Annotated in this window: 53 protein-coding genes (2 of these 53 running past the window's edge); 18 read left to right on the forward strand and 35 right to left on the reverse strand. The window is 52.9% G+C overall.

The features are described from left to right. The 7 genes from AC6I1V_RS18070 to AC6I1V_RS18100 all read right to left on the reverse strand — a co-directional run. On the reverse strand, nt 1-304 hold the beginning of the coding sequence (locus tag AC6I1V_RS18070; RefSeq protein ID WP_294626390.1) for an ABC transporter ATP-binding protein. 362 nt of this gene lie to the left of the window's left edge; the window shows 304 of its 666 coding nt (coding positions 1-304); it begins with the start codon at nt 302-304; the stop codon falls past the left edge of the window. Further along, on the reverse strand, nt 301-1,101 hold the full coding sequence (locus AC6I1V_RS18075) for an ABC transporter permease (protein WP_300746798.1): 801 nt from the start codon (nt 1,099-1,101) through the stop codon (nt 301-303). Before AC6I1V_RS18075 ends, AC6I1V_RS18070 begins: the two co-directional genes overlap by 4 nt. Continuing rightward, on the reverse strand, nt 1,098-1,448 hold the full coding sequence (locus AC6I1V_RS18080) for an RT0821/Lpp0805 family surface protein (RefSeq protein ID WP_294626424.1): 351 nt from the start codon (nt 1,446-1,448) through the stop codon (nt 1,098-1,100). Before AC6I1V_RS18080 ends, AC6I1V_RS18075 begins: the two co-directional genes overlap by 4 nt. Continuing rightward, a complete protein-coding gene (locus AC6I1V_RS18085; RefSeq protein ID WP_294626425.1) occupies nt 1,445-2,392 on the reverse strand; it encodes a KpsF/GutQ family sugar-phosphate isomerase in 948 nt (315 codons plus the stop codon). The genes AC6I1V_RS18080 and AC6I1V_RS18085 overlap by 4 nt, the downstream gene beginning before the upstream one ends. A gap of 415 nt (nt 2,393-2,807) precedes the next feature. Next, nucleotides 2,808-3,845: a tyrosine-type recombinase/integrase gene (locus AC6I1V_RS18090; RefSeq protein WP_300778041.1), complete on the reverse strand. Its 1,038-nt coding sequence runs from the start codon at nt 3,843-3,845 to the stop codon at nt 2,808-2,810. Nucleotides 3,846-4,210: 365 nt separating this feature from the next. Continuing rightward, complete coding sequence (locus AC6I1V_RS18095) at nt 4,211-4,699, reverse strand: hypothetical protein (protein WP_294621347.1); 489 nt, start codon at nt 4,697-4,699, stop codon at nt 4,211-4,213. Nucleotide 4,700: 1 nt separating this feature from the next. Further along, complete coding sequence (locus tag AC6I1V_RS18100; protein WP_294621353.1) at nt 4,701-5,039, reverse strand: hypothetical protein; 339 nt, start codon at nt 5,037-5,039, stop codon at nt 4,701-4,703. Between the two features lie 198 nt (nt 5,040-5,237). Here AC6I1V_RS18100 and AC6I1V_RS18105 point away from each other — a divergent pair, with 198 nt between their 5' ends. The 6 genes from AC6I1V_RS18105 to AC6I1V_RS18130 all read left to right on the forward strand — a co-directional run bounded on the left by AC6I1V_RS18105 (nt 5,238) and on the right by AC6I1V_RS18130 (nt 11,547). Beyond that, the gene (locus AC6I1V_RS18105) at nt 5,238-5,612 is read left to right on the forward strand and encodes a plasmid mobilization protein (protein WP_294621360.1); all 375 of its coding nucleotides are present in this window, start codon (nt 5,238-5,240) and stop codon (nt 5,610-5,612) included. Next, nucleotides 5,578-7,824 (forward strand): DNA-primase RepB domain-containing protein, encoded by a 2,247-nt coding sequence (locus tag AC6I1V_RS18110; protein ID WP_294621364.1) that lies wholly within the window; start codon nt 5,578-5,580, stop codon nt 7,822-7,824. The genes AC6I1V_RS18105 and AC6I1V_RS18110 overlap by 35 nt, the downstream gene beginning before the upstream one ends. Nucleotides 7,825-7,907: 83 nt before the next feature. After that, nucleotides 7,908-8,963 carry an Rpn family recombination-promoting nuclease/putative transposase gene (locus AC6I1V_RS18115; protein WP_300746807.1) on the forward strand — a complete coding sequence of 352 codons (1,056 nt, stop codon included), beginning with the start codon at nt 7,908-7,910 and terminating at the stop codon, nt 8,961-8,963. A gap of 210 nt (nt 8,964-9,173) precedes the next feature. After that, nucleotides 9,174-10,130, forward strand: coding sequence for an NAD-dependent epimerase/dehydratase family protein (locus AC6I1V_RS18120; RefSeq protein ID WP_294621377.1), 957 nt, complete (start codon nt 9,174-9,176; stop codon nt 10,128-10,130). Nucleotides 10,131-10,474: 344 nt separating this feature from the next. Then, on the forward strand, nt 10,475-11,062 hold the full coding sequence (locus tag AC6I1V_RS18125; RefSeq protein WP_294621384.1) for a TetR/AcrR family transcriptional regulator: 588 nt from the start codon (nt 10,475-10,477) through the stop codon (nt 11,060-11,062). Nucleotides 11,063-11,130: 68 nt separating this feature from the next. Next, the gene (locus tag AC6I1V_RS18130) at nt 11,131-11,547 is read left to right on the forward strand and encodes a TIGR04076 family protein (RefSeq protein WP_294621390.1); all 417 of its coding nucleotides are present in this window, start codon (nt 11,131-11,133) and stop codon (nt 11,545-11,547) included. Nucleotides 11,548-12,023: 476 nt separating this feature from the next. Here the strand turns inward: AC6I1V_RS18130 and AC6I1V_RS18135 are convergent, their stop codons facing one another. Next, nucleotides 12,024-12,230, reverse strand: coding sequence for a hypothetical protein (locus tag AC6I1V_RS18135; RefSeq protein ID WP_497737307.1), 207 nt, complete (start codon nt 12,228-12,230; stop codon nt 12,024-12,026). Between AC6I1V_RS18135 and AC6I1V_RS18140 the strand changes: the two genes are divergently transcribed. Together AC6I1V_RS18140 and AC6I1V_RS18145 are read left to right on the forward strand one after the other, a co-directional pair. Then, the gene (locus AC6I1V_RS18140; RefSeq protein ID WP_497737308.1) at nt 12,229-19,572 is read left to right on the forward strand and encodes a cadherin-like domain-containing protein; all 7,344 of its coding nucleotides are present in this window, start codon (nt 12,229-12,231) and stop codon (nt 19,570-19,572) included. The two genes, AC6I1V_RS18135 and AC6I1V_RS18140, sit on opposite strands and share 2 nt — an antisense overlap. Before the next feature lie 163 nt (nt 19,573-19,735). Next, a complete protein-coding gene (locus AC6I1V_RS18145) occupies nt 19,736-20,926 on the forward strand; it encodes a glycosyltransferase family protein (RefSeq protein ID WP_497737309.1) in 1,191 nt (396 codons plus the stop codon). 286 nt (nt 20,927-21,212) lie between these two features. Here AC6I1V_RS18145 and AC6I1V_RS18150 read toward each other — a convergent pair whose 3' ends face one another. Then, on the reverse strand, nt 21,213-21,656 hold the full coding sequence (locus tag AC6I1V_RS18150; protein ID WP_497737337.1) for a GNAT family N-acetyltransferase: 444 nt from the start codon (nt 21,654-21,656) through the stop codon (nt 21,213-21,215). Beyond that, complete coding sequence (locus tag AC6I1V_RS18155) at nt 21,626-22,015, reverse strand: winged helix-turn-helix transcriptional regulator (RefSeq protein WP_294621409.1); 390 nt, start codon at nt 22,013-22,015, stop codon at nt 21,626-21,628. Before AC6I1V_RS18155 ends, AC6I1V_RS18150 begins: the two co-directional genes overlap by 31 nt. Nucleotides 22,016-22,208: 193 nt before the next feature. Between AC6I1V_RS18155 and AC6I1V_RS18160 the strand changes: the two genes are divergently transcribed. Then, nucleotides 22,209-22,499, forward strand: a complete 291-nt coding sequence (locus AC6I1V_RS18160) for a hypothetical protein (RefSeq protein ID WP_294621413.1) — start codon at nt 22,209-22,211, stop codon at nt 22,497-22,499. Between the two features lie 294 nt (nt 22,500-22,793). On the opposite strand, the gene rdgC is transcribed toward AC6I1V_RS18160, so the two are convergent. Together rdgC and AC6I1V_RS18170 are read right to left on the reverse strand one after the other, a co-directional pair. Beyond that, nucleotides 22,794-23,687 (reverse strand): recombination-associated protein RdgC, encoded by an 894-nt coding sequence (rdgC, locus tag AC6I1V_RS18165; RefSeq protein WP_305734007.1) that lies wholly within the window; start codon nt 23,685-23,687, stop codon nt 22,794-22,796. Nucleotides 23,688-23,738: 51 nt separating this feature from the next. Beyond that, complete coding sequence (locus tag AC6I1V_RS18170; protein WP_497737310.1) at nt 23,739-26,363, reverse strand: helicase-related protein; 2,625 nt, start codon at nt 26,361-26,363, stop codon at nt 23,739-23,741. Nucleotides 26,364-26,613: 250 nt separating this feature from the next. Between AC6I1V_RS18170 and AC6I1V_RS18175 the strand changes: the two genes are divergently transcribed. Next, a complete protein-coding gene (locus AC6I1V_RS18175) occupies nt 26,614-28,116 on the forward strand; it encodes a class I SAM-dependent DNA methyltransferase (protein ID WP_142836834.1) in 1,503 nt (500 codons plus the stop codon). Further along, nucleotides 28,106-29,254, forward strand: a complete 1,149-nt coding sequence (locus AC6I1V_RS18180; RefSeq protein ID WP_497737311.1) for a restriction endonuclease subunit S — start codon at nt 28,106-28,108, stop codon at nt 29,252-29,254. Before AC6I1V_RS18175 ends, AC6I1V_RS18180 begins: the two co-directional genes overlap by 11 nt. Here AC6I1V_RS18180 and AC6I1V_RS18185 read toward each other — a convergent pair. Genes AC6I1V_RS18185 through xerA form a run of 4 tightly spaced genes read right to left on the reverse strand, consistent with a single transcriptional unit; the run spans nt 29,251 to nt 31,259 of the window. Then, nucleotides 29,251-29,730 carry a restriction endonuclease subunit S gene (locus tag AC6I1V_RS18185; protein WP_427822470.1) on the reverse strand — a complete coding sequence of 160 codons (480 nt, stop codon included), beginning with the start codon at nt 29,728-29,730 and terminating at the stop codon, nt 29,251-29,253. The two genes, AC6I1V_RS18180 and AC6I1V_RS18185, sit on opposite strands and share 4 nt — an antisense overlap. A 20-nt stretch (nt 29,731-29,750) precedes the next feature. Continuing rightward, a complete protein-coding gene (locus AC6I1V_RS18190) occupies nt 29,751-29,999 on the reverse strand; it encodes a DUF2442 domain-containing protein (RefSeq protein ID WP_427822471.1) in 249 nt (82 codons plus the stop codon). Between the two features lie 9 nt (nt 30,000-30,008). After that, nucleotides 30,009-30,275, reverse strand: coding sequence for a DUF4160 domain-containing protein (locus AC6I1V_RS18195; RefSeq protein WP_279028235.1), 267 nt, complete (start codon nt 30,273-30,275; stop codon nt 30,009-30,011). 3 nt (nt 30,276-30,278) lie between these two features. Beyond that, complete coding sequence (xerA, locus tag AC6I1V_RS18200; RefSeq protein WP_427822472.1) at nt 30,279-31,259, reverse strand: site-specific tyrosine recombinase/integron integrase; 981 nt, start codon at nt 31,257-31,259, stop codon at nt 30,279-30,281. A gap of 111 nt (nt 31,260-31,370) precedes the next feature. Here xerA and AC6I1V_RS18205 point away from each other — a divergent pair, with 111 nt between their 5' ends. Together AC6I1V_RS18205 and AC6I1V_RS18210 are read left to right on the forward strand one after the other, a co-directional pair. Continuing rightward, nucleotides 31,371-31,988 (forward strand): restriction endonuclease subunit S, encoded by a 618-nt coding sequence (locus AC6I1V_RS18205; protein ID WP_497737312.1) that lies wholly within the window; start codon nt 31,371-31,373, stop codon nt 31,986-31,988. A gap of 88 nt (nt 31,989-32,076) precedes the next feature. Further along, a complete protein-coding gene (locus AC6I1V_RS18210; RefSeq protein WP_279028229.1) occupies nt 32,077-35,160 on the forward strand; it encodes a type I restriction endonuclease subunit R in 3,084 nt (1,027 codons plus the stop codon). A gap of 29 nt (nt 35,161-35,189) precedes the next feature. Here the strand turns inward: AC6I1V_RS18210 and AC6I1V_RS18215 are convergent, their stop codons facing one another. Genes AC6I1V_RS18215 through AC6I1V_RS18235 form a run of 5 tightly spaced genes read right to left on the reverse strand, consistent with a single transcriptional unit; the run spans nt 35,190 to nt 38,453 of the window. Next, a complete protein-coding gene (locus tag AC6I1V_RS18215; RefSeq protein WP_279028227.1) occupies nt 35,190-35,786 on the reverse strand; it encodes a hypothetical protein in 597 nt (198 codons plus the stop codon). A gap of 2 nt (nt 35,787-35,788) precedes the next feature. Continuing rightward, the gene (locus tag AC6I1V_RS18220) at nt 35,789-36,493 is read right to left on the reverse strand and encodes a nucleotide-binding protein (RefSeq protein WP_279028225.1); all 705 of its coding nucleotides are present in this window, start codon (nt 36,491-36,493) and stop codon (nt 35,789-35,791) included. A 2-nt stretch (nt 36,494-36,495) separates the two neighbouring features. Beyond that, nucleotides 36,496-36,867, reverse strand: coding sequence for a hypothetical protein (locus tag AC6I1V_RS18225; RefSeq protein ID WP_279028223.1), 372 nt, complete (start codon nt 36,865-36,867; stop codon nt 36,496-36,498). A 12-nt stretch (nt 36,868-36,879) separates the two neighbouring features. Then, nucleotides 36,880-38,109, reverse strand: a complete 1,230-nt coding sequence (locus AC6I1V_RS18230; RefSeq protein ID WP_320861184.1) for a relaxase/mobilization nuclease domain-containing protein — start codon at nt 38,107-38,109, stop codon at nt 36,880-36,882. Further along, nucleotides 38,103-38,453, reverse strand: coding sequence for a plasmid mobilization protein (locus tag AC6I1V_RS18235; RefSeq protein ID WP_279028217.1), 351 nt, complete (start codon nt 38,451-38,453; stop codon nt 38,103-38,105). Before AC6I1V_RS18235 ends, AC6I1V_RS18230 begins: the two co-directional genes overlap by 7 nt. Nucleotides 38,454-38,689: 236 nt before the next feature. Between AC6I1V_RS18235 and AC6I1V_RS18240 the strand changes: the two genes are divergently transcribed. Beyond that, a complete protein-coding gene (locus tag AC6I1V_RS18240) occupies nt 38,690-38,836 on the forward strand; it encodes a hypothetical protein (RefSeq protein ID WP_279028215.1) in 147 nt (48 codons plus the stop codon). Nucleotides 38,837-39,171: 335 nt separating this feature from the next. Here the strand turns inward: AC6I1V_RS18240 and AC6I1V_RS18245 are convergent, their stop codons facing one another. The 8 genes from AC6I1V_RS18245 to AC6I1V_RS18280 form a co-directional block, all read right to left on the reverse strand. Then, a complete protein-coding gene (locus AC6I1V_RS18245) occupies nt 39,172-39,375 on the reverse strand; it encodes a helix-turn-helix transcriptional regulator (protein WP_279028213.1) in 204 nt (67 codons plus the stop codon). A 277-nt stretch (nt 39,376-39,652) separates the two neighbouring features. Then, a complete protein-coding gene (locus tag AC6I1V_RS18250) occupies nt 39,653-40,858 on the reverse strand; it encodes a tyrosine-type recombinase/integrase (RefSeq protein WP_279028211.1) in 1,206 nt (401 codons plus the stop codon). Further along, nucleotides 40,852-42,051, reverse strand: coding sequence for a tyrosine-type recombinase/integrase (locus AC6I1V_RS18255; RefSeq protein ID WP_320861186.1), 1,200 nt, complete (start codon nt 42,049-42,051; stop codon nt 40,852-40,854). Before AC6I1V_RS18255 ends, AC6I1V_RS18250 begins: the two co-directional genes overlap by 7 nt. 108 nt (nt 42,052-42,159) lie before the next feature. Further along, a complete protein-coding gene (locus tag AC6I1V_RS18260; RefSeq protein ID WP_497737313.1) occupies nt 42,160-45,558 on the reverse strand; it encodes a helicase-like domain-containing protein in 3,399 nt (1,132 codons plus the stop codon). Nucleotides 45,559-45,602: 44 nt separating this feature from the next. Beyond that, nucleotides 45,603-45,923, reverse strand: coding sequence for a hypothetical protein (locus tag AC6I1V_RS18265; RefSeq protein WP_300831807.1), 321 nt, complete (start codon nt 45,921-45,923; stop codon nt 45,603-45,605). Nucleotides 45,924-46,444: 521 nt separating this feature from the next. Further along, complete coding sequence (locus tag AC6I1V_RS18270; protein WP_294621550.1) at nt 46,445-46,624, reverse strand: AbrB/MazE/SpoVT family DNA-binding domain-containing protein; 180 nt, start codon at nt 46,622-46,624, stop codon at nt 46,445-46,447. Between the two features lie 82 nt (nt 46,625-46,706). Further along, complete coding sequence (locus AC6I1V_RS18275) at nt 46,707-47,189, reverse strand: DNA N-6-adenine-methyltransferase (RefSeq protein ID WP_294621557.1); 483 nt, start codon at nt 47,187-47,189, stop codon at nt 46,707-46,709. Nucleotides 47,190-47,199: 10 nt separating this feature from the next. Further along, nucleotides 47,200-47,964, reverse strand: a complete 765-nt coding sequence (locus AC6I1V_RS18280; protein ID WP_294621564.1) for a DsbA family protein — start codon at nt 47,962-47,964, stop codon at nt 47,200-47,202. A gap of 86 nt (nt 47,965-48,050) precedes the next feature. Here AC6I1V_RS18280 and AC6I1V_RS18285 point away from each other — a divergent pair, with 86 nt between their 5' ends. Together AC6I1V_RS18285 and AC6I1V_RS18290 are read left to right on the forward strand one after the other, a co-directional pair. Continuing rightward, nucleotides 48,051-48,308: an AbrB/MazE/SpoVT family DNA-binding domain-containing protein gene (locus AC6I1V_RS18285; protein WP_294621571.1), complete on the forward strand. Its 258-nt coding sequence runs from the start codon at nt 48,051-48,053 to the stop codon at nt 48,306-48,308. After that, a complete protein-coding gene (locus AC6I1V_RS18290; RefSeq protein ID WP_497737338.1) occupies nt 48,308-48,640 on the forward strand; it encodes a type II toxin-antitoxin system PemK/MazF family toxin in 333 nt (110 codons plus the stop codon). The genes AC6I1V_RS18285 and AC6I1V_RS18290 overlap by 1 nt, the downstream gene beginning before the upstream one ends. A gap of 16 nt (nt 48,641-48,656) precedes the next feature. Here AC6I1V_RS18290 and AC6I1V_RS18295 read toward each other — a convergent pair whose 3' ends face one another. The 3 genes from AC6I1V_RS18295 to AC6I1V_RS18305 form a co-directional block, all read right to left on the reverse strand. After that, a complete protein-coding gene (locus AC6I1V_RS18295; protein ID WP_497737314.1) occupies nt 48,657-49,130 on the reverse strand; it encodes a hypothetical protein in 474 nt (157 codons plus the stop codon). 86 nt (nt 49,131-49,216) lie between these two features. Beyond that, on the reverse strand, nt 49,217-49,651 hold the full coding sequence (locus AC6I1V_RS18300; protein ID WP_497737315.1) for a hypothetical protein: 435 nt from the start codon (nt 49,649-49,651) through the stop codon (nt 49,217-49,219). Next, nucleotides 49,648-50,013, reverse strand: coding sequence for a hypothetical protein (locus AC6I1V_RS18305; RefSeq protein WP_497737316.1), 366 nt, complete (start codon nt 50,011-50,013; stop codon nt 49,648-49,650). Before AC6I1V_RS18305 ends, AC6I1V_RS18300 begins: the two co-directional genes overlap by 4 nt. A gap of 459 nt (nt 50,014-50,472) precedes the next feature. Here AC6I1V_RS18305 and AC6I1V_RS18310 point away from each other — a divergent pair, with 459 nt between their 5' ends. After that, nucleotides 50,473-50,796, forward strand: a complete 324-nt coding sequence (locus AC6I1V_RS18310) for a plasmid mobilization protein (RefSeq protein ID WP_497737317.1) — start codon at nt 50,473-50,475, stop codon at nt 50,794-50,796. Further along, a complete protein-coding gene (locus AC6I1V_RS18315; RefSeq protein WP_497737318.1) occupies nt 50,793-52,430 on the forward strand; it encodes a relaxase/mobilization nuclease domain-containing protein in 1,638 nt (545 codons plus the stop codon). The genes AC6I1V_RS18310 and AC6I1V_RS18315 overlap by 4 nt, the downstream gene beginning before the upstream one ends. Nucleotides 52,431-52,792: 362 nt before the next feature. On the opposite strand, the gene AC6I1V_RS18320 is transcribed toward AC6I1V_RS18315, so the two are convergent. The 3 genes from AC6I1V_RS18320 to AC6I1V_RS18330 form a co-directional block, all read right to left on the reverse strand. After that, nucleotides 52,793-53,998: a capsule polysaccharide biogenesis protein gene (locus tag AC6I1V_RS18320; RefSeq protein ID WP_497737319.1), complete on the reverse strand. Its 1,206-nt coding sequence runs from the start codon at nt 53,996-53,998 to the stop codon at nt 52,793-52,795. Then, the gene (locus tag AC6I1V_RS18325) at nt 53,995-55,941 is read right to left on the reverse strand and encodes a capsule polysaccharide biogenesis protein (protein ID WP_497737320.1); all 1,947 of its coding nucleotides are present in this window, start codon (nt 55,939-55,941) and stop codon (nt 53,995-53,997) included. Before AC6I1V_RS18325 ends, AC6I1V_RS18320 begins: the two co-directional genes overlap by 4 nt. Before the next feature lie 114 nt (nt 55,942-56,055). Continuing rightward, on the reverse strand, nt 56,056-57,153 hold the final stretch of the coding sequence (locus AC6I1V_RS18330) for an HAD family hydrolase (RefSeq protein ID WP_497737321.1). The gene runs 2,232 nt beyond the window's last position; only the last 1,098 of its 3,330 coding nucleotides appear in the window; its start codon lies beyond the right edge, outside the window; its stop codon occupies nt 56,056-56,058.

Here is a 57,153-nt window from a genome sequence, read left to right on the forward strand (position 1 = left end):
CCTGAATGTCCGCGCCGTAGATGCGGCTGGTGAAACGCAGGTTTTCCCGCCCGGTCAGGCTGCCGTTGAAGCCTCCGGCAAAGCCGATGGGCCAGGAAACACGGCTCCTGCGGGTTACCGTTCCGCTGTCGGGACGTTCCGAACCGCTGATGATGCGGATGAGCGTGGACTTGCCCTGTCCGTTCAGGCCGAGAATCCCCATGTTCACGCCAGGCCGGAAGGTGATGCTGACATCACGCAGAACATCCTTTCGTTTACCATGTGGCAGGCTGTAAGACTTGCAGATGCGGGAAAGTTCAATCATCGGACTTCCCTCCCGCGAACATAGCGTTCCAGCAGCAGGCCGAGGCAAAGCGAGCCTAAACACCATGCGGTCACATAGCCTATGCTGTATAAGGGGGATGAGGAGGATGCGGAAAAGCCGTAGCGTTGCCATTCAATAAGTTGAGCTACCGGGTTCAATAGCAGAGAACCGGAAAAGCGGGCAGGCAATTCAGAGACCTGAAAGAATACACCGGACGCAAAGAACAGGAAGCGCATCAGGATGGGGACAAGCCGTTCCAGCGTGGGCCAGAGGCGGGCCAGAGATGCGAAGATAAGCCCTGTACCCAGCCCCAGCAGAGGGGCGAAGAACAGCGTAGCAGCAAGGCTGTCAACATGGCGTAGTTCCACGGACTGGCCCAGAGCGGCGGCGATGGACAGAATGATGACGGCGCAGACGAGCTGCGTTCCCCAGACCACGAGGCACCGTGCAATCATCAGATCCAGTTCCGTCACTTGCGGGAAGGTCAGCAGCGCCTGATTGGCGCTTACGGCCTTCATGCAGCGGGAAACGGTATCGCTGAACATATACCAGGGGATAAAACCGCAGAGAAGGAAGACCGCCATCCCCATGCCGTGGGGGGCGTGTGCGCCGAGGAACTCACGAAACAGCCAGAATACCGCGATGTTGAAAGCCGTCTGAATGATTGCCCAGAGGTAGCCGAGCCGGGTATTGCCGTACAGCGTATGCACTTCCCGCATGACCAGAGCGTAAATCACCCTTCCCTGCACGGTCAGCGCGGACGATACGGATAAAGCTGGCATGGTGTCGGCGTTCATTGCGGCATGCTCTCAAAGATGGTGGGGATGAAGTGCCATACGCTGTTTTTCTCCTTGCAGAGCGCGAATCTGTGGCTCGTGCTTCCGCGTGCGACGCGAACCGAACGGCATTCGTCACCCAGACCGGAAAGGTAGAACGGGCCTGCATCAATGGCGGCCGGACCAAAGGGGCTTTCGGCAAAGTATTGTGCGGAGCCTTCCGGCAGAGCGGCCACCCGTTCTTCGAACGACAACGCGGGAGCCTCCTCCGGAACGAGGGCGGTCGGAGCAGCGGATTCACGCGCGGCGCAGCCGGAAAGCACGGCACAGAGGGCGAGGGAGAGAATCAGGCAGTGGCGCAGCATCATTCCACCCCCGCCCGCAGGCAGTCATGAACATTGAGAATCCCGACCGGTTTTCCTTCACTGGTGACGAACAGCGAGGTGATCCTGTTTTCCTGCATGAGCCGCAACGCGGCCACGGCAAGCGTGTCTTCGCCGACCGCCACGGGATCGGGATGCATAACCTGCCTTGCCGTCTTGTCCATGAGGGAAGGCCCCATATGGCGGCGCAGGTCGCCGTCGGTAATGATGCCCGCAAGCCGTTTTTTTTCGAGAATGCCCGCCACGCCGAACCCCTTGCCGGTCATCAACACGAGTACTTCCGACATGGGCGAGGACGCCGGAAGCAGGGGGAGTTCCTCGCCCGTGTGCATGATTTCCCTGACCGTCAATAGCTTGCGGCCGAGTGAGCCACCCGGATGCCAGCGGTGAAATTCTTCGGGAGAACAGCCGCGCCGACGCATCAGCGTCAGGGCCAGCGCGTCGCCCAGGGCCATTTGCAGGGTGGTGGACGTGGTGGGGGCGCAGTCCAGCGGGTCGGCTTCCGGCACAAGCGGCAGCAAAAGGAGGTGCGCGGCGTTTTTGCCGAGCAGGCTGTCCGCGTTGCGCGTTACCCCTATCAGGGGGATGTTGCGCCGGGCCGCATACAGGATGATGTCCGAAAGTTCCGCCGTGTTGCCGGAATTGGAAAAGGCCAGAACAGCATCGTCGGAGGCCAGCATCCCCAGGTCTCCGTGGCTGGCTTCGCCGGGGTGGATGAAATAGGCGGGGGAACCCGTGGATGCCAGTGTTGCCGCCACCTTGCGGGCCACATGCCCGCTTTTGCCCATGCCCGTGACTGCGATACGCCCTTTTACATTGTACAGACGGTCCACAATTTCACAGAATGTGGTAGTGAGGCCGTGCGCCAGCAAAGTCAGGGCGTGTGCTTCCTGTTGCAATATGGAAACGGCGAATCCCACTTCATCCATTTTTTCTTTCCGGATAGTGCGGGTGCGAGAATTTTCACCGGAGACTTTCCTTACGGGCATAAAAAACACTCCAAGGCATGTTTTTTCCAAGCCATTGGGCAAGGGGTAAGATTCCTGTCGAATTTGACAGAAACACTGTCGATTTTTTGAGGCGTAAAAAAAAGAATGAAAAAGGTAGGCAAGTGAATTTATGAGGATTTTTTCAAAGTAAATATGCTTTGTAAAAGTTCCCTCAGGGATGATATTGCAAATTAGAGGTGTTAAATGTATTGATACCTCAAGATTCATCGACAGTGTTTCTGTCAATGAGCATTCGGTTTGTGCCCGAAGAAGAGTGTTTCCGACCGGGAACGACCAAGTTCATTCAGCGTCTTCTTTTTCGTATTTTTTATTTTTTGCCTTTTATCTCCATCTACTATCGTGTTGTAGGACTTGCTCGGTTCCTCTTGTAGGCACCATGCGGGCGAGGAATAAAATTCCCGTCCTTGTGTTCTCCGGTGTTTTCCCTGCCGGATTGAGCAAGAAAAATACTCACCGTTTCAGCGACGGCCACCAGGGAAGCCTGCTCCAGATGGGCGTATCGCATGGTGGTTCTGGGATCGCTGTGCCCCAGAAGTTTTTGCACTTCATAGAGAGAGTGCCCGGCATTGACCAGAAATGAGGCGAAGGTGTGCCTTAAATCGTGGATGCGCACACTCGTAAGCCCCAGGCTGCGGCGCAGACTGTTCCAGAAGAGATAGAGGTCGCTGAGGGGCTTTCCCGGAGCATGGCCTGGGAACAGCCAGGGGTTCCCTTGCTGGCGCGGGATGGAGCGAATGACTGTTATGGCCTCGTCGGACAGCGGAATATGACGAGGCTTGCCGGACTTGGACAGCGGTACGATGAGCAGCCGCAAATCCAGGCGGACGTGTTCCCAGCGCGCCTTGAGGACTTCGCTCTTGCGCGCCCCGGTCAGCAGAAGCAGACGGATGGCAAAGGCTTCCGGCCGGTCGCTTTTTTCCAGCGCCCGCATGAGCCGTTGTGCCTCATCCCGCGAGAGGTAGCGTTCCCGCTGCGCGTGGATTTTGAAGGGCGAGACTCCCGCGCATGGTGATTGCCCCGTGAGCAGAAGACCACGCATTACGGCCAGAGAGCAAATTGTCTTGAAGACCGCCAGAATACGGTTGCAGGTGGCCGGAGCCAAACCGCCGGACGACAGTCCGTGCAGCCAGTCTTCCACTTCGTGGCGTTGTATGTCGGCAAGTTCCCGCGCTCCGAAGGTCGGGGACAGATGTTGTCGGGCAATGCGCTCATCCACGCGCCAGCTCCGCTTGCGCAACCGGATATACGGCAGATAGACGGATGAAACAAAACCATCAAGATTGAATGTGTCGCGCTCCGGTTGCCCGCTGTTCCTTTTGACCGGCAAGGACGGCGAGCTTGTGGAGGAAACTGACGGACGGCAGCGAACCATGCGGCGTTCTCCAGGTAAAAGATTGACGGTGGACCATAAAGCTACGGCAATCTCGTATGAGCCGCATTGGGGCGTTTGCGCCGGTTCCGCATGGGAAAAGAAGGACGAACTCCATCATACTTTTCTCCTATTGTATTGAACTGTATATATTTGTCGAAGCTGCACACTGTTGAAAGATTTTTATTTCAGTAATATAGAACTGATTGGGAAAAAAGAAAAAATATTTTTGAATCTGGTTCCATATATGCTCTTACCGTGAAAGTTTTTGATGATTTCCACTCTTGATAAGGAAAAATGCCGTGTAAAGAATTTTATTGCACGGCATTTTTTTATGCAGAGGACAAGAGGAGAATATCACACCAGCGTCAATGCGGTGAAGCATCATCCCAGCACGATACAGGCGATTGCCACCAGCAGGAATTTACGTCGGTCCCGATTTGCTTCGGAGAACTTTTTTGCGGCGAATATCTCGAAAAGAATTCCGCAGCAGAGGCAGATTGCAGCCAGAATGATTCCCGCAGGCATCCATAACAGGGCGGGCGGCTGCACCTGCCCTGAGCTGAACCGGAAGCCGACCCACAGCAGGAAACTTCCATAAGGCAGCAGTGAAAAAGATGCCGTGGCTCCCCATGCCAGCATGTATGGATATGCTGTTTTCGGGGTTGGCTTTCCGCCAGACGGCTCTGCACCAGAGAGTGACTTTCTTTGTTGTACACATCGAGATTCGAGGTATCGCTTTCCAGCAGAAGCGCCTGTTTCCCATTATCGAGCAGATAGCCAATCAGGGTGAAGGCCAGCTTATTCTTGCCGACGATGCCTTTGTTTATTCCAATATAAAAAATGGGCATGTTCATGTTACAGATTCTCGTTTGATGTATCGGAGACAATGAAAGATGCTTTTTCCGTGGGGTGTTTTTTTACAGGTGTCGTCTCATTTTTCTGAGGAGCGGAAACATTCTCGTCCTCCGAAAAAAATCGTTTTATGAGATACGCGGGAATGATGATGCCCTCGTTCTTGAGCATTTGGCTCAGTTCTCTGGGGTTGTAGCCTTTCTCCTTCGCCTTTCTGAAATCCCTCTCCAGTAGTTCCGCCGCCTCCGGGCGTGTTTTTCTGTCTTCTTTCTCCGGCAAATCCTGAAGCAGTTTCCTTGCCCGTTCTATTTGTTGAGGGCGGATAGTTGCGTTTTTGGCCATAGTATTTCCTCCTTGTGGAAAAGTGCCGCCAGTATATGGAAAATTTCTTCATATATACAATTTGGCCACTGCACGAGGCGGGTTCTTCGTGGCAGGATGGTAGTTGTAATACACAACTACCATCCTGCCAGAAGGCTACGCCCTCTGGACTCCCGAAATGCTCGGCGCTTCGCTTCTCGCATTCCAAAGGCAAAAGGCATGAAAGGCAGAAAAGGCACGAAGGGAGGCGGCAGGTATGCCGCCAATATCCTGATCACTCTTCGAGTGACCGTTGAGGAAAAAACGCGCCTCACGGAGCAGGCGGAAATCGCCGGGCTGTCCCTGTCGGAATACATGCGGCGGCGTTTTTTCGGAGGCAGGATTGCCGCCCATACGGATTTGAACACCATCGCAGAATTGAGGCGTATCGGCGGGTTGCTCAAGCACAATTTTGAGACGCTCCGGCAGGCCAAAGCTCCCCCGGATGTCTTTGAAAGGCAGGAGGAAGCCCTGCGAAATCTGACATGGGCCATCCAGAAAATTTCGCTGCGTTGTCATTATGATTGTCAAGAAAATCAAGAATACGAAGGCTGAAAAGCCCAAAGTATGGCAGATAGGCGACCTCGTGGATTACATCCGCTATCCCCACAACAGAAATCCGCAGGAGAAAATCGAATACGCGGGCGGGAGAGGTTTTCTTTCAGCGACCCATACCGGTCAGAAAATGGAAATGATTGCCCTTGCGCGGGAGTCCGCGCACAGCAATATGCCGGTACAGCACTGGATGTTTTCCTGGCAGGAAAGTGAACAGCCCACCAGAGAACAGGTGGAGGAATTGGTGGATGTTTTTCTTGAAAGGATGGGCTTGACCGGACACCAGACTGTCTATGGCCTGCACTATGATACGGACAATTATCATCTCCATATTGCGGTCAATCGCATGAACCCGGATAGCGGAAAAGTTGTGCAGCCGCACAGAGGTTTCGATATCCGGGAAGCGCATAAAATCGTGGCGTTCATTGAACACAAACAGGGATGGGCCGGTGAAGAAAACTCTATGTACGCGGTATTGGAAGATGGCGAACTGGCGCGAAGAAGGACGACCCGCGAGATAAAACCGAAGCAGGCCGCGCTGGATTTTGAACACGCCACCGGCGAGAAATCCGTCCAGCGCATCGCGCAGGAACGCGGCCACGGCATCATCAAAAACGCGAAATCGTGGGCCGAATTGCATGAGAAGCTGGCGGGAGTCGGTTTGCGTTTCGAGAAAAAAGGTTCCGGGGCCATCATCTTTGTGGGTGAAATCGCTGTGAAGGCATCCTCCGTAGACCGAGCTTTCAGCATGGGAAAGTTGTGCAAAAGGTTGGGGGAATTTGAGGAAGGTGCGTACCCCGAAGACCTGGGAAAGATTGCCCCTGAGCCGGTGAGTTCCGTCAATCTCGAAGAATGGAAAGCCTATCAGAAAGAGTTCATCGGAGTGCCGAAAAAAGCCGGAGCAGGGGAGAGTATCGGACTTGTCCACATGAAGGAGCGGCACAGGTTCGAGCGAAAAAGGGCGCTCTCCCGTCTGACCCGTTACGGTCTGCCTGTTTTGAATATCGCCCGGCATTGTCTGATGGCGCAGCAGCGAGCGGAACGGCGTTCTCTGCGTTCAGGCCGGAAAAAGGCGCGTGGCGGCAAGCCGCGTTTTGAAACCTGGTTGCGAACGCAGGGGCTGTTCCAACAGGCCGACCGCTGGCGACACCGCGCGGCATGGGAACAGGCGAGACACACCCCGCCGTCTGTCCAAAGGCCGGAAAAAGGAGCGGAAGTCATGCGGGAAATCACAGACTTCAGGAAATATGCCGTTGCCGTGAACGCGGATCGCTATCGTGTAACCTGCATAAAAATGGATGAGGACGGAGGGAAAAAGACCTTCATCCTCGACAGGAAGGGCGGCATGACCAGAGGCTTTTCCCCTGGCGAACTGGAAGCGCACATGCCGGAAATGCTGCGCTTCCAGCGGCGCGGCGAAAATATCTACTACACGCCGCTATCAGATGACCGGCATCATATCCTCATTGATGACATGAGCCGTGACAGTCTGAAACGCTTGCAGGAAGACGGCTTCCGGCCCGCCGTGGTGTTGGAAAGCTCGCCGGGCAATTACCAATGTCTCTTGACCATTCCCAAGCTGGGCACGGAGTTTGACCGGGACGTGGGCAACCGCATCACGGAACGCCTGAATCGGGAGTACGGCGACAAAAAACTGTGCGGCTGCATCCATCCGCATCGTGCGCCCGGCTTCGAGAATCGCAAGCCGAAGCATCGGCGGGAAGACGGCTCATTCCCGCAAGTGAAGCTGTTGTTTGCGGAGCGCCGGGAGTGCGGCAAAGCACTTGCTCTGGCCAGACGGATTGACCACGAGTACGCGGAGGAGGCCGAGAAACGGAAGGCCGAGCGCCGGACATTTCCGATGCCGGACTTTCGGCCCGGCGACCCGGCAGCGGCCTATTATGCCCATCTGGAAAATATCCGCCGTCATTTGACCATTGAGGACTATTCCCGCGTGGACGCCATGATTGCCTTGCGGATGCGCTCCAACGGCCACAGCCGGGAGAATGTGGAAGAAACCATCCGTATTTGTGCCCCGACCATTCGGGACTCCCCGACCGGGCGGAACTGGCAACGGTATGCCGAGCGCACGGTGAATTACGCCTTCGGTCCGGCAGGAGACAGGGACTTGGAGCGGAATGCGCGGTATCGGGAACTATGGGGGAAGGTTGAAGGGAAGGAGGAAAAGGAACAGCGCATACGAATGAAATAGGTGAAACCTAGTATGAGGAAATAACAGGTAAAATATGTGTTCAGCATCTTGCTCATCAGGCATTACTCGGATAGGATATTTACATGGGAAAAGAACGAATGCCGCATGATCCGGCGTATAAGCAGTTTTTCAGCAATCCCGAAATGGTGGAATCATTGTTGAGGGATTTCGTGTCTGTTGATTTCATCGCCGACCTGGATTTTTCGACGCTTGAACGCTGTTCGGGCAGTTATGTGACGGACGACCTGCGGGAACGCCATGACGATATCGTCTGGCGTGTCGGCTGGAAAAAGGGTTCCTGGTGCTATGTGGCGTTGCTTCTGGAGTTCCAGAGCACGCCCGACCACTGGATGGCCCTGAGGACGCTGTCTTATACGACCCTGCTTCTGCTTGATCTCGTCAAGACGGGAAAGGTACGTGAAAACGAAGGGTTGCCTCCGGTGTTCCCCATTGTTATATACAATGGAGGCAAGGCATGGAAAGCGCCTCAGGAAGTGGCGACCTTGTTCGCTCCCATGCCGGAGAGTTTGAAGTATTATCGTCCCCAACATCGGCATTTTTTGCTGGACGAAAGCCGAGTGCCGGGAGAAGAACTGGATAAAAGCAAGGGCCTGGCCGCGCAGCTCCTGAGACTGGAGCGGGCGCAGGAGCCTGAACAGGTTCGGCAGATAGTCAGGGAACTGATAGCCCGGCTTCATGGGCCTGGATATCTGCCTTTACGCCGGGCGTTTACAGTATGGTTAGGCCGTGTTGTCCTTAAACGCTCTGGAATAACAGAAGAAATTCCCGAATTTCAGGATTTGCGGGAGGTGGACGCCATGTTGGAAGAACGTGCAGCTCAGTGGAAAGATGAATACATTCGGCAAGGGGTAATAATTGGCGAGGCCAGAGGCGAGGCCAGAGGTGAGGCCAGAGGTGAGGCCAGAGGTGAGGCCAGAGGTGAGGTCAAGGGAATAGGACTGGTCTTGCGGGATCTGCTGGAAGCCCGTTTTGGAACGCTCCCCCAATCCGTGACTTCCTATATTGCGAATTCATCTGATTCAAACGCTCTGCGGAAACTGACGCTTTCTGCATACCATGCGGAATCGTTGCAGGCGTTTATTGACCAGCTCAAAAAAGACGATACCAAGCTGATGTAATTGTATATTCAGCAAAATATGCCGTCTGTATCCTTTCTACAGGCGGCATTTTTTGTGGATTCTGACCGGAAGAAAAGGGCTTTTAGAGGTTTTTATTACGGTATATCTGGAGAACAGAAGCAAGGTGAAAATAAGGAGTTACCGGAGTTGTTCAATAAATCCACAGAACTTGGTGTGAACGTATTTCAATAACAAACAGAGGGGAGTAAGATGAAAGTCATCATAACAGGCGGATGTGGTCATATTGGAACCTATCTTGTTCCAATGCTTATAGATGCAGGGTATGATGTCATAAATATTACACGGGGTATTTCCCGACCTTACGAATACAATCCGGCATGGGAAAAAGTCCGTTCTGTTCAGCTTGATAGAACAAAGGATTTTCAATTTGCTGAAAAAATTGCAAAGATGAATCCCGATATTGTCATTGACCTTATCAATTTTGATGTCAACGACACAAAATCAATGGTATCGGCATTGAAAAACACGCGATGCTGCCACTATCTTTTCTGCTCGTCCTGTTGGGCGCACGGCCGGGCTGAAGTCCTTCCTCTTAATCCGGACGACCTGAAAAAGAGTCCTCTGGATGACTATGGAAGGAACAAGTTTGCTTCAGAGCTGTATCTAAAAGAGATGTACCGGAGTGAGGGCTTTCCGGCAACAATCATCATGCCGGGACAAATCTCCGGTCCCGGCTGGACCATCATGAACCCCTGGGCAAACAAGACTCCTGTTCCGTTCCAAAAAATTGCGGATGGTGAAGAGATTATGCTGCCCAACTTTGGCATGGAAACGCTGCACCATGTACATGGATACGATGTTGCTCAGTGCTTTTTCAAGGCCATAAGCCATAGAAATCAGGCGTTGGGAGAGAGCTTTGATGCCGTAAGCGGCGGGTCCATCACGTTATATGGATATGCAAAAATGATGTATGAGTTCTTTAATAAAGAACCGAGGATAGGGTTCCTGCCCTGGGAGGAGTGGTGCAAATATGTTGGGGATGAAAAGGAATGCGAGGATACCTATTTCCATATCACAAGAAGCGGGTTCTTTTCCTTGGAAAAGGAACAGAAGTTGTTGGGATATTACCCCAGGTACACCAATGTGGAAACAATCAGGATAGCGGTCAGAAGTTATATTGAACGCGGGCTGATTCGTTTGTCATGATTTGATTGCAGCACCATGTGGAAATTCCGGGCCGCTCTGCAGGGGCAGCTCGGAAAACCTGACCATAAGCCGCAGCATAAGAGAGATGCGGATATATTGAGGTCAGCCTTTTTTCCTTTTGTTGCACCTTTGCCGCAAGAGCGACGGAGGTCTGACTGCTCCGTACAGGTATCCGGTGCGGAGTAGAAGAGCGATAGTCTCCCAGCCGCAATGGCTGAGTCTCTGAAAACTCAGCACCCCCGACACAAGAGTTTGCTGCCCGGTGGCATAAAAATGCTTGACGCTAAAAACCAGGTAAAATATATACCGACCAGTCGGTATATATTTTACTGGAAAGAAGGGCCATGAAAAGAGACCTTCAGGTAACACAGACACGGGAAAGGATTTTGAAGGCGGCAGCCGCCTGCTTTGCCGAAAAGGGGTATTCCGGATGTTCTGTTCAGGACATTGCAGACCGGGCAGAAGTGAGCAAAGGGGCCTTGTACGGTCATTTCAAAAGCAAGGCCGAGCTGTTCAAGGCCATGATAGCCATTGAGCATGGCCTTGGAGCCGAAAGGGCGCAGAAGGCGGCGGAGAAGACCCCCTACCTGGACGGCATCATCTGGTTCATGACGGAGTGCATCCGCAATTCCGGCTTTCCTATGGACCACCGGCTGTGGGCGGAAGTTCTGGCTGTGGCGGCACGCGACCCCGACATGAGAAATGCCTTTGTGACGAGTGAACGGGCAACACGCAGATTTTTTACGACATTGCTGGAAAAAGCTGCCGCTGCGGGAGAGATTGACGCTTCGCTCGACCTCAATGCCGTGTCCATCTGGCTGTATGCCCTGGGCGATGGGCTGATAGCCCGGATTGCCGACGACCCCGGCTTTGATTTCCAAAAGCATATCGTGGTGTTTGAAACGCTGGTTCGTCGGGCGTTACGCGCATAGTGGGGAGAATTGAAAATATATTCAATTTTCAAACCTGGAAAACATGAATGATAAAGGAGGAACGTGCTATGGAATACAGAGTAAAAGTGACGGTTTTAGACAAAAAGTTATTTCCTGAGTTACAGGCCCAGTATTGTGCTGTGCCCGATAGCGGTAAGTGTCCCTGCTATCACACGGGCGACGAATTCATGTTTTATAGGAATAATGAACGTGACGATTATTGGCATATGGGTGCGGGAACTTTGATTAAGAGTGGCGAACCCGATGAAGGAGTGCTCCTCTCCCCAGGAACAATGCATTGTGGGACTGAAGGAGTTCCTTTCTGCTCTGAAGCATGGGATGCTATCAGCAGATATATTTATTCTGCACTTCAAGGTGGAGCAATTATGCATGGATGGACAAATGATGACAAAGTGATGATTACCTGTTGTAACGATGGTACAAGGCCAGTTATATTCAAAATTGAACGAATTGACGTTGAGTAATGTATGGATTTTCCATATCAAAACATATTTTCTACAGTAACAACGCCAACGCTTTCTGCTTAACGGTCGGCATGCGTTTGAAAATTTCGTTATTGCTTTTTATACAGGCTGGCCACCAGTCGCACCGTACCTCTGCTCTGGGTATGCTCTCTGTACAGATTGTGCCATGATGAGAGATGGAAGAAGGTTCTTGTTCCGTGTACATGGGAAAGGGCATATCGAAATCCTACGAGTGGTATGAGACAAAACGAAAGCGGCGCGGTCAAGGCTCATGCCTTGGGCGCGCCGTCGTATATTCCCAAAGAATATTTCCCCTGTTCCTTCTCAGGGACAGATGGGCCACGGGCGTAACCTTCGTTTTTCTTGACTTAACGTAAAGAATGTTTATTCTGACCAAGTCGGCCATACTGGTATTTGGCTGCATTGTTCCTGCTGGTATTGGAACTTGTGTGTGGAAAGGCGTGTCGCGCCTTCTTTCAAATGCGAGTAACCGATTGATATAGCAGGATTTTTTTTATGCTCTCTCTCTCTCTCTCTCTCATAACCGTTATCTTTTGGCGTAATCCTCCTCCTTCCATTCCTCCGCCTGAATAAGCCCTGTCCGGTGTACCGCCGGTGCAGGGCTTTTGTGCGCTGTAATCATTTTCTTTTTTCAGCCCCTTCTTTTGCCAGGAGATAACCATGCCTGATGTGCGCCTTGTAAAGCCCGCTGCGGGTATATCCCAGAATATCGTTTGTGAACCGCAGGCTCGTTTCGTTTTTGATTTTCCTGCGGATGCCGCCACGCTGTCCCGCTCCGGAGACAATCTTGTCCTGACCTTCGATGACGGGAGCAGTCTCCAGCTTGAAAATTTCTATACGGCCTATTCCAGCGAGAACATGCCTTCCTTCTCCGTGGAGGGAGTTGAGATTTCCGGTCAGGATTTCTTCGCGGCCATGAATGAACCCGACCTGATGCCCGCTGCCGGTCCTGCCGCGAACGCAGGCGATCAGGGCAACGGCAGCCGTTATCATGAGTACACAAGCGCGGACCTTCTTGATGGCCTTGACCGCCTTGGCGGGCTGGATATCGGCTGGACGGACAGCAACATCCCGTTTGACGATCTGGAAGCCCTTGGCGCGGACGAAAGCGCCGTTGCCGACTTTTCCGTCACCATCACTCCCGGTACTATCGGTATCGGGAATAGTCTTCTCAGTGTCTCGGAAAAGGACTGGACTCCGGAAACGCACCCTGAAGCGTTCGGAAATATGCTCATCACCGCTCCCGATGGCGTTGCTTCCATCGTTTTTGGCGGCGTTACCATTTTTGAGAACGGCGCGATGACGGGCGCTCCCGTTACTGTTGACGGCGGTCATTTTGAATTTGCTTTCGATGAAGCAACCGGGCGCCTTGATTATGTCTTTGTTCTGGATGATGCGGCAACTCACGATAAGAGCCTCGGAAATGACGAGCAGCTCTACCATGATTTTACCATTACCGTTACCGATACGGACGGCGACAGCGCCAGCGGCGAAGTAAGGCTGGAGATCGTTGACGACGTACCGGCTTTGACTGTTGGTGACGGAATCGAGTCCGTGGTTTCCGGCGCGACGAGCAACGTTGTGACGGGCCAGATTTCTTATGACTTCGGCGCGGACGACGGCGAAGGAAAGACCTTCACTATCACGGGGGCGAACGGCGAGAGCAAGAGCTACCCGTTGACCGGTGAAAGCGTGACTGTGGCGGGCCAGTACGGCACGCTGACGGTGAACTCTGACGGCTCGTACAGCTACACGGCGAATCCGAACGCCGAAGGCAGCGACAGCTTTACCTTTACCATCACGGACGCGGACGGCGACAGCCGGAGCGCGAGCATCGACGTGGAAGTGACCCCGGCGCAGGCCCCTGTCATTGATGATGAAACGGGCAGCCTGACGGTGAACGAAAAGGGTCTTGACAACGAAGCCGACGCTTCGGAGACCAGCACCTGGACAGCGCCCGAAGGCTTTACGGTGATCGGCGTTGTGGACGAGAACGGCGGGGCGCAGCGTGGCACGGCCAGCGTCGTTGACGGCAAGCTCGAATACACGCTCAGTGACGCCATTACCCACAGCAGCGGTGAAGGAGCCAATACGGCGCAAGGCGCGGACACCGTGAAGGTGACCGTGCAGGACGGCAACGGCAATACCTTTGAAGTGGACGTGAAGGTCAACGTTGTTGACGACGTACCGACCCTGACCGTAACGGACGGTATCGACACGGTTGTCTCCGGCGCGACGAGCAACGTTGTGACGGGCCAGATTTCTTATGACTTCGGCGCGGACGACGGCGACGGAAAGACCTTCACCATCACGGCGGCGGAGGGCGAGAGCAAGAGCTACCCGCTGACCGGTGAAAGCGTGAGTGTGGCGGGCCAGTACGGCACGCTGACGGTGAACTCTGACGGCTCGTACAGCTACACGGCGAATCCGAACGCCGAAGGCAGCGACAGCTTTACCTTTACCATCACGGACGCGGACGGCGACAGCCGGAGCGCGAGCATCAACGTGGAAGTGACCCCTGCGCAGCCCCCTGTCATTGATGATGAAACGGGCAGCCTGACGGTGAACGAAAAGGGCCTTGATGACGAAGCCGACGCTTCGGAGACCAGCACCTGGACAGCGCCCGAAGGCTTTACGGTGATCGGCGTTGTGGGCGAGAACGGCGGGGCGCAGCGTGGCACGGCCAGCGTCGTTGACGGCAAGCTCGAATACACGCTCAGTGACGCCATTACCCACAGCAACGGTGAAGGAACCAATACGGCGCAAGGCGCGGACATCGTGAAGGTGACCGTGCAGGACGGCAACGGCAATACCTTTGAAGTGGACGTGAAGGTCAACGTTGTTGACGACGTACCGACCCTGACCGTAACGGACGGTATCGACACGGTTGTCTCCGGCGCGACGAGCAACGTTGTGACGGGCCAGATTTCTTATGACTTCGGCGCGGACGACGGCGACGGAAAGACCTTCACCATCACGGGGGCGAACGGCGAGAGCAAGAGCTACCCGCTGACCGGTGAAAGCGTGAGTGTGGCGGGCCAGTACGGCACGCTGACGGTGAACTCTGACGGCTCGTACAGCTACACGGCGAATCCGAACGCCGAAGGCAGCGACAGCTTTACCTTTACCATCACGGACGCGGACGGCGACAGCCGGAGCGCGAGCATCAACGTGGAAGTGACCCCTGCGCAGCCCCCTGTCATTGATGATGAAACGGGCAGCCTGACGGTGAACGAAAAGGGCCTTGATGACGAAGCCGACGCTTCGGAGACCAGCACCTGGACAGCGCCCGAAGGCTTTACGGTGATCGGCGTTGTGGGCGAGAACGGCGGGGCGCAGCGTGGCACGGCCAGCGTCGTTGACGGCAAGCTCGAATACACGCTCAGTGACGCCATTACCCACAGCAACGGTGAAGGAACCAATACGGCGCAAGGCGCGGACATCGTGAAGGTGACCGTGCAGGACGGCAACGGCAATACCTTTGAAGTGGACGTGAAGGTCAACGTTGTTGACGACGTACCGACCCTGACCGTAACGGACGGTATCGACACGGTTGTCTCCGGCGCGACGAGCAACGTTGTGACGGGCCAGATTTCTTATGACTTCGGCGCGGACGACGGCGAAGGAAAGACCTTCACCATCACGGGGGCGAACGGCGAGAGCAAGAGCTACCCGTTGACCGGTGAAAGCGTGACTGTGGCGGGCCAGTACGGCACGCTGACGGTGAACTCTGACGGCTCGTACAGCTACACGGCGAATCCGAACGCCGAAGGCAGCGACAGCTTTACCTTTACCATCACGGACGCGGACGGCGACAGCCGGAGCGCGAGCATCGACGTGGAAGTGACCCCGGCGCAGGCCCCTGTCATTGATGATGAAACGGGCAGCCTGACGGTGAACGAAAAGGGTCTTGACAACGAAGCCGACGCTTCGGAGACCAGCACCTGGACAGCGCCCGAAGGCTTTACGGTGATCGGCGTTGTGGGCGAGAACGGCGGGGCGCAGCGTGGCACGGCCAGCGTCGTTGACGGCAAGCTCGAATACACGCTCAGTGACGCCATTACCCACAGCAGCGGTGAAGGAGCCAATACGGCGCAAGGCGCGGACACCGTGAAGGTGACCGTGCAGGACGGCAACGGCAATACCTTTGAAGTGGACGTGAAGGTCAACGTTGTTGACGACGTACCGACCCTGACCGTAACGGACGGTATCGACACGGTTGTCTCCGGCGCGACGAGCAACGTTGTGACGGGCCAGATTTCTTATGACTTCGGCGCGGACGACGGCGACGGAAAGACCTTCACCATCACGGCGGCGGAGGGCGAGAGCAAGAGCTACCCGCTGACCGGTGAAAGCGTGACTGTGGCGGGACAGTACGGCACGCTGACGGTGAACTCTGACGGCTCGTACAGCTACACGGCGAATCCGAACGCCGAAGGTAGCGACAGCTTTACCTTTACCATCACGGACGCGGACGGCGACAGCCGGAGCGCGAGCATCGACGTGGAAGTGACCCCAGCGCAGACCCCTGTCATTGATGATGAAACGGGCAGCCTGACGGTGAACGAAAAGGGTCTTGACAACGAAGCCGACGCTTCGGAGACCAGCACCTGGACAGCGCCCGAAGGCTTTACGGTGATCGGCGTTGTGGGCGAGAACGGCGGGGCGCAGCGTGGCACGGCCAGCGTCGTTGACGGCAAGCTCGAATACACGCTCAGTGACGCCATTACCCACAGCAACGGTGAAGGAACCAATACGGCGCAAGGCGCGGACATCGTGAAGGTGACCGTGCAGGACGGCAACGGCAATACCTTTGAAGTGGACGTGAAGGTCAACGTTGTTGACGACGTGCCGACGCTGAGTGTGGGCGGTTTCTCCGGCACATACGGACAAGGCATCACCGGCAAGGTGGAGTTCAGTTTCGGCGCGGACAGCGGCGGAGACGCGAAGATCGAGCTTTCCGTGAACAACGGTGGCAAGGTTGCAGGCGTCAGCACTGACGGCGGCAAGACCTGGACGTTCAATGTGAACGACAGGAAGGTGACGCTGGATGCGGAAACGGGTGAATTCCATTACGCGCTTCCTGTTTCCGGCAGCGAAGATACCTATACCTTCCAGTTCACGGTGACGGACGCGGACGGCGACGTGGTGAGCAATGCTGATCCTGTGACGGTCACGGTGGAAGGCACCGACCTGAGCGAAGAGAAGACCAGTGTGACCGGCGACGATGCCAACGTGCTTACTGGTACGGCAGTTTCCGTGACGATGATTGAACTTCCTGAAGGTGTAACCCTGGACACGAACCAGAAGGTAGACGTGACACTTGATGGAACGAAGTATGGTGAACTGCATGTCGATGAAATCGGCGATGTGACGTTCTGGCAGACGAAGGCGTATAGAGGCGAACAACATGGTACCCAAGGCGAATCCGAAGTTGCGACCGGTTTCAGCGGCAGCCTTAAGGTGTCTCTTGCGGACGGCACGTCCTCCAGCATTACTGTGGAGGTGAACATCAGAGACGACATGCCGACGGTCACTGTCGCGGAAGGAGACAGGGAATCTCTGGAAGTTGACGAAGCGGATATGGCGAAAGACGCCACGGTAAACGTCACCGACTGGTTTACTTCAGATGCCGGAGCGGACGGAGAAGCAAACCGCAGCTACGAGATCACGCTGAAGAAAGATGCCGGGCAGGGCCTGAAAGCCATTGTGAATGGACAGGAGTACGATGCAATACTGACCGTGGACGACACCGGAGATCTTCGGTGTACTGCCGGGGATAGTAGCGATACGGAGATTTTTACGGTTTCCGTGGATGGACAAGGCAATGTGACGCTGCACATGACCGGCAAGGGAACGCTGAAGCATGATGAAGGCGCTCTGACGTTGAACGGCGTGAATGTGAAGCTGACCGTGGAGGACAATGACGGCGACAAAGTCAGTGCCGAAGCAGCGCTGAACCTGACCATCAAGGATGGCCCCGTTGTGTTCAGTGGATATACGTCGGAGTTCCGAACTAATGATGCTGAAAAAGATACTGTAATTCTTGATTTTAATGATGACTCCAATAATGCGGACAACCCGCAAAGGCATGATAGTTGGACGCCGGATGGCTATAAAGAGTGGGACAAGGACGGTGAAGGTATTGTCTGGGATCATGGACATAAAGAAACCGGGCATAAAACTATTGAGATAACCCAAGAAGAACACGCCATAAAACTTGAGGCTGTGACGGTTAGTTATAAAGATTCGTTTGGAAATGTGATTCACCAGCCTGACAATAGATACGGAAATAATAGTAGTACTCCTGCAAGCATAGAAGAAACATCTGGGCACAATCCGCTTCTTTCCTTTGTGTCTACTACAGCCTATGCCAAAGAACAGGATTTTCCTGAAAGTGGACTCAGTGTCTTCAGCGGTAATAGAGGAAACAATGAAGATCAAGGTGATGGAGAAATCGGTGGAATAAACGGTGCCCAAAACAATACAGTCAGCGAAGCCGTTAAGATTACTCTGGACGAGACAGCCTATTCCATAACAATTGGTCTCAATGCTTTTTATAATGAAGACTGGGGTCATGGCGCTGATATTGAGAAAGCGTGTGTTGTATTCCTGGATGAAAATGGCAAGCAGGTCGGAATGTTCTTCTGGGATGCCGAGTCAGACAACAACGGTGTAAGCGACAATAACACCTTCTATGTTTCGTCAGGTTTCCAGACGGCTTACATTATTCCGTGGGGGAAGCAGTCCGACTTTCTGGTCAACAGCATTTCCATTGACTACAACAATACACCGCAATGGACCCTGGACGGTACGGTTACGGCATCCAGCGCGGACGGTATTTCCGGTTATGCTTTTGGTGATTTCCAAGAAACGATTTCGATAGATGGCGAAAAACTGCAGGTCCGCTATGATAGTGATAAAACTTCCATTGACTTTACTACGGTTGAGAAGAATGGAAACACGCAGACTGTAATTGTGCATGGACAGGTCAGCATCAACGAGAAGGGAGAATGGCAGCTCAACTGGTTTGATAATGACCTCTCCCCTGAGGGGATAGCCATTCCTGTCATAGCTACGGACAAAGACGGTACTACCTCGGAAATAAACATCATCGTGGCAGGTACGACAGGTGATGGCGTTGTAACCGTATCCGGCACGGACGATGCGGATGCCATAGCGGGCGCTGTCGGGGATGATTCCATTGCCGGCGGAGAGGGAGACGACCTGCTGTACGGGAACGAGGGGAATGACCTCATCTTCGGCGACGGAGCGTTGATCGGGAATACCGGGAAGCTGAATGAGGCTTTAGAGGACGCTGGTGTTGAACTATCAGGCGAAAACCCTGACTACGCGACGCGGATTGAGAATATTACCTCCAGCCCCGACGAGTCCGGCAAGAGCGATCTTGACCGTTTCCTCGACAGCCTTGAACACTACCTTGACGACACCTCCAAAGGCGACGACAGGCTTTTCGGTGATGTTGGGGATGACCTCCTTTTCGGCATGGGCGGCAATGACTACCTCGATGGCGGCGAAGGGGTGGATTATCTCTTCGGTGGTTCCGGCAATGACATTCTCGCCTATGACAAGAATGATTACCTTATTGACGGCGGTTCGGGCATCGACTTCATGGTGTCGGATGGAAACCTGTCTCTCGACGATTTGCTTAAGGAGAGCGGCAGAAACGATGAGCACCCTGGCCCTATCGTCAATAATGTGGAAGTGCTGATTACCGGTGATAAGGCGCTCAGCCTGACCGATATCGACCAACTGGCGAAGGAATACGGGATTACTCTTGGCTCCTCTGATGAAGGAGAAAAGCTCTTCCTGGATTTGAACAAATGGAAAGCAGGCGAGAACGATGGCCCCACGCATACATACACATACGACGATGGTGACGTGCACCTTACCCTGGAGACAAACCTTACTCCCATACACGATTCGACTACAGACGAGCAAGCTCAGGTGCAGAGCTTCATCCTCAATAACGCAAACGGGTAACAGATAACAACCGAGGTGCCGGTATCGCAATACGGTACCGGCACCTTCTTTTTGACCTGCCAGACAAAAAGCAAAAACGGCAATCATGCGTTCGACAGGCGTGGCTGTCGAACGATAACGCCATGATCTCATGTATCTTTCATGCGACCGGAGTTGAGGGTATATGCGTATCCTCTTTTGTAACGCCAATTACCCCGGCGGGTTCGGCAGAATGCCTTCCGACCTGGCTGCCGACCCTGCCAATGAAGTGATGTTCCTTTCCTTCCATCCGAGGAAGGAAAACGCGCCGTCCGGGGTTATTCATGCCCGCCTGAATCTCAACAGGGACCGCGAACATATCCCCCGGAACAGGGATGCCTTCGTTTCCGAATGGGAAAAGATGTTCAGCCTGGGAAAGCAGGCCATGCAGACCCTGCTGCATATCCGGGATTCGGGGTTCGTGCCGGATATGATATATACGTCGCTTTTTGACGGCCCCGCGCTTTTCCTCCGGCATATCTTCCCCCATGCCTTCATCATTTTCTATTTCAACGGATTCAGGAGCAGAGGGGGCGATGTCGGGCGTTTCCAGGCCGTCATGGACTTCCAGAGGGCGATGGCCGCGCAGAGCAACCTGTACTTCGTGCGCTCGGAAATGCAGAAAAGCTCTTTTCCGCCCGTGCTCCATCCGCTCGTCCATGTATGGCCGCCCCATGTGGATACGGAATTTTTTCATCCCGCTCCCCGGAACCTTTCCCTGTTCTTCCCCGATGAACCTCCGGACTCGGACAGGGAGCTGATAACAGGACACATGAAAGGCTCAGGACATTCGCAAAAGGAGCTGATGCGGGTCATGCTTGACCTGCTCGAATGCCGCCCTCATTGTCTGGCGGCGTTCGCATTTGAAAACGAGGCGGTCAGGCGGCAATGGCAACAGGCGCTCCATGCCCTGCCGGAGCATTTGCACCGGCGTCTTTTCCTGGCGGGAGGACTCGACGGCGCAACGTATCATCACCTTTTGTGTTCCAGCACCGTTTATATTTTCCCCGAATATGCCAGCCCGCCGTTGCAGGGGATGCTTGAAGCCATGAGCTGCGAAACGCTGCTGATGACGCCGGTATCCGACGGGGCGGATGAATTCCTCCGGCATGGGGAAACGATGGTGGCCTTTCCCAAACAGGGAAAAGAGCGGCAACTGGAAGCGATCTGCCGCGTCATTGACCACCCGGAGGCATGTGACGCCATAAGGAAAAGAGGAAGGAAACGGATTGCGGCCAGATGCAGTGACAGGGTCGTTTTTTTCGAGCATCTGAATTTTGTCATGAACGAGTATAAGAACTTCAAAAAACATGGCGGATGGATTGCGCAGCCGTGATGCGGCAGAAAGCGCCCGGATTGAAAACATGCCGAACGCATTGAACGGCATGAAGCGTGGGCGGACCTCCATGAAAAGATGGACGGCACGGAATGTGCCGTCAGGAATATGAAAGAGCGGGGCGGCCGGGGAGTCCCCGGTCGCTCTGCTTTTGGGATATGCGGCAGAGAGGGAGTCTTTCCCCTCTATCGTCGGAGGTCCGCCAGCGTATGGCGTTTGAGCAGAAGGTCATTCCGTCCGCATGTTCATGGGCAAACCGTCAGGCAAGTGTTTATATTACGGGACGCTACCTTTTTCCTCCGTTGACGATCTGCAGGGCTGCCGCATCCGGCATTTGGACAAAACCATGCCGTTCATAAAAGGAGGCATTGCGGCTTTCCTCCGGCATGACTTCAAGGTAGAAATACTTTTCATATTTTTTCTTTACTCGATTCAGCATGCTCCCGGCTATTCCCTGCCCCTGATATTCAGGGCGCACCAGAACGTAATGGATATATGCCAGCATTTCTCCGTCATCCAGAACTCGAATCAAACCGACCAGGAGCCGACCATCCCATGCTGTAAGCACCGTCGAGGACCCCATCAAAGCCCTGTACAGGCGATGGGGGTAATGACCAGATATCCAGCCCACGGAGAGGAACAGGGACTCCACATCCTTCTGGCTAAAACATTTTGCTTCCGTAAATGTTATTGCCATATCTACGACCTTTTTTCCGCCGTGTAGTCGCATTTTCTGCACTGAGCGATACTCAGTCCGCTGATTTCTCTATGATAGGCTCCTGACCAGCGACAAATAGTCTGGAGTATAGGTACGACGGATTCCCCCTTTTCCGTGAGATTGTACTCTACGCGAGGCGGAATTTCGTCGAATGATGTACGCCTTACTATTCCGTCGGCTATCAATTCCTTTAGATTTTGCGCAAGCACAGCATCGGTGATGTTCGTCATTTCCCCTTTCAAGATACCGTAGCGCAGGGTACCCTGATGCGCCAACACACAGATGATGCGTGACTTCCACCTTCCTCCAAATACGTCCAGCCCGTATTCCAGCGGGCATCGGATATCCTTTTCCAATTTGGCTTGATACATACCTCGTCCTTTATTCTGTCGAAATGTTGGGTAGGCATATCCTATGCAGGCATGTCGCTGTCGGCAAGTTACTATGAAATTTATGAGTAGCTCATAAATTTGCAGACGTCTTTTTTTTTGCCGGTAACCGTATATTCTCTTTTTCATCCGGCAAGAAATGTTGGTAACATTATAGTATCATAGGAGTTTTATCATGGAAGTCAAAGCCTATCTCGAAATCACCATGCAGATCGACAACACCAATCGCCCAGCGGCAGCCAAGGTCTATACCGACTACCGTGCACCCTTTCTGGACACCATTGAAGGTGCGCTCACCAAGGAACTGCTTATTCGTGATGAGGATGTGCAGGTTCTCCACGGCTTTGATTCCGCCGAACATGCTGCGGCCTATTTGAGCAGCGACCTCTTCAATGCCGATGTGGTCAAGGGACTCAAACCCCTCTGGAGTTCCGAACCCAATGTGAGAATCTACACCGTAGCGTAATCGTTTGGTGTTTTTTAGAAAGGTCCATAAGGGGGAATTAGCCTTATGGACCTAATTTTTTCTGTAAACTTTTTCATGAGATACATGGGCATAATTCCCCGTATTTTCAGCATCATGCCGATTGCCTTTGGGGCAGTGGTAAAAGTTTTTCAATTACGCCAGTATCTCTCTGTATTTTCTGCCGTTTGAGACCGGTACGCGGAATTGCTTTTGTCTGTAATCCGTGGACAAAAAAGAGCTGCAGGTCGGAGGTACAAGTTCCGCCTGCGGCTCCGAATTACGTTATGCAACGTACTACGCCAAAGCTACCCCTTCCACTATATCAGCCACTCGTGAGCAGATGTCGGCATTCAGAAGGAACGTGCCATCCTCTTCCATACCTTTTTCAGCCTTGGGAAACCGCAGGCCGGAAACAGCCAGGGAAGAATCCAGCATGAAATCCACCTGCCAGTCCGGTTCGCTGGCGGACGTGGCCATCAGATGCAGCTTCTGAATAGCCATCCCTTCCTCAAGCGCCTGAGCCACGGCATTCAGGCTGTTCTGCACGGCCACAGCGGATTTTTCCTCAGCCTGTTCGGGGGCGGACAGTCTGGCGGACCCCATCGGATGCAGAGTGTACCCTTCGCACGGATAGCCTTCTCCGTGCAGGATGGCGGCAAAGAGCCTCGGCATGTCGCCCGCAGGCGTGATGGGTACGGCGTCCATGCCGAACGTGGTCTTGAACAGGTCAAGCACCGGCTGCACCGCTTTAGCGGCACTAGAGCCTATAAGCAGGCGTCCTTTTTCCGCATCCCAGATGCAGTCAATGACGGACGGCACAAATTCCGCCCTGGCGGTCAGTTTGGCGGTGATGGCCTCCTTCAGCTCCTTTTTGCGCTTGTTCCCGACCTTTTTGCCGGAAGCTCGTTCTTCCCGCACGGCGTCGGCAAGCTGGAGCCGGATAACGGCCCCGGATGCCTTACGGGTATCCAGCCGGAAGGAAAAGCCGGAATAGCGGCCATCTACGGAAGCCAGTTCAAAACCATCGGTATCCAGCGGATTGCCAAGCGCTACCCAGCCGAGACGTCTGCCGTCAGCATCAATGTCGGGCGTAAAGGTATCATTCCTCAAGGCGTCCAGGGTAAATTTGACGGTGGAGTTGACCTTGCAGATGGTCATGGCTGTAGTTGAAGACATAAAACCTGACATAACAACCTCTTATGTTTTGACGAAGTTAGAGAATGAAGTGACTCGCGCCGTTCATCTCATGCGCGGTCTTGAAATCACAAATCCATGTACGCCGCCGGAGGGTGAGGCCGTCTGAGCGGCGGCTTTGGCCTGCGGAGCCGTGAGCTGCCTGTACGCCTCCACATGTTCCAGGGCTTCCGCAAGGGTATCAAAGGAGGCGCGAACGGTGCGCGCCCCGTTGATGATATGGTTTTTCTCGTACTGGACACGAAGGCCGATTTTGCCGTTTCCTGTCTGGAAGACGCGCAGCTCATACATTTCGTTGTCTTCGGCGTCCAACTTCAATGTATGTTCGTGTTTGCCGTAGAAATCCAAACTGCTGGCGGAGAAGCCCGCTCCCACAAGCCGGTCATGGTATGATTGAGAGGCGTCGGAACTTGAGGAAATTCTTTCGGCAGATTGTACTGCCGCGGTTTCGGCGGGAGGAGTCTCCTTGAGTCCGCGTCGCGCGGCATCCGCACGGGCAGCGGCCAGGCCCTCTTCCAGTGATGCAAACAGCCGCAACTTCACCCCTTGCGGTGCGGTCGTCGTACTGTGCCACTTCCCGTCCTCGTACAGACTGCTTCCCAGGGAACCGACGTGACTGTTGAAATAGGTACGGCGTAGGACATACCCTTCTTTCAGTGTATGGCCGTTGTGCTGATTGGACACCGTGTACTCCGATCTGCCTTCTCCTTCACCGTATTTAAGCGTGTGAAGCCGCTTTTCCGGCAGCGTGACGGGAGGGGCAATAGCGGCACAGTCTTCCTTCGGCGGCGCTGCCGTTGTCGTCTGCTGTTCATCCGTCAGAGAGGTTTTGGGCGTCCAGGTGGAGACGTAGCTTGCATCATCCTGCATTCGTTGCAGCTCCCGGATGACGGAGTTATGATTTTCCCGCGCCAGAGCCAATTCTTCCTGCTGAGGAAACTCCTGTCCAAGAGCGGATTTGACGGTTTCCAGTTCAGCTTTTTCCTGCCGGGCGTTCTCGCGTTGCGTGGTGATGGATTCGTCCAGCCCTTTGGCCAGGAAGTTGTCAATGCGCTGAAAGAGACCGGCCAGACTGAGATTCTCTTCAAAATCATAGAACAGATTTCCCGGTCGGAACTCCCTTTCTTCCGCTCCCAGCAGGGAAAGCTGAAAACCGTCTTTGCCGCCGGCGCGTCTTGAGCGTTCGACAAAGACCTCAAAACCGCGATAGGAGCCGAACAGAAATTTTGCGCTGGAATCACGGGTAACTTCCTTTATTCCGTCGAGCAGCCGATCTCGTATTTTATCGCTGTCCCTGGCCGTGAAGGTTTTGCCGTCAACCGTCAGCTCCACCAGAATTTTTTCTTTCCCCTTTTCTGTGATGGTACGGGTATGGGAATCCCTGCGGCGTATGTTTTCCGCATACAGAGTTTCCTCTTTGGCAAGCCGTGTTTCCGTGGAAGCAAGATACTTGAGACGGTCGCGCATCCGGTGCTGGCTGCGTTGATGCTGCGAATACAGGGCTTCGAGTTTGCGCAGATCGGCGGCAAGCTGTACCTGCATGAGAATAAGCGGATTGCCGGAGGCTGCGGCCTTCATTTCGGCGGCGTTGGCGGCTTCCGAGGCCACATCGTCAATGACGCGCTGAAGCAGATCGCCCTTGCGAAACTGTTCTATTGCTGCTGACTTGTACTCAATGGTCTGCCACATCCGCGCATCGTAAGTCTGTTTTGTTGCATAGTTGAATATTTTTACTGTAAAAGTATCGGGATTGCGTTCATAAAACATATTCCCCTGACGTATAATTCTTCCGTTGCGTTGCTCCAGATCTGACGGCCGCCACGGTGCGTCCAGATGATGCGCGGCCACCAGACGTTTCTGGACGTTCATGCCAGCGCCCATCTTGCTGGTGGAGCCGAGCAGGATACGAACGCGCCCGGCGTTCATATCGCTGAACAATTTTGCTTTCCGTATGTCCGTGTTGGCGTCATGGATGAAGGCGATTTCCTCGGCGGGAATCCCGTGTTCCATCAGTTTTTTCCGCATGTCGTCATACACGGAGAACTTGCCGGATGCGGCAATGACCTCATCCATATTGATGACACCGGCAAGAGCATCCTCATCGTCTTCAGGCTCGTTCTCCTGTTCCGAGGTTTCGCGGACAAGCGTGCCGTCCACGTCTATAAGTGCCCCGGATTCCAAATCCTGCCGTTCGCTCCGAGTGGATGCCGGAGCCTTTCCTCCCTTGGGCGTGGACAGATCGCAGAAGACAAGCTGCGTACCCTTGTCGGCGGAAGTTTCACGCCAGATTTCATGAATACGTTCAACAGCGGCATTGAGCTTGGAGCCTTCAAAATCATCGGCGGTTGGCTCTATCAGCCGGTAATCAAGCCCCGCTTTTCTGGCGTCATTGGTGACTTTGAGAGGATTGTCGATGCGCGGGTCTGGAGGAAGATTCTCCATACGCTGGATGATCTTGTCCATATACGCAGCCTGAACCGGGGAGCGTTCCACCACATCATTATAAGGCTTGCCTCCCTCAATCGGAGGTGTCAGGGGTCGTTCCCCGGCCTGTTTCGCCTGTGCATCAAGGTCGGCTTTTGTCACCACATCGGCAAAAGTCCGATACATGGACAGCAGTTCCGGCACGTTTTGGAACTTGGCGAAGCGGCTTTTTAACTTGTAGTTCACCCCTGTTTTAGGATATATTTATTTGAAATTATAGGATAAAAATTTTTTAAATATTTTTGATACCCTGAAAGTTACCCGGCAAAATGCTGGATTGGAAAAGTAGCCTTTGGTCAGTACCAGACAGAAAGAGGGATGGCGCTGTATGGGGAGTGAATAGCATGTCCAAGGAACGAATGGGTCGGAAAGTCGCTTGCCGGGTAACCTTTTGCCTGCTAACCTTATTTTTCAGGAATCTGTCATGGAGAAAAAAATGGGAAAACAAAGTACAAGCAATATAGGTTTTGAAAAACAGATATGGGATGCCGCCTGCGTTTTGCGTGGCAATTTGGATGCTTCTGAATACAAATCCGTCGTGCTTGGGCTTATTTTTCTCAAGTACATATCCGACAGTTTTGAAGCCAAATATCAGGAGCTTCTCGCTGCCGGAGAGGGGGATGAGGAAGATCGGGATGAATATACCTACGAAAATATTTTCTTCGTGCCTCCTTCTTCCCGCTGGTCTCGCATAGCGCAGGCGGCGCATACGCCGGAAATCGGTGTGGTCATTGATGAGGCTATGCGCGAGATTGAAAAGGAAAATTCGCGCCTAAAGGATATATTGCCCAAAAACTTTGCCCGCCCGGAGTTGGACAAGCGCCGTCTTGGGGATGTGGTGGATCTCTTCACCAATATCAGGATGATTGAGCACGGCAACGAGAAAGATATTCTGGGGCGAACCTATGAATATTGCCTTTCCCGTTTTGCTGAGCAGGAAGGCAAGCTGGCTGGAGAATTCTACACGCCTTCCTGTGTGGTTCGTACCCTTGTGGAAATTTTGCAGCCTTACAACGGCAGAGTGTATGACCCATGCTGCGGTTCCGGCGGCATGTTCGTCCAGTCGGCAAAATTTGTCGAAAATCACGGCGGCACGATCAACACCATTTCCATTTTCGGGCAGGATTCCAATCCTACCACATGGAAGATGGCGCATATGAACCTTGCCATCAGGGGGATTGAAGCCAATCTTGGAAAATTTCATGCCGATACGTTTTTTGACGACAGACACCCCCAGCTCAAGGCGGATTTCATCATGGCCAATCCGCCTTTCAACCTTTCAGATTGGGGCGCGGACAAGCTGAAAGATGATGTGCGCTGGAAATACGGTCTTCCTCCGGCGGGAAATGCCAACTTCGCTTGGATGCAGCACATGATTTTTCATCTGGCCCCACGGGGGAGGATCGGGCTTGTGCTGGCCAACGGCTCGCTTTCCTCACAATCCAGCGGAGAGGGGGAAATCCGCAAAAAAATTATTGAAGATGATTTGGTGGATTGCATCATTGCCATGCCGCCGCAGCTTTTCTATACTACCCAAATCCCCGTCTCCCTCTGGTTCCTGGCCAGAGACAAGAAACAGAAAGGAAAGACGCTGTTTATGGATGCCCGGAATATGGGCACAATGGTGACGCGAAAGTTACGAGAGCTGACGGGAGAGGACATAGCGAAGCTGGCGAAAACCTATGTCGCCTTTACCGAAGGCTCCCTTGAAGAGGTGAAAGGCTTTTGCGCTGTTGCAGCAACGGCTGATATAGCAAAACAGGATTATATCCTCACGCCGGGGCGCTATGTGGGCATTGAGGAACAGAAAGATGACGGTGAACCCTTTGAAGAAAAAATGACGCGTCTGACTGGAGAGTTGTCCGAACTCTTTGCCAAGTCGCATGAACTGGAAGCGCAGATCAAGAAGCAGTTGGGGGCGATTGGGTATGAAATCTGATTGTTACGCATTGTTCGACCTCGCCCAATGGAAAAATGGATTAGCTTTCAAGAAAATTGATTTTTCTTCAGACGGGGAGCCGGTTATCAAAATTGCTGAATTAAAAAATGGTATTACAGGTCAGACTCAATTTACAGAAGGTGACTATGGAGACGAGGTTCATCTTACCAAGGGAGACATGCTGTTTTCGTGGTCTGGGAACCCTGAAACATCCATTGATGTATTTTGGTACAACTTGCCCGACGGTTGGTTAAATCAACACATTTTTAAGGTGATACCCAAGCCATTTGTAGATAGAAACTTTTTATACTATCTTCTTAAATCACTCAAAGCAACTTTTACTGCTATTGCCTCGAACAAGCAAACAACAGGATTAGGTCACATCACACTAAAGGATCTGAAAAAACTGAACATCGCATTGCCAAGTGAGAAAGAACAAAAGATTATTGGTCGTTACTTGTACACTATCGACCAAAAGATAAGCGTTAATCAAGCTATAAATGATAATTTACAGCAGCAAGCCGCTACCTTATTTGCCAACTTCTATGAACAGGCTGAAACGGAAGTAGGGTTCACTGAACTCGTTCAGATTCTTGGTGGCGGAACGCCCAAAACCGGCGAAAAGTCCTATTGGAACGGGAAAGTGCTGTTTTTTACACCTAAAGATATTGGCTTTCCTTACACTTTATCAACAGAAAAAACTATCACGGAAGAAGGTCTTGCCCATTGCAATAGCCGCCTCTACCCCGTGAATACGGTCTTTGTAACAGCCAGAGGAACTGTTGGTAAAATTGGAATGCCCGGAGTCCCTATGGCGATGAACCAATCCTGCTATGCTCTTATTGGGAAAAATACTAACCAGATTCTTGTGTACTTCTACACGCTGAAAGTAGTGGATAGACTAAAGTACAAAGCAAGTGGGGCTGTATTCGACGCAATCACTACCAGAGATTTTGAAACAGAGAGTATTTTCAAACTCTCTGATGCCCATGCCGAAGCTTTTCTCAACATTGCAAGGCCGATCTATCGAGCTATATTAGGTAATACTTTCGAAAATCAGCAGCTTACAGCATTGAGAGATTTTTTGCTGCCAAAGTTAATATCCGGCGAGTTAGATGTCTCCGAACTCGGCATTTAGGCCGCTAAATTATCATTTATCTTGTTGTTCAATTTGATTTTGTCATCTAGTAAACTGAGAACAGAGACAATTTTTTTTTGTATATTAAGGCTAGGAATAAAGATTTTAACATTTGAAAGATATTTTACCGAGAGGCCAGGCTGTGCGGATTGTCCAGATAGGCGACCTAAGTTCATTGTTGAAAGCAGGTATGATAAATACCTCGTATTATTTTTATTATTTGCACATGCAATAATAGCATGTTCTGTCATATAAGCATTCCCGGTAAAATACCTTACATTGCCGCAAAAAGCTCCTTGTCTGCCAATAATGGCACAGTCACCTGAAAAATTGTAGTGTGTCGTATAGCCACGACAACCATTTCCACCAAAAACAGGATATTCTCCATGTGTAGAAATTTCAGAAGCAGTAATAGTCTTACCACTCCTGAGATAAGAACATACGTCTACTAACCTCTGTTCTTCAAAAAGGTTCATTTTTATCCCTCGCGGCATTGTTACCTAACGCCAATGCTTAAATCATATAATTCATGTGGCGCAATATCCTGTCCATCAGGCCATGCTATGCCTTCTCCGTGGGAAATGATTTGCACCTTTGTAAAATACGATGTGTCCTTGAGCTGCCCAAACCAGCTTCCCTTTATATATGGTGTGACATCGAAAATCTTCCTTTCTCCTGTCGAAAAATGCAGCAAGAGCTTGTAGTTCGGCATAGGCGAGATGGATACAATCTTGGGCTCATTCATGGATACCTCCTACTTCAGCGGATCGATTCTGAAAATGGGTTCACCACTGGAGAGCAGTTCCCAGTTTGCCTGCAAATCTTCATGATGAATGATCATCCATGCTTTGAGAAGCTGAAGCTGCTTGGAAGGGAACTCTCCTTGGAGAATCTCACCGTCAAGCGACATGACAATCTTTTTGCCGGCATATTCCGCATGAATATGCGGCATATTATGCTTTCCGCCCACTTCCATGTACATGCGTACAATAATACCATAAAAAAGAGATAAAATCGGCATGATTCATCCTATAAATTTTCTGTGCGCCAACTTCACATTGTGTTGTTTCACCATTGCATAGTGCATGGTCGTATCAATTTTCTGATGCCCTAAAAGCTGTTGCACCTGTTCAACGGGCATTCCCTTGTCTATGGCTGTCGTTGCCAGTGTTCGACGAAATTTATGGGGATGGACTCTGGCGAGATGCAAACGTCTGCCCATATGTCGGAGCATGGCTTCAAGTCCGCCGATTTGAAGACGCTCATAGGGACTTTTCAAAGAAACAAATAGTGCCTCATTGGCATCTTTTCGTTCCGCAAGATACTTTTGCAAGTGTATTTTAGTGCGTGCGTCAAAATACACTATACGTTCCTTGCTTCCCTTGCCAAAGACGACACATTCCCTTTCTTCAAAATTAACGTCACTCCGATTGAGCGTAACCATTTCGCCCACACGCATACCGGTTGACGCCAGCATGTCGATAATAGCCAAATCCCGTGTCGTCGTACAGTTATCGCGCAGGCGTTCGAGGGCTTCATCCGTATAGGTGTCTTTGATGGTTTGCGCTGCCTTAACCTTGTGAATCCGGCGCACGGGACTTTTGATAATCCGGTCTTCATCTTCCAGCCATGCAAAGAAACTGGACAGGATTCGACGGATATTGTCAATAGTTACTCTGCTTGATTTTCGGGATGCCTGATATTCCGTCAGATAGGCTCGCAGGTCGTCCGTGACGATTTGTTGCGGCGATTTTCCCACTTTTTCCAGCATGGCCGTTATGGTAGCCCGGTAATATCGCAGCGTTTTTTCCGAACATCCCTCAATGCGCTTGGCCGTCAGGAACGCTTCAACACAGTCAGTCTCCTGCGGCTGAGGGAACGAATTTGTCTCTCCCAGCACTAATGCTCCCAAGCTGACGATGAGGACTTCCCGAAGGTGCAGCATTTGTTCATTGGTCAACCAGGGCAACATTTTTTGCTGAATTTCTGAAATAATTTGCAACATTAGATCATTTCCTCCCGTTCCGTTAGAATGTCATGGCGAGACTTTGCGGGAGAATGCGATTCGAGGGAAGAGGGGGAGGTAAATGATAATTTACAGCAGCAAGCCTTCGCTTTGTTTGAGCAGCTCCTGATCAACGCTGGTGATGTGGAGTGTTCGGTAGCTGATATTGCACACCTTAACCCAAAGCGTGCTTTGGCAAAAAATCAGGAAGCAAAATGTATTGAAATGTCACAGTTATCAACAAGCGGTGCATTTCCCAGCGGTTGGGAGAAGAGACCATTCACTGGAGGCATGCGTTTCTCGAATGGAGATACTCTCTTGGCAAGAATCACTCCATGTCTTGAAAATGGAAAGGCCGCTTTTATAGATTTCCTTGATACTTTGGAAGTAGCTTTTGGATCTACTGAATATATCGTTCTTGCGTCTAAAGGTGAAGTTCCTCCTGAATTTCTGTATTGCCTTGCCCGTTACCCTGCATTTAGCGATTATGCCGTCAAAAATATGAACGGAAGTAGCGGAAGACAACGGGTTTCGGCTGAAACCATTGGCCAATTCAAACTGCCTCGACCGAGTACAAATGAGTTAAAGAGATTTGGAAATGCGGTATCTTCATTATTCCTGAAGATGCGATTTAATTCTCTCGAAAATACATGTCTATCGTCTTTACGGGACAGCCTTCTTCCTAAACTCATATCCGGCGAGTTAGATGTCTCCGAACTCGACATTTAAGCCGCTAAATTATCATTTGTCGGCAGATATTGCCATTCTGACGGTTTCCTGCCATACCTGTAAAGAGCGATAATGCGGAGAAAACGCCATGTCGGAAAAATATTCAGAAAGTAATTATGAAAATGCCGTACTGGAGATTTTCAGATCCTCGCTTGGCTATAACTATATCTATGGTCCTGATTTTGAAAGGGATTACCATAAACCTTTCCATGAAGCAGCGTTGCGGGATGCCCTGCCGCGCCTCAATGCGCACTTGCCCCGTCAGGCTATTGCCGAAGCCCTTTCCAAACTGGAAAATCTGGAAAGTGGTTCGCTGCTTCAAAAAAACATGGTTTTCATGGATTATCTGCAAAACGGCATTCCTGTAAAATTTTTTGAAAACGGTACGGAACGTTCTTCTATTGTTCATCTGCTGGATTACAATGATCCATCAAAGAATAATTTTGTTGTTGCCAATCAGTGGACATTTATTGAACATTCAGAAAAACGGCCAGATATTATTCTCTTTATCAATGGGCTTCCTCTGGTTGTTATAGAGCTGAAGTCTCCTTCTCGTGAGGAGACGGATGCTTCCGCAGCGTACCGGCAACTGCGTAATTATTTCCATGAGATCCCTACCTTATTTGCGTATAATGCCATCTGCGTCATGAGCGATATGACGACCTCAAAGGCAGGCACTATTACCTCAGGTGAGGATCGCTTCATGGAGTGGAAAACAAAGGATGGAAGTTATGAAAATACGCAGTATGCCGCTTTTGATACCTTTTTTGAGGGAATGTTCGAGAAGGAACGTTTTCTCGATATTCTGAAAAATTTTATCTGCTTCAATGTCGATGGGCAAAATACTTTCAAAATCCTTGCGGCCTATCACCAATATTTTGCTGTGAAAAAGGCTGTGTCCTCAACACTGACTGCAAGTGTTGGCAATGGGAAAGGCGGTGTCTTTTGGCATACTCAGGGAAGCGGGAAATCCCTCTCGATGGTTTTCTATGCTCATGCCTTGCAAGAGGTGATGGAAAGCCCGACCATAGTTGTGCTGACCGACAGAAACGACCTTGACGATCAGCTCTATGGACAATTTTCCCGCTGTCGCGATTTTTTGCGACAAATTCCGCAGCAGGCAGGAAGCCGAAAGCATTTGCATGAGCTTTTGGCCAATCGACAGGCCAACGGTATCATTTTTACCACCATGCAAAAGTTTGAGGAAAGTTCCGAGGCTTTATCTCTGCGAAAAAATATCGTCGTTATGGCGGATGAGGCACATCGCGGACATTATGGATTGGTGCCCAGAATACAAACCCGCACACGGGAAGATGGCGAGGTGGAAACAAGAACAATAACAGGCTCAGCCAAAATCATTCGTGATAATCTGCCACATGCCACGTTTATTGGCTTTACCGGTACGCCAATATCCTCCAGAGATCGCAGCACACGGGAAGTGTTCGGCAATTATATTGATATATACGATATGACTCAGGCGGTCGAGGATGGAGCAACCCGCCCGGTATATTATGAAAGCCGTGTTGTCCATTTGAATCTTGATGCTGAGATTCTCAAACTCATTGACGCCGAGTATGATCTGATGGCGCAAAACGCCGAGCCTTACGCCATCGAAAAAAGCAAGAAAGAACTTGGCAAGATGGAGGCCATCCTCGGAGCGGATCAAACACTGAACTCATTAGTTGATGATATTCTTGAACATTATGACGGAAGCCGAGCGTTTTTGCTGACAGGCAAAGCCATGATAGTGGCCTATACACGCTCCATTGCCATGAAGATTTACCACAAAATACTGGAACGGCGTCCTGACTGGACGGATAAGGTGGCAATCGTCATGACGCAGGGCAACAATGACCCGGAAGAATGGAGAAAAGTCATTGGAAATCAGGCACACAAAGAGCATATGGCCCGTCTCTTCAAAGATAATGCCTCGTCCCTGAAAATTGCCATTGTCGTTGATATGTGGCTCACGGGGTTTGACGTGCCATCCCTTGCCACCATGTACGTCTACAAGCCCATGTCCGGGCATAACCTGATGCAGGCTATTGCCCGTGTAAACCGTGTGTTCGGCGACAAGGAAGGCGGGTTGGTGGTGGATTATGTGGGTATTGCATCGGCACTCAAACAGGCTATGCACGACTATACCGGACGAGACCAGAAAAACTACGGCGATACGGACATCAGCAAAGCGGCTCTGCCCAAATTTCAGGAAAAGCTGTCCATTTGCCGTGACTTTCTGCATGGTTTTGACTATGGGGCGTTCCTGCACGGCAATGATCTGGATCGGGCGAAAAGCATCAGCGGCGCGGCCAACTTCCTGCTTGCAAAAAGCACTGCTGATCATCAAGCCGGGATTGATGACAAAGACACCAAGGAAAAATTCATCAAAGAGTCCTTGCTGCTGCGGCAAGCTCTCTCTTTATGTGCGAGTTTGGTGGATGAGCTTACCCGCCTTGAAGCCGCTTTCTTTGAAGCCGTGCGCACTGTGCTGGTGCGTCTTGCCAGCGGAGGAACAGAGCAGAAGTTATCCCTTGATAAAATAAATGCCCGTATTAATGAGTTGCTGAAACAGAGTATTAAAAGTAATGGAGTCATCAATCTTTTTTCGGATGTTCAAAAAGGATTTTCGCTTTTTGATCCAAAGTTTCTTGAAGAAATAGCCGGTATGAAAGAAAAGAATCTGGCTATAGAAATACTGAAAAAGCTTATCGCTGAGCAGGTTTCGGTATACCGAAGAACAAATATTGTCAGATCGGAAAAATTTTCTGAAATCATTCAGCGCGCTATGAATCAGTATCTCAACGGTATGCTTACCAATGAAGAAGTAATTCAGGAACTCTTGAAGCTTGCTGGTGATATTACCGCAGGAAATGAAGAAGGTGAATCTCTTGGCCTTACGACAGAAGAACTGGCCTTTTATGATGCCTTGACAAAGCCTCAGGCTATCAAAGATTTTTATCAGCATGAAGAGTTGAAGTCACTTACCAAAGAATTGACTGAACTACTGAGGAAAAATCGTACTATCGACTGGCAGAAAAAACAAAGCGCGCGCGCAGGTATGAGGATACTTGTGAAGCGTCTTCTCAGACGTTACAAATATCCTCCTGAGGGTATGGAGGATGCTATCCAAACTGTGATGAAACAATGTGAATTATGGGTAGATAATCAATAGTAGTATAGGATATTACGATGGAGAACAATTTATATCAAATTTATGAAGAGCATTACGCCAACCGTCATAAATCCAAATGCGGCTGTCGCACTTCTCCGCCACCCTTTTTTCTCCTCGGAAAACTCCCATGCAGCCAATCCTCCACAAAACACACCCGCAGCGAGACACAGCCCGCTGACGAGCCAGCCGGAAGGCATATGTAGAATTGCCGCCAAAGGCATATCCCTGCCGGTGTCGATGCGGAAGCCCGCCCAGAGCATCAGGCTCCCGTAGGCCAGCAGACAAATCAGGGCCAGCAGCCACATCGGTACCAACTTGCCGTATTGAATCTTTGAAGCAAGGTTTTGAGCTTCTTTCACCACGCTGTTGGTAAGCTTGGCTTGCGCGGCGGCAGTCTCCTTTTCGGCGGCAGCGGTCATGCCGTCCATGATGGCTCTGGATGCTCCGGCGATTTTTTCCGGCAACGCTTCATAGTAGATGCGCTGATATTCCATCGCAGCCAGCAACGGCCAGAGAGCGTCGTCATCTCGGAGATTCAACCTGCTGCCGACCTCCCGCAAACGGGCTGCTTCCGCTTCGGACAATTCCCTGCCGCACGCCTTGCTGAGATCAATCACAGTATCCATGCTTATGACGCTTCTCCCAGGGCGGAATCAAACATTTTTGCGCACACTCCCCGCCATCGTTGCAGTTCCGCCCGTGTGCCGAAGGGCATTTCAGGCTGAGCGGCGCGAATGGACATACGCCTGGAATAGAGCCAGTCGGCCACACGGTTGCCGACAGCCGGAAAGTCCAGCGTCATGCCGTTCTTCTCCACCGCTTCCCGTGCTTTAGAGCTGTTATACATATCAAAACGCCGCGCTTCACCGAAATACAGGTTCCGGCAGACATGGATGGGTACGTCCGTGAATACTTCCTGAAAGGAATGCAGAAGCTCGATGGAATCGCGATGCCGGTTGATTATCCAGAACACAGTCAACTCCCGCCGCATCTCCCGCAACGCTTCCTTCATGATGTCGCCGTAGCTGGTCGTGCTGGTCTTGGTACGGGCGGCGGCATTGATGACAACGGCATAATCCGGGTAGTTCTGTACAGTGTCCAGCAAATCCGCCCAGCCGTCGGCGTCGTCCAGACTGTTCAGACGGCAGAGCAGATTCGGCAGGGCAAGGTCTTTATGCGCCTTGAACACGTCCGGGTTGTCGGTATCGGTATCCACAAGCAGGGCGTTTGCGTTTCTGCTGAGAAGATAGTCCACAAGGGCGAAGGAAAAGAGGCTCTTGCCGACGCCGCCCTTGCTGCCGCCGACATAGAATACGCTGTTCTGAATATTCATGATCAAAGCTCCGAATCAGGTTTGTCCGGCGTATAGAAGCCTGGAATTTCTTCCTGTGCCTGAGGCGTGGCGGGAGGGGCCGCGACGGGCTTCACGGCTTCAAGCCGGGGTTTCGGCGTACGCTTTTGCCGCGTCTCCTTTTTGGGAAGCACCTTTGCCCGGATGATGGGCGCGGGAATGACCACGTTGCCCTGGGCCATGATTGCCGCCACTTCCTTCACCGTGTATCCCTTTTCAAACGCTTTCAGGATATTGGCGTTGAGCAGTTCGGCTGCTTCCTCCCGTGTCTTACCGAGATTTTTGTCCGGCAGGTCGTCAAGGATTTTCCGCATGGCATTGATGTCTTGCACCGGAATGCGTTTGAACTTTCCCATGCGCGTCGCTCCCTATCGCATCCGCATACGCGGTCGGTTCTGCCGTTCGCGTTCTATGCGCCGTTTTTCAAGGTTGCCAACAAGGTCTGCAAGCTGCTGTACACTTCGCTGACATCGTTGAACAATCGCTTCAAGGTGCGCAGTTCCGTCTGAATCAGCATCTGTTTGTCCTCCAGTACGTCGATCCTCGTGCCGAAGGCCGTCAGCCGGGTGTTGCAGTTCTCCTCCATCCGTTTCAGGCTCTGCGTCAGCATCCGTTCCGTTTCGGTCATGAAGGGTATCCTCCTGAATCCGGGGCAAAAGAAGAGCTTCCTCGTCAGGGAGCTGTTTCCATTTTGCCGGATAGCGTTTGATGTTGCAGGCCGCGCGCTTTTCAATGACGCGCTCAAAAGCCGGTTGCAGGCGGGCGACCATGCGCCGCGCCGTTTCCTTCTTCCTTTCTTCGGATTCTTCCTCTTGGGCAGCTTTGGGCGGGGCGGTTTTGGGCGTCCAGCCGACGGCGTAGAAACCTCCCCTGAACCGCATTTTCATACCGCTGTCCGGGGCAATGACGCTGATGTAGTCCCTGCCTTCGCGGTTGATGCGCAAACCCTGCTCTTTCAGGGCGCTCAGAATATCTTCCCGGTTCCGGACAAGTCCCTGTGTCACTTTTTCCTTGAGGAAAGCATGGATAACCTCTTTGGCCCGGTCGCGGTCGCTTTCCCTGATTTCCTTGCTCCATCGCGCCATTCGCGCCTTGAACAGGTCGGCCTTTTTCGGAAGCTCATCCCGTGCCCGTGCCGGGTCGTCGGGCCGCGCCCAGCCTTCGCGCCAGTTGAACAGGTCGCGGAACACGTCAAAGTCTTTTTGCCAGCCGGGAGGGCAGGCATTGAAATCATTGCCGCTGGAAAGTTCCAGTCGCGGAATGAGGAAATGCAGTTCGTGATGTCCGGCATGGGTATGCCTCACCCAAAGGATATTGCGCTGATCCGCTTCCAGTCCAGCGAAGGCCACCTGCTCGAAGGCGTTCATGACTTCCTCTTCCTGTTCCTCGCTGATCTTCTCATCTGGGTGCCACGACAGAACGCCGGAGGTGAATTTCCATCGCCGCTCTATGCTGTCGATAAGCGCACGAGTCATGGCAGGATCGCCGCGCAATACCTGCGGGGGGCGTGTGTCTCTTCCCGGATAATCCGTGCGCACAAGATAGCGGCTGGGCTTGTCGCCTTCTCCTGTACCATGCGGAAAGACCTTCATCAGCATGGCTCCGCCTCCGGTTCGCCTTCCGCTGAGGCACAGGATACAAACTCGGTAATGCGCCGCTCAATGCCCGCCAGCGCCGTCACTACCTCCACGGCTTCCGCCGTCCGCTTGTATGTGTTGGCCCATCTCGCAAGCTGATTGATGTTCGCGCCGATGCGGGCCAGTTCCCGCAACCGCCGTTTCTCTTCCGGCGTTTTCCGCAGGCGGATGCCAAGGCAGGTCTGGCGGATGTAATCCGACATGCTCATGCCGTGCAGCCCGGCGTTGAAGCGGAGGATGTCGCGCTCCTCCGGGAACACGCGCACGACCACGGCGGCGCTGCGGACAGGCTTGACGCGCTTCATTGCCTTTTCTGCCTTTTGCCTTTGCGGGGTTCAAAGGGGCAGCGCCCCTTGCCAGCCGTGAGGCTATACGCGCAGCGTATAGACGAAACGTAGGCTGGCCCTCGGAAACAATGCCGGACGAATGAACAGGCATCCGCGCAAAAACGGGGACTCATGATGCGAGCATCGGGAATGTGGCGTGTGCATATCGGCTGTGGAGCGGAGTTGTATCCGGCGTGTCGCTGGTAGGTATACTGATGGCTCCAGATAAACATCCGGCACATGAGGAGACGGTATGCGGCGAATGCCAGAACGCTATGCGCAAGCCGTGTAGACAGTATCCGACGCAAGGCAAGGTCGGCATAACGCGCATGACGGCGCGGGTATCTGAACGCCGCGTGTGAGGCAACGCCGTATGTATCGGGAAGATTCTGTGGAGCGTAAGTCGAGGCAGACTTGTGTGCATCATGCCCGCCGCATGTCGGTATGCGGGAAAACCGCGGGAGGCGAAAAACGCTTTTTTGTATTGCTGCGTTTGTGTTTTTGAACTGCGGACTTCCTTTGACAGAGCCCCCGCCGGAGGCTTCCTCGTCCGTCGCCCGCAAGTATCCATAGCCGGAAAGCAAGGGCACCCGGTCAAGGCCCGCGAAGCGGCCCGGCAGGACATGGCCTTGACCGGATGACCGCTTCCGGCACCCGTGCGGGGGGGACGGACGAAAAGCCGGGGAAGAAACGAGTTTCATTTTTCCTCCGGTTCGGCGGTGAGCTTTTCCAGAAGTGCGGCAATATCCGCTGCCCTCCACGCCGTTGTGCGCGGGCCGAGTTTGACGGGTTTCGGATAGCGGCCGCTTTTGCAGCCCGCCCACCACGCGCTGCGGCTGACGGGAATGAGCGCGAGTACCTGCGGCAGACGGAGCAGAGCGTTATTGGGGAGATTTTGCATGGATTTCCTCCTGTCTGGTTATGTTCGGCACAGTATATCATGGGTTTTCCCGCTCTTTCGTTTTCGAGGTCCCCGCATACAGCGGGATAAATCCAATAGTGTCCTGTGAAATGCCGCGTGTGTTCAAAAAAAATTCAAAATACAGCTTGACATGTTTTTGTGTCTGAAAGTTATGTTGTGTAATCTATTGAGATTGCACAACTCTAATAACACATAAAAACACTGTTTGCACTGTGTTGTATTAGACGTATTTGTCTTTTACGGACTTCAGATGGCGCTATAGCATGTCATTGTCCGTCTGTGTTGCTTCGCGCAAGCCGTCCAGATAGTCGGCCCATGCCTGCATCATCTGGTGCCGCTGGGGAAGATATTGGGCATGGTTGTAGGCGATACGGGAAGTATTCTTTTCCTTGTGGGCCAGCTGACGCTCAATCCAGTCAGGCTCAAAGCCCTGTTCATTGAGCAGGGTTGAGGCCATAGCCCGGAAGCCATGAATGCACATCTCCTCCTTGCCGTATCCCATAGCGCGTAACGCCTGTAAGGGCGTGGAGTAGTGGATAGGCTTCCTCACACTGTTTCTTGAGGGAAAAAGATATGTTCCGCCTCCGGTGACGTCGAGAAGCTCCTTGAGAATGGCAACGGCTTGTGATGACAACGGAACAATGTGCGGCTTTCGCATTTTCATGCGTTCGGCCGGGATGTGCCATTCCCGCGTTTCCAGATTGAACTCGTTCCATTCGGCGCGGGCAAGTTCGGCGGAACGGACAAAGAGCAGGGGAAAAAGGCGCAGCGCGCATTTGACCTGAAAATGTCCGTGATAGTTGTCCAGCCTGTTCAGAAGCACGCCGATTTTTTCAGCGGAAACGATGGTGGCCCTGTGCCTGCCCTGATGCGGACGTATGGCTCCGCGAAGATCGGCGGCAATGTTGCGCGGCACTCTGCCTGTGGCAACCGCATAGCGGAAAACCATGCCGCAATACTGGATGATTCTGTGGGCGATAAGTTCCTTTCCCTTTCTTTCAAGCGGCTTGAGTATCAGCAGCAGGTCTTGCGCCGTGACCTCGGAAATGGGCTTCCGTTTCAAGGCGGGGAAAAGATAGTGTTTGAATGTGTGCAGTTTTCTCCCTCTGTCTTTTTCGGAATTGTGGACTGTCTGCGTATCGTGCCATTCGAGAACAACATGCTCGAAGGTATTGGCTTCCGCGAGGAGGGCGGCGTTTTTCATCTCCTTCTTGCGTTTGCCCGGATCAATGCCGTCGGCAAGCAGCTTTTTCGCCTCATTTCGCTTTGTCCGGGCATCCTTCAGGGAGACAATCGGATATTCCCCGAAGCTGAGCAGCTTTTCCTTATCGTTGAAACGGTACGCCATACGCCAGAGTTTTGAGCCGGTTTTGGCGACATAGAGGAACAGGCCGCCGCCGTCCGCGTACTTTTTCGCTTTTTCAGCGGGCTTCAGATTCCTGATTTGCGTGTCGGTCAGCATGACGTACCTCCCTGACTGGATGTATCCCGCAACGCCTTGTCCCGCAGGAGAAAAAGATACCTGGCCCATTCCCGCATCATGGTTTTTCTTTCCGGCAGATGCTGCCACGGGTCAAAACGTGTGCGCCCGGAGTGCGCCAGCTGCAAGTCGATGATGTTCTGTTCGTACCCAACGTCGAACAGCAATCTGGCGGCAAGGGAACGGATTCCGTCAAAGGACAGTTTTGCGCCGTCATATCCGCGTCTGCGCAGGGAAACGGTGATGGTGGATATGTCGATGGGGCGTTCAGGAGAACGGACGCCGGGGAACAGCATGGTTCCATGACCGGAGTATTCCTTCAGTTCCCTGAGAATTTTTACTGCCTGCGGCGCGAGAGGCACAACATGCTCATGTTTCGTCGCCATGCGTTTCGCGGGGATAACCCAGAGCCTGCGGGAGAAATCAAATTCGTTCCATGCCGCACAGCGTAATTCACCGGAACGGACGAACAGCAGGGGAACCAGTCGCAGGGCGCACCGCACAGGGAAATAGCCGTCATGCCGCTCAAGGTTCAGCATAATCTGACCGAGTTTCCCGGCGTCGAGCGCGGCGGCTCTGTGGCCTGTCTGTCTGGAACGCAGCGAAGCGGGCAGATCTTCCGTGGCGTTCCGCGCGGTCTTGCCGGTGGCGACGGCATAGCGGCATATCTGGCCGCAGACATCCGTCAGCCTGCGTCCTCCGCGCAATTTCCCGGATTGCCGCAACGGTTCGATGGCGCTCATAATGTCCTCGGCGGTAACGTCTGTCATGGCCTTGCCGCCGAAGGCCGGAAAGAAATATTCCGTCATCCCCCGCAACATGAAGGCGCGATAGCGGTTTTTACAGTGAAGGGTTTCCCGTTCGTACCATTCCATAGCCACGGATTGGAACGTAGCGTTGGAGGCAGATGTCCGTGCGGCCTTCCTGTGTTCCGCCGGGTCAATGCCGTCCTTGAGCAGGGCCTTGGCTTCATCCCGGCGTTGCCGTGCGGCGCGGAGTGATACCTGGGGATACTCGCCGAAGGAAAGGAGCTTGGCCTTTCGTTCAAAACGGTACGCCAGCCGCCAGAGTTTTTTGCCGCTGGTCGGAATGAACAGGAACAGCCCGCCGCCGTCCGCATACTTTTTCGGTTTGTCGGCGGTTTTCAAGCCTTGAATAATGTGGTCATCCAGCATGATTTTCTCCGTATTCGGGATACCCGTAAATCCCCATGAATCCAGTGGCATCCGATACCCACAAATAAAAATATTTGTAGTATTCTCAATAGATTATATGAGAATATTTCAGAATGCCGATTTGTATGGATACCCTGAATAATACCCGGAAAACAGCGGGATGCAAGGCGCTATTTCTGGATTTCTCTGGATGACTGTTTTAATATAACATATTGAAATATAAAATATTATGAGTCTAAATAAGTCTATTTGGACGTAAAATGAGAGTTTGTAGTTTACTCCCGTAGCATCCAACTCCCAACCGCTTGTGACCTGCCCGAAAGTTGATGCCCAGGCATCAAAGTGTTCTATACCCTTGTCTTTCAGTTCATCATACTGCATATAGCGTTGCAGAGTATAAACTTCGGCAATGGTGTTGCTGATGGGAGTTCCGGTCATGAAGTACACACCACGCCCGCTGTTCTGGCGTTGCAGATAGCGGCACTTGATGAACAGGTCGATCGCCTTAGCGGAACCGCTGATATTCCCCAGGCCGGACACGTTCATGGTCGTTTGGAAGGCCAAATTCTTGAACTCATGGCTTTCGTCGATAAACAAGGCGTCCACGCCCAAATCAGCAAAGTCCACGGCCCGGTCTTTTTGCCCTGTTCCGGCAAGCAGGGCATTGTAGCGTTCCTCCATTTTTTCTCGCTGTTTCTCCAACTGCTTGACCGTGGCCCGTCCGCCCTCCGCAGCCTTTGAAGCTTCGATGGCCTCAATCACCGCGTCAATCTGTTCCTTGAGGATTTCCTCCTGCACATCGTGGGGCATGTCGATTTTTTTGAAGGAACTGTGCGCCACAATGACGGCATCCCAATCGCCGGTGGCGATACGCCCGAACAGCCTTTCCCGGTTGGCCTTGGTAAAGTCATTCTTGTCCGCCACCAGAATATTCGCATCGGGATAGAGTTTATAAAATTCATCTTTCCACTGATATAACAGATGGTTGGGGACAACAATCATGGGTTTGGAAAGAAAGCCCATGCGTTTGGACTCCATCACCGTAGCGACACAGGCCAGCGTTTTCCCCGCGCCCACCACATGGTCGAACAGACAAGTGCCTTCCTGGATGGCGCGCCAGACCGCATTTTTCTGGTGCGGACGCAGCTTGACGGCTTCGGAAGCGCCCACCAGTTCAAGGTGGGAACCGTCATAAGTTGGAGGCACGTTGGTATTGAACCGCTCGTTGTAGAGTTTGGTAAGCATGTCGCGTCGTTGGTCATCGACCCAGACCCAATCGAGGAAAGCCTGTTTGATTTCATCGGCCTTTTGCATGGCGGCGGCTGTCAGTTCCTGGTCGATGACCATGATGGGCCTGCCCTGGTCGTCACGCTGTCCGCTTTCCTTCTGTACCTTGATGGGCTTGTTCATGAGCAGGGCTTCGATAATCTTTCCGGCGGAATATTCGGGAATGCCCCATACGCTGGAGGCAAGCGAAGCATCCCATATGCTGACGGACGCTTCCCAGCGCCCCAGCGTCGGCAGGTAACTGATGGTCTGCATCCCCTTGCCGCCGTGCAGGTGTTCCACGAAGTCGGCAAAGACCTGCGCCGGAACCCAGGAGGAACCGAATCTGATGCCGATGTCCACGGCTTCGATGTCCGGCGGCATGGCGGCGGACAGGGCTTCCACATTTGGAGCGAAACGGGCGTCCGTTTGGGCTGCTTCCTGTGCCTGGCGCAGTTTGGCCCGCACATTGCCGGTCAGGTATCTGTCGCGGATTTCCCATTCCTCACTGGCGGGATTGAGGAAAATCTGCCCCTGTTCCCGCAGTTCCGTCTGAATGTCCTCCGCCGGACGATGGAGAAGCTGCGCCATGCGGCTGAAATCCACCCTGCCGTTTTCCCGCAGGGCAATGAGCAGGGCATCCTTGATGGTTTCCGCATGTTCCACGACCTGGGCGGGCTTGAGTACCCTCTGGCGGAAAATGGCGGCTTTTTTTGCTGATGCCGGACGCGCCTCGCCGCCATGCTTGCGGGCAGTCTCCGGCGACAGGCCCTTGTCGTAATCCAGTTCCAGCGATTCCAGCAGGGAATGTTCCGGGTCGCTCCTCATGAGGCCGCGATTGGTCTGGGAATTGAGGTGGCCGTATTTTTTGACAAAAGCGTCATACTGCGAGTTGAGCCTCTGGCGCAGCGTCGTCATGCGGCCTTCATCGGCATCGGCGGACTTTTCTTCGTTAAGCAGTTCGCGCAGGGTGTCCCGGATTTGAATCATGGAAACCAGACGCAGGCGGGCCGTTTCATTCTTGACCGGGAAAATGTCGTAATCGCTTTCACCGAATGCGGCGGCGGTTTTGAAGACAATCTTCCGGCTTTGCGGCTCCACGCACAGGGCATCCGTTTTCAGAGATTGGAAATACGGGCTGCGAATGAAGTCGGCGTTGCGTACCCTGACTTCCGCATTGAGCGGATTTTCCTCTCGCGGAATGAAACAGTCCGCCGGAAGCACGTCCAGCCGCGCGGCGATTTCTTGTCCCAAATCCGCATGAACCGGATCGGGCAGGCAGTTCAGCGCCCCCTCGAACATTCCCCCGGAAAAAGCCAGTGTGCCGACAATCTGCCGGGGATTTTCCACAAAGTAGCTGTTGACCGTGGCCGGACGCCTGCCGCCGTTTTTGAGGTCATCAACCTCTATGGAAGCCGTGTTTATCCAATCCCGGCTGCGTTTGTTTTCGCCGTCATGCCGCTGGAAAAACACGATGTCGGTCGTGACATCGGTGAGCGCATTCTGGCGAAAGGCCGTTTCCGGCAGGCGGATAGCGCCAAGCAGGTCGGCCTGTCCCGCGATATGCTCACGGGCCGAGGAATCGACGGCATCCATGAAATAGCGGCTGACCACAAAGGCCGCGACGCCGCCTTCCCGCAGCAGGCTGATGGACTTGGCAAGGAAGTAGTTGTGAACCGAGAATTTCCGCAGTTCAGGAAAGTCCGGGTCATACAGGGACTGGTTGCCGAAGGGGGGATTGCCGACTACGGCGTCGAAAATTGTTGATTTGCTGTTGGTATTTTGGAAGCCGTTATTTATATGCAGAGCTTTCGGATAAAGGTACTTGGCGATGGCGGAAGTCGTGGGGTCGAGTTCTACTGCAAGAAATTTTGCATTGAAGTGTTCGGGACAGAGGCCAATGAAGTTGCCGATGCCCGCCGAAGGTTCCAGAATACGGAGCGATTCTCCAGTACCAAGGCCGAGGCGGGAAAGCCCCAGATAGATGCCTCTGATAACGGTTTCCGAGGTATAGTGGGCGTCCTGAGTAGAACGGCGGGCGGCCGCATAGTCTTCCGGGGAAAGCAGGCCCTGCATTTCCCGGTATTCGGCAGCCCATTGTTCGTTTTGGGCGTCAAAGACCTGCGGCAGCCCGCCCCAACCCACATAGCGGACGAGGATTTTCTGTTCTTCCGGCGTGGCCAGTGCCGCGCCGTTGGCCTGAAGCTGTTTGAGCAGGCGTATGGCGGCGACGTTATCCACATATTTGGTTTTTGCGCCGCCAACGCCCAACCTGTCCTCGGAGGTTATTTGGTAATTTTCAGGTTCATGTCGATTCCCATGCTCTCCAATATCTCCGAATCTGACATACCCCGCAGGCTCGCCTGCCGTGCCGTCTCGCTGCTCAGTGCTCTGTTCTCTATGGTTGCCTGTTGATCCAGAGTCACCAACAAATCCAATGTCCCCATCGCCTCCAGCATTTTCAGCTTTTCGGGGCTGTTCAGTGCCCAGCGATCCAGAATCGAGTAGCCCAAACTGGTGTATCCGCCGCTTCTCACGTCGTTGATGGTTTCGGGCCTGAGTACCTTTCTTGCGATTTCGAGCGGATAGGTTGGTCTGTCGAGCATGTTGCACCTCCTGGGGAAGGATATGGGTGAATTGGGAAATTTCCTGTATGGTCAGAAAGTCGTCCGCTCCGGCCTCGAACAGTTTTTCAGGTGTCCTTTTTTCACCGTCAAGGAACTGCATGATGTCCAGGTTGGGACTGTACATGCGGGAGCCGTCTTGCAGCTCATATACGGAATCGCCCCTTCCATTGAAGCCAAGGCGTCTCTTGCCCCCGTCATTTGTGGGGAAGGGAAAAGGCGTTTCTTTCCGTGCCGGTTCCGGCTGGCTTTCTTCCTCTTTTTTTGTTTCAGTTTCCGGCGTGACGGAAATGGATTGTTCCTGTTCACCCTCTGCTGAGGGGGCGGGAATGTGTTCCTCCCGCATGTCATCCTGAATGTTTTCTTCCCGTATTTCTTCGATCTGGTTCGCCATTATGTCGAAGAACGACAACTGGCGGGGGTCGTGAGTCTGCTTGCGCCGTCTGGCCATGCGTTCCCATCCTTATCTGAAAGGCGGGAAGGCGACGCAACTGATTACGGCGCTAACTCTTCCCGCCGGAATGTTCATCCGGGGCGAATTTCAGCTTTTCAGCGTTTTCAATGAAAATCCGTCCGTTTTCCTCAAGAAAAACAACCTTGTCTCCCGCTCCCACATTGAGTTTTTTACGAATTTCAATGGGAATCGTGATTTGACCCTTGGTTGTGAGCTTGGCGAGTTCCATATTCTGGCCTCCTATTCTTATAAGTAATGCTTTTCTTACTTGTAAGAATAAAAGAGACAGACGAAACTGTCAAGAGGTCAGGTCATGGGAGAGAAACCGTTTTATCTGTCAGCCCGGATAAAGCTCCTGCGCTGTGAGGGAGTTTTTCAAAAAGGACTACTGCACTCGGAAAAGGCGCGGAAGATTCCGCCCCTTCAAAACGAATACGCCCGCGCAGATAATGGATTTCCGCCGCAAAGGGCAGGACATACCTGTGCCACCATGCCGTATCTGTCCGTGCGGGAAGGAGGCAGATCACTCTTTCAGCGCGTTCCATCTCAATTTCGTTCACGGCCTTGGCCATCCAATACGGCAGCGCCCGTCCGTAGGGAGGATTCATCCAGCAGACGCCGTGCCAGACCTGGTTCAGTCCGTCATCTTCCGGTGAAAAAAATTTCTTGCATTTTGCGTTGTGCGCCGTGGCGCACACGTCCAGTTCAAACGGCCCGAATCTGGCATCCAGTTCTCGGAACAGCGGCCAGGGGGTCGCCCAATCATACTTTTTGCTCAGAAAATGCACGCTCATGCGTTCCCCCTCAAATAAGCGGCTCGTTCAGCAGGCCGCGCGTTATGATTTCCACCACACGCTCCTGTGCGTCCGTGTCCCCGGAGCGGGTCTTGCGGGCCAGTTTCAGAGCTACGGGAAGTTCCGTCGCCTTGAAGTCGCAGGCGGGGAAGCGGATACCTTCCAGAATCCATGTCGGCGTGGAAGTGATACGGGACTGCGCCGCGACAATATCCGCGCCCACCAGGGGAGCGGCGGCTTGCAGGGCGTCCGCGAAGGCATCCGGCGCAATGGCCGCTTCCTGAATCGCGGTCTGGAGAGCAGCTTCATAGGGAACCGGAATACCGAGAGAAGTTTTCGGCAGAACGGCATCCCAGAAGCGATGCGCCGCATTGACGGAAAAGGTTTTCAGAGCTTCATAACTCAGGGCTTTTTTCAGCGATTCTCCGTATTCATCCGAGGGGATATGCCGCACGACGATGCACAGGCCGGGATTGTCCCGCTGCGCCTGAAGCGGTTCCTGAATACCGCAGAAAGGGCACTCAAGATTTGACCAGAGTTCTACAATGTCGCCCTGAAAGCCGTCCACCGGCCTGCCGTCGAGACAGGTTCTGCCGGAGAGACTTTCGTGCGGGGAGTAAGGAGACGCCAGGTCTTTGGCGATTTCCGTTTTTACACCCGCTTCCACAGCCATACGGTCGGATATGGGCGTTCCGGCGTGGGCAAAAGAGGTTATTCCCAAAAAAAGACAGAAGACAAGTGCCATGATTTTCACGGATTGTATGACTCGCAACATAATTGTTCTCCTACGCGGTATTGCCAAACGGCTTGCTATTTTGGAGGTTGTGAGTTATATAAAAATATAACTTATGGAGGTTTACCATGTATACAAGCAATTTGAGAAAGGTCGGCGGTTCAGTGATGCTGGCCGTGCCGCCCGCCATTCTGGAAATGTTGCAAATGGAATCGGGGTCGGCTGTAAGCATGGCCGTGGAATCCGGGCGTCTGGTTATTGAGCCGAACGTCAGGAAGAAATACAGCCTGCAAGAACTGTTGGCCCAATGTGACGCTTCCGCGCCTCTTTCCGGCGAGGATGGCGTGTGGACTGGTTCAAGCTCCACTGGCAGGGAGCTGCTCTGATGCGGCGCGGTGATATTTATCTGGTGACTCTTGACCCTACGGAGGGTCATGAGCAGCAGGGGACACGCCCGGTGTTGGTGGTTTCTCCCGATGAGTTCAACAGGGTGACGCAGGTTCCCGTGGTGTTGCCGATTACCAGCGGCGGTAATTTTGCCCGTACTGCTGGATTTGCGGTATCGCTCAGTGGATGCGGTACACGCACCACGGGAGTGATTCGCTGTGACCAGCCCCGCGCCTTGGACTTGCGGGCGAGATCCGGCAGACAGTTGGAAAGGGTTCCGTCCGTCATCATGGAAGAAGTTCTTGCAAGGTTGGCGACCATTTTTAGTTAGAGGGAATATCATCTTCTTACGCGGCATCGCCATAGGATTTCTCCAAGCTCAGTTGCAGGAGTTGCGGCACACGCAGTTGCGCCTTTTTGAGAGAGGGATTGGCGAAGAACATATCCCCCCGGACGATCTGCCCGGAAAAGACAAAGTGGGCCTCGCCCTCTATCTGTTCCTGCAAGTCACGCAGGACAACGCGGTCTTCCTGTTCCACCGTGGTGGAGTTGGCGTCGCGGTAGCCGGAGCTGATTTGTTCGTTGACGTTGAAACCTGTGGTGCGCAGGACAGTGCTTTGTCCCGCCTGTCCACGTATTAAATCCCATGTTTTTTCAGCGTCTTGCATTTTCATGAAAATCAAAATTTTATAAATATAAACAAATATATCAATATAATAAATTTTAGCTACTTTAATTTTACCCCCATAATAAACCCCTAAAAATTGTAGCTGGAATTGGCTTTCTTTGGCCTGTAAAAGATGAAAATCGGGGTAGGTCATCCGGCCTATTCCCAAAACACGGCGCGACCGGGACATGAACCCTGGCCGCGCCGTTTCTATTTTGACTTCCACCAAGCTGAAAACCGTTACCATAGCGCTTCACGGATATATGCCGCGATAGCCTCCTGCCGGTCGGGCCCAAAAAGCAAAGCGGCGCTTTGCCAGGTCGTTTTCCCGGTTCGCGTTTTCCGCGTCACTATCCGGTACAGCCCGTTTTCAATGCCCGCTTCGCTGAAATCAATCACCCCATCACGAGGCGTATAGCGACGGTTATGGGCATTGTCGTAGGCGTACAGCACAAACTTTCCGCCATCGGCAATATTCCGAAAGTAGCAGCCGAGACAGGGACTTTTTCCCCATACTTTGAACTCAAGAATGGCCTCGGCATCCATCGGCTCATCAGGGACCTTATAAGTTCGTGGATTCAGACCGTTCTCGACCGCTCTTTTGTAGCTGTACGCGCGAACAGGAAGATTCGGTAGAGTAAAAAGGGTAAGCTGGACAGGCATAATTCGCGTCATAGCCGTACCTCCTCCTGTCGGACTTCATCAGAATCTGCTCCTGGTTTCGGGAAGGCATCAGCCTGATACGCCTCAAGGTTGACGCCATTTTGAACTTTACATTCTCCTGCGTCATTGTCCTTTTCATCCGGTCCGTTGAGCAAGTTTCGCATCCGGGCAAGAGAAATCTGAACTCCGGACTGAGCGAGCACATCCCGAATTTCTTGCAGCGAGTATCCCTGTTCAACGGCCTTGCGAATCTCCCCGGCCAGCAGTCCGGCCACTTCCGCGCGCGTTTTGCCGACCCTTTTGGCGGCCAGACTGCGGAGCTTTTTTCGGGCATTCTCTATCTGTTCCATTGAGTAGCGTTGCGCTTTTGCCATAGTCGATTGTTCCTTTTGCATATCGGTTAGAGAAATGGATATTTCCCTTTTTCATACCACGTATATGATATTATATTCAATTTAAATTTCTGGATAATATCGTACTATACGATATATATACAGACTATATTGCACATATATGGATGAAAAATTTTTTTTTCATTACAAAGTAAAAATTCACATTATATATTGTTTATAGAAATATAATATGGTCTTTTTGCTTTTTTCTCTGGTAATCAGCACAAAATTTCAGCTATGCTTGCCGCAAAAGAGAAAAAACAGGGCGTGAATACATGCCGAAAAAGAGACGAAGCGGTTTCAGGCCGCGTCGGGAGTTCTTCCTTACAGGTTGGTAGCTGTCTGACGCCAGCCACAAACCTGCCAAAGGCTGCGCCTCTGGACTCCAGAAGAGCATTCGGCGCTGCGCTTCTCACGCTCTCCAAAAGGCAGGAAAGACAGATGGAAAAACGGAAGACGACAAACAGATTTCAAAGGCGGCGGACGCTCAGACTTACCGCCGGGGAAGACGAAAAACTGATCCGGCAGGCCGCGACAGCCGGACTCTCCGTTTCCGAATACATGCGGCGGCTGTTTTTCGGCGGCAGACCCATCATCGCCAGAACGGACGAGCAGGCTATCCGGGAACTGCGACGACTTGGGGGTCTGCTCAAGCATCATCTTACGGATATTCGGGCAACGGGAAGAGCGGAAAGCCTGGAAGAAGTGAACCGGACGCTCCAGTCAATCCGGCGGACCATTGAGGCATTGAGCGGGACGGTATGATTCTGAAAAAGTTCAAGCGCACCAGTTTCCAGAAAACCAAGGCCGCCATGATCGGCGGTCTGGTGGATTATGTGCTTGCCCACAAGGATGAGGAAGGGAACCGGAAACGGCTTTACGCCTTCGGCATGAATTTTCTGACCGGAACTACGGAGGCGTGGAAGCGGGAAATGATAGCGTTGGCCGAGGAGTCCGTCAAAAGCCGCATGCCGGTCGCTCATTGGGCCATGTCGTGGCAGGAAAACGAGATGCCCGACCGTGAGCAGGTGCTGGAAGCCGTGAACATTTTTCTGGAACGCATGGGACTGAAAGGTCACCAGACGCTGGTGGCGGCTCACGCCAACACGGGGAATTTCCATGTCCACATAGTCGTGAACCGGACGCATCCGTATACGGAAAGAGTGGTTCAGCCCCACCGTGGCTTCGACATCGAAGCCGCACACAGAATCGTGGCGGAAATCGAGCATAAACAGGGCTGGGCCAGTCAGGAACACGCCCGCTACCGGGTCGATGAAAAAGGGAATATTGTCTGCAACGCTCCGCCGAAACAAGCCAGGCCCTGTCCCGGAGCGGAAGATTTTGAGAACGCCACAGGCGAAAAGTCCACACAGCGGATAGCGCGGGAAAAAGGGTGTACCGCCATCCGGAACGCCACATGCTGGGAAGAACTTCACGCCGGACTGGATGCGGTCGGTTTGCGTTTCGTCCGTAAAGGTTCCGGCGCGATAATTTTCGTGGGAGACACGGCGGTCAAGGCATCCAGTGTTGACAGGAGTTTCGGATTATCCAAACTGTGCAAGCGACTCGGCGAGTTCAAACCCGGCTATTATTCTGAACGGTCATTCAGCAAGCCCTCCCCGGAGCCGGTCAGTCACGTTTGCCGGGAGGAATGGCTGGAGTATCAGAAAGAACGGCAAAGACTGGCGGAAGAAAAATATCACGCCAGAAAGAGAAGGGAAGAAGAACAGGAGGCACTGGAGCAGCGGCAGCGGGAGCGCCGGGAAACAGCCATAGCACGTCTTGCTCCGCGTGGACTCTCCATACTGAACATCGCCCGGCACTGTCTGAAAGAACAGGAACAAGAGGAAAAAGCGGCGTTGCGGAACAGGCAGGCTCAATCAGAAAAAACGGAGCGGCTCAGGCGCTTCAAGCACTGGCTCGGCAAGCGAAGTCCGCGCCAGGCTAATCTATGGCGCTTCAGGCGGCGGATTGCGCCCGACATGCGGGTCAGACCGTTCGAGTTTCCCAAGACCGGTGCATTGACCACGCCTTTTCCGGCCTATCGGGAAATGGTGAGACGGCGTTTCGCAAATACAAAACTGGCGCGGTCGCGTCTGGACTACATGACGGCTCTGTATCTGCGTTGCGCTGGATACACGAAGTCCGAGGTATTGGCGGAACTTTCAAGACACACCCCCGCCCCGTCTTCCCAGCGCGATAAAAACATCAGGGTACTCTACGAACGCCGGATTGTCGGCCAGGCTTTCGGCGTGGCCGGAGACATCGACATCGCTTTATTCCAGCCAACTCCAGAGCAGATTCAGAACTTCAATCGTGAAGCCGAGGAAATGGAGCGGGAGCGGATACATCACGAAACACGCGAAAGGCGGGCACGTTCAACCGTCCGGTTACGATGATTTTTCAGTGGTATCCCGCATTGTCAGGCGGGAATGGATGGGATATAACACAAACCGCACGGTTGCTTCTTTTCTTTGAAATGCCTGCGCTCGGCGCGGCGCAAGCCGGAAAAGGAGCACGGCCATGAGACGTTTGGTCATGGTCTCGCTTATCGCCCTGGCTGTGGTGCTGTTGCTGGCGTCTGACGCCAGATAGCAGAATGCCCCGGCCCATTGTAGCGATGGGCCGGGGCTATGAAAAAAACCTCAAGCAACCGTGCGGGGCGCTGTAACGCGCCGCGCCAGCCCCGGTTTCTGTTGGTAGCAGGAACCGGGGTTCCCTTTCTATATAAGCCTTCCCCACAGGCTTGGCAAGTGCCCACCTAATCGCCCTCCAGTCTTTGCAGAATCCCGTCAATGGCCACGCGGATGCCCTCCTGGGTATAAAAACTTCCGTTGACCAGGGCATGTGTCTTGAGTACCCGCTCAAAGTCCGCCAGTGCGACATCTTCCGGGTTACGAGGTTTATTCCAGAAGGCATCCAGCGGCATTTCCACGCTGTTTGCCGCCAGGCCGGGCATGGCGTAGATGGACGTGCCCACGCAGTAGACCGGCTTGCCCTGACGCAGGGCGGAAATCCCTATGGTGGAGTTCAGAACCACCACACCAAGGCTTTTGTCCATCATCTGATGCGCCTTGCCGCCCTCGATGAAGTGTACCCGGTCGCTGATGCCGCAGGCCGCGGCGAATGAGGCGATGAAGCCCGCATAGTCGATAAGGCCGTTGTCCAGAGGATGATTGCGGATGAGGATGTGGGTATCCGCAGGGGCGCTTCGGGCAAAGGAAGTCAGCACGCAGGCGATGGCCTCCTTCATGCCGCTGTAAGGCGAATAGCGGCGAACCTGCGAGTCGGCGTCGAGCTGGAGGGGAAAGAGGAAGTACGGCGCATGCGAGCGGTACGCGGCCCGAAGGGCCTGAGCGGAACGCCTTCTGCGAGCGGGGCGGCTCAACACACGCAGAAACCAGCCCCAGACTTCCCGGCTGGCGCTTTGGGGGCGGTGTGTCTGAAAGTGCCGGAAAAACGGCCAGAGAAAGATGGTTCCCGCATAATGGGCGATGGCCCGCCATGTCTTGACGGTCTGGGGATTGCCGACTTTCCGGGCTTCAGGAACGTCCGGGCATCGGGCGGCAAGTTCCGCCATGCCTTCTCTGGAGTCCGGCAGGGAGGAAAGGCCGTTCACGCCGCCCTGTTCCATTGTGATATAATCCGGACGCAGATACCCTTCCTCATAGGCCCAAACGCGGATACCCCGGACTTTGGCCAGCAGGACGGCTTCCCGGTGCAATGGCCGCCAGTCCCCGAAGACATGGAGATCCGTCACCTGTTCCTTATCCATGAGCCGAGCAATCCATTCGCTCCAGACCGTGGGCTTTTTCCTGAACAGCCGGGTGTGAGGCCAGGGCCAGTCCACCACGTCGCCGCCGCAGCAGTTGACGCGGATGACCGTATCCCCCTGACGGGCCAGCGCCCGCCCAAGACGCCGAAAAAAGGGGCCGTGCGGCCCCTGGAGAAAGAGATGGGTTTTCATCGTCCCATCCTCCGCAGGAAACCGCGTGCGGCAGAGGCAAGCCGCGCCCAGACACGTCCCCGCATCTGGCCGTCCGGCTGGAGCAGACGGCGGCAGGCATCCTCCGCCCGGCAGAAGTTTTCCGTCTGCCAGTCGTAATAGGAAGGGTAGAGCAGCAAGGCTCCGGCCACCAGTTCATCCAGATTCAGGCAAGCCTTGCGGCGGGGGAAGGATTGTTTGTCTTCCGTCAGCCCCCATCCCGCATAGAACGGCCCGCCGTAGGTGCATACTTTGACTCCCCGCAGCAATGCCTCAAATCCGGTCTGGGAAGTCAGGGTATGTACCTCCTGGACCAGAGGCAGAAGACGCCCCATAGGGAAGTCGCGCAGCAGGACATCCGCGTAATGCCGGGCTTCCGTTTCGGGAATTGCGCCCCGACGATTGCCGCTTTCCACGTCCGGGTGCGGCTTGTAGACGATGAAGGCGTCCGGTCTGGCTTCCCGCACGGCCCGCAGCAAATCCAGATTGGCCATGCCGAAGCCGCCGCAGCGCACGGAGGCGTCGTCTTCCACCTGCCCCGGCACGAGGACAATCTTTTTTCCTTCCGGAAATTTTGGCGGCAGAGCGGCCCGGAAGCCGGTATTATACTTGGTCAGTCCCTTTTCCAGAATCAGGGCGCGCAGGGCGGCGGCCCGTTCCAGCAGCGCGGTACGGTCGGGATGTTCCGGCACGGCGTTGAGGATGTCTTCCAGTTCGCTGGGCCGGGAAGGATCGTAATAGATGCCCTTTCTGTCCACCACCAGGGAATAGGGCCAGTTGAAATCCGAACCCAGCCCCACGGAGCGGATGAATCCGTCTTCCATGCGCGCCAGCGTGACTCCCGCATCGTCACATTCCTTTTGCAGGGCTGCATCCACGCCGGATGACCATGCGACGATTTCCCCGCCGTTGGCCCATGCCGAAAGGACGGCCCGTTTTTCGTCCCGGAAAAATGTCGTTTCACCGCCGGTGGAGTGCAGACAGGCCCGCGCATAAGGCCGTTTCCACCACGGAAACCCCACGCAGGCATGGAAACGGCGGTTGCGTTCATTCTGCTTTCGCTGTTCGGCCAGCAGGCCGATGACGTCATGGATGTCGCAGCGTTCGCCGCGTATGGGATTCACATACCGGGCATACAGCAGGTAGGCGGCGGCAAAGATTTCCTCAAGGCTCCGTTTCCGCTGGCGGCGTGGGCAGGTCTGCCTGTCTCTGGTCAGCCCCCATCCGGCATAGAAGGGCATGCCGAAGCAATGGACTTCCCTGCCGAGCATGAGGGCTTCAAAGCCCATCTGGGACGTGACCGTGTAGACTGCATCCGCCCCGGCCAGCAGGGAGAGCGGCGCATAATCTTCCGCAATGACCCGCACGCCGCGCCCGGCTGCATGGTCGGCAAGATAGCCGCGCTTTTTCCCGGCAATGACATCCGGATGCGTTTTTACCCGGACATGGGAAAGCGGATATGCCGTCAGGACTTCTTCCAGCATGGCCCGAAACGTGGCCTCGTCCGCGCCGCCCAGCGTGACGCTGGCATCGCCTGCCGTCTGGTCGAGAACCAGCACGCGGGGAGCCGGTGTTGTCTCCCACAGATCTTGCGGCGCATCGGGAGCGTGGTTGTACTTGCTTAAGCGATGCCGAATGATGTCCCGCATGGCGCGCCGGGCGGAATCCAACAGCTCCGGCGTTTCCCAGCCGGAAGCATTGAGCAGATTCTCCAGATCGGACGGTTCCCTGGCGTCGTAATAGATGCCCGTATGGTCCACAACCAGAGAGAGCGGCTGCGCCCCCTTGCAGCCAAGGTCAAGGGAGCGCAGAAAACCGTCCTCAAGCGCGATGTAGGGGAGATTATGTTGAGCGGCGTAGCGCCGGGCCTTGTCCGCTGTAGGCTTGTGGCCCCAGCCAATGACAAAAGATGAAGAAAAGTCCACCTTTTCCCGTTGCAGAAGAGCACTGGCTATCCGGATAGGAAGTTTCTTTGAGAAACTGAACATCACTCGTCCCTGACATCTATCCTTGAAGAGTTAGGCTATCCCAATAGTTATTTAAAATTTTCTATACCACCAATGAAGGATGCTATGGTTACTATCCTCAAAAAAACCTTGACGATCCTTTAAGTATTTATTTCGTTTACGGGAAGAAAGTAGTTTGGTAAATATATATTTTTCTATTTTGCGGACAACTGTAGGTTTATTTTCTATCACTTTAGGTTCATTAATTTTTTTTGATGCTGTTTCTGTCGGCGGAACTTTCTTTTTTATATTGAAAAAATCCATTGCAGAGCTTTTTTTCAAACCGCCTACAGCATCAGCAAATAAAATATTTTTCAAAAGTTCAATATCTAATGGCATAGGTTTTTTTATAAAACTTTCCATAACTCGGGTAGAGAATTCAGGCGTAATAAACATTGTTTTCAAAAAGTCTGAAAAATATCGAACAAAATCTCGAGAGAAATCTATACATCCAGCATGAATAGAAGAAATAAATGACTTCCGTTCGTAATAATTCTCTTCATCTATGAAATTTGGAACTGGCTTTCCGTCATTTAAAGAAAAATATTCCAAGCTCATATCATCACTGCATATGAGTAGTTCAAAGAGCTTCCTATTATTAATTAATAAATTTGAACTTGAAGTATCCGCGCCTTCTGTGCAGAAAGCATGAACATTATCCCCTAGTGTTAATGAATATTCAAACTCAGAAATTGTACCATAGTAAAAACCAATTATCTTTTTTCCCAAAATTTTATGGAGTTTCGTTTGCATCCTTGCCTTCCAGCCTAGATCTACAATAGCGATTTCTTTTTCATCATAACACCCCAGGGAACTGAGATAGGTGATATAGCCATTTCGCTCTGTTTCAGCTTTTGCAAATATTGCCTCTTTATATTTCAAGCACATTTGTACAAAACGTAACCTTCCTTCAACAGAGTACTCAATCTTTTGTTCTAAATCAGTATCACAAAATTGATTGTATTCTATACCGAATCTTGATTTAATCAGCTCTGAAATACTTGATCCATTAACGTAAGGTAAGGATGCAATTGCTATAATATCAGCTTCAGTATTTAATGTAGCCATATTCAAAGCACGTCTCGACGCGTATAAATATACGCTCTCTGGGGCTCCATTGAAATAAGGGGC

The organism is Bilophila sp. T19-St14 (assembly GCF_059728385.1).

Excerpts from the sequence above, each read along its gene's own strand:
- AC6I1V_RS18075 (WP_300746798.1), bottom strand. The coding sequence starts at position 1,101 with ATGAACGCCGACACCATGCCAGCTTTATCCGTATCGTCCGCGCTGACC.
- AC6I1V_RS18080 (WP_294626424.1), bottom strand. The coding sequence starts at position 1,448 with ATGATGCTGCGCCACTGCCTGATTCTCTCCCTCGCCCTCTGTGCCGTG.
- AC6I1V_RS18085 (WP_294626425.1), bottom strand. The coding sequence starts at position 2,392 with ATGGATGAAGTGGGATTCGCCGTTTCCATATTGCAACAGGAAGCACAC.
- AC6I1V_RS18090 (WP_300778041.1), bottom strand. The coding sequence starts at position 3,845 with ATGGTTCGCTGCCGTCCGTCAGTTTCCTCCACAAGCTCGCCGTCCTTG.
- AC6I1V_RS18095 (WP_294621347.1), bottom strand. The coding sequence starts at position 4,699 with ATGAACATGCCCATTTTTTATATTGGAATAAACAAAGGCATCGTCGGC.
- AC6I1V_RS18100 (WP_294621353.1), bottom strand. The coding sequence starts at position 5,039 with ATGGCCAAAAACGCAACTATCCGCCCTCAACAAATAGAACGGGCAAGG.
- AC6I1V_RS18105 (WP_294621360.1), top strand. The coding sequence starts at position 5,238 with ATGAAAGGCAGAAAAGGCACGAAGGGAGGCGGCAGGTATGCCGCCAAT.
- AC6I1V_RS18110 (WP_294621364.1), top strand. The coding sequence starts at position 5,578 with ATGATTGTCAAGAAAATCAAGAATACGAAGGCTGAAAAGCCCAAAGTA.
- AC6I1V_RS18115 (WP_300746807.1), top strand. The coding sequence starts at position 7,908 with ATGGGAAAAGAACGAATGCCGCATGATCCGGCGTATAAGCAGTTTTTC.
- AC6I1V_RS18120 (WP_294621377.1), top strand. The coding sequence starts at position 9,174 with ATGAAAGTCATCATAACAGGCGGATGTGGTCATATTGGAACCTATCTT.
- AC6I1V_RS18125 (WP_294621384.1), top strand. The coding sequence starts at position 10,475 with ATGAAAAGAGACCTTCAGGTAACACAGACACGGGAAAGGATTTTGAAG.
- AC6I1V_RS18130 (WP_294621390.1), top strand. The coding sequence starts at position 11,131 with ATGGAATACAGAGTAAAAGTGACGGTTTTAGACAAAAAGTTATTTCCT.
- AC6I1V_RS18140 (WP_497737308.1), top strand. The coding sequence starts at position 12,229 with ATGCCTGATGTGCGCCTTGTAAAGCCCGCTGCGGGTATATCCCAGAAT.
- AC6I1V_RS18135 (WP_497737307.1), bottom strand. The coding sequence starts at position 12,230 with ATGGTTATCTCCTGGCAAAAGAAGGGGCTGAAAAAAGAAAATGATTAC.
- AC6I1V_RS18145 (WP_497737309.1), top strand. The coding sequence starts at position 19,736 with ATGCGTATCCTCTTTTGTAACGCCAATTACCCCGGCGGGTTCGGCAGA.
- AC6I1V_RS18150 (WP_497737337.1), bottom strand. The coding sequence starts at position 21,656 with ATGCGACTACACGGCGGAAAAAAGGTCGTAGATATGGCAATAACATTT.
- AC6I1V_RS18155 (WP_294621409.1), bottom strand. The coding sequence starts at position 22,015 with ATGTATCAAGCCAAATTGGAAAAGGATATCCGATGCCCGCTGGAATAC.
- AC6I1V_RS18160 (WP_294621413.1), top strand. The coding sequence starts at position 22,209 with ATGGAAGTCAAAGCCTATCTCGAAATCACCATGCAGATCGACAACACC.
- rdgC (WP_305734007.1), bottom strand. The coding sequence starts at position 23,687 with ATGTCAGGTTTTATGTCTTCAACTACAGCCATGACCATCTGCAAGGTC.
- AC6I1V_RS18175 (WP_142836834.1), top strand. The coding sequence starts at position 26,614 with ATGGGAAAACAAAGTACAAGCAATATAGGTTTTGAAAAACAGATATGG.
- AC6I1V_RS18180 (WP_497737311.1), top strand. The coding sequence starts at position 28,106 with ATGAAATCTGATTGTTACGCATTGTTCGACCTCGCCCAATGGAAAAAT.
- AC6I1V_RS18185 (WP_427822470.1), bottom strand. The coding sequence starts at position 29,730 with ATGAACCTTTTTGAAGAACAGAGGTTAGTAGACGTATGTTCTTATCTC.
- AC6I1V_RS18190 (WP_427822471.1), bottom strand. The coding sequence starts at position 29,999 with ATGAATGAGCCCAAGATTGTATCCATCTCGCCTATGCCGAACTACAAG.
- AC6I1V_RS18195 (WP_279028235.1), bottom strand. The coding sequence starts at position 30,275 with ATGCCGATTTTATCTCTTTTTTATGGTATTATTGTACGCATGTACATG.
- xerA (WP_427822472.1), bottom strand. The coding sequence starts at position 31,259 with ATGTTGCAAATTATTTCAGAAATTCAGCAAAAAATGTTGCCCTGGTTG.
- AC6I1V_RS18210 (WP_279028229.1), top strand. The coding sequence starts at position 32,077 with ATGTCGGAAAAATATTCAGAAAGTAATTATGAAAATGCCGTACTGGAG.
- AC6I1V_RS18215 (WP_279028227.1), bottom strand. The coding sequence starts at position 35,786 with ATGGATACTGTGATTGATCTCAGCAAGGCGTGCGGCAGGGAATTGTCC.
- AC6I1V_RS18220 (WP_279028225.1), bottom strand. The coding sequence starts at position 36,493 with ATGAATATTCAGAACAGCGTATTCTATGTCGGCGGCAGCAAGGGCGGC.
- AC6I1V_RS18225 (WP_279028223.1), bottom strand. The coding sequence starts at position 36,867 with ATGGGAAAGTTCAAACGCATTCCGGTGCAAGACATCAATGCCATGCGG.
- AC6I1V_RS18230 (WP_320861184.1), bottom strand. The coding sequence starts at position 38,109 with ATGCTGATGAAGGTCTTTCCGCATGGTACAGGAGAAGGCGACAAGCCC.
- AC6I1V_RS18235 (WP_279028217.1), bottom strand. The coding sequence starts at position 38,453 with ATGAAGCGCGTCAAGCCTGTCCGCAGCGCCGCCGTGGTCGTGCGCGTG.
- AC6I1V_RS18240 (WP_279028215.1), top strand. The coding sequence starts at position 38,690 with ATGGCTCCAGATAAACATCCGGCACATGAGGAGACGGTATGCGGCGAA.
- AC6I1V_RS18245 (WP_279028213.1), bottom strand. The coding sequence starts at position 39,375 with ATGCAAAATCTCCCCAATAACGCTCTGCTCCGTCTGCCGCAGGTACTC.
- AC6I1V_RS18250 (WP_279028211.1), bottom strand. The coding sequence starts at position 40,858 with ATGCTGACCGACACGCAAATCAGGAATCTGAAGCCCGCTGAAAAAGCG.
- AC6I1V_RS18255 (WP_320861186.1), bottom strand. The coding sequence starts at position 42,051 with ATGCTGGATGACCACATTATTCAAGGCTTGAAAACCGCCGACAAACCG.
- AC6I1V_RS18265 (WP_300831807.1), bottom strand. The coding sequence starts at position 45,923 with ATGCTCGACAGACCAACCTATCCGCTCGAAATCGCAAGAAAGGTACTC.
- AC6I1V_RS18270 (WP_294621550.1), bottom strand. The coding sequence starts at position 46,624 with ATGGAACTCGCCAAGCTCACAACCAAGGGTCAAATCACGATTCCCATT.
- AC6I1V_RS18275 (WP_294621557.1), bottom strand. The coding sequence starts at position 47,189 with ATGAGCGTGCATTTTCTGAGCAAAAAGTATGATTGGGCGACCCCCTGG.
- AC6I1V_RS18280 (WP_294621564.1), bottom strand. The coding sequence starts at position 47,964 with ATGTTGCGAGTCATACAATCCGTGAAAATCATGGCACTTGTCTTCTGT.
- AC6I1V_RS18285 (WP_294621571.1), top strand. The coding sequence starts at position 48,051 with ATGTATACAAGCAATTTGAGAAAGGTCGGCGGTTCAGTGATGCTGGCC.
- AC6I1V_RS18290 (WP_497737338.1), top strand. The coding sequence starts at position 48,308 with ATGCGGCGCGGTGATATTTATCTGGTGACTCTTGACCCTACGGAGGGT.
- AC6I1V_RS18295 (WP_497737314.1), bottom strand. The coding sequence starts at position 49,130 with ATGACCTACCCCGATTTTCATCTTTTACAGGCCAAAGAAAGCCAATTC.
- AC6I1V_RS18300 (WP_497737315.1), bottom strand. The coding sequence starts at position 49,651 with ATGACGCGAATTATGCCTGTCCAGCTTACCCTTTTTACTCTACCGAAT.
- AC6I1V_RS18305 (WP_497737316.1), bottom strand. The coding sequence starts at position 50,013 with ATGGCAAAAGCGCAACGCTACTCAATGGAACAGATAGAGAATGCCCGA.
- AC6I1V_RS18310 (WP_497737317.1), top strand. The coding sequence starts at position 50,473 with ATGGAAAAACGGAAGACGACAAACAGATTTCAAAGGCGGCGGACGCTC.
- AC6I1V_RS18315 (WP_497737318.1), top strand. The coding sequence starts at position 50,793 with ATGATTCTGAAAAAGTTCAAGCGCACCAGTTTCCAGAAAACCAAGGCC.
- AC6I1V_RS18320 (WP_497737319.1), bottom strand. The coding sequence starts at position 53,998 with ATGAAAACCCATCTCTTTCTCCAGGGGCCGCACGGCCCCTTTTTTCGG.